The sequence below is a fragment of the Prauserella endophytica genome, from assembly GCF_005146945.1.
Taxonomy (GTDB): Bacteria; Actinomycetota; Actinomycetes; order Mycobacteriales; family Pseudonocardiaceae; genus Prauserella_A; species Prauserella_A endophytica.
Genome location: NZ_SWMS01000033.1, coordinates 1 through 55163, shown reverse-complemented (window position 1 = coordinate 55163; position 55163 = coordinate 1). Strand labels below are relative to the sequence as shown.

The window sequence follows — 55163 nt, the reverse complement described above, 5'->3', positions numbered from 1 at the left end:
GCGAGTGATGGTGACGATCCTGTTGATTGCCGCCGCCCCGATCGCGCTGATGTGGCATGCCCTGCCCCACACCGAGGGCATCGCCCAGGCGTGGTGGAAAGCCTTCGGCGGGGTGCTGGCCATCCAGATCGGCCAGTCACTGGCCATGGTCGCGGCGCTGCGGATCTTCTTCGCCCCCGGCGGGTTCACCGTGTTCGGCCCGAACCTCAACGGGCTGATCAACCTGCTGCTGTGCCTCGCCCTGATGTGGGTCCTGATCAAGATCCCGTTCTGGTGCCTGCGCCCGATGAGCAGCGGACGCCGCTCGATGCTCGGCTCGCTGGTGCGCGGCGCGATCGCCTACAAGACCATGGGCCTGCTCGGCGGCGCCAGTTCCCTGTTCGGCGGGAAAGGCGGCAAGGGGGGCGGAGGCCCCCGTGTGCGGGGTGGCGGCGGTGGTGCTCCGGCGGATCCGCCGTCCACGCGCTCGGGCCAGTTCATGCTGCCGTTGCGGGTACGCCGGACCCGGCCCGCGCCGCGCCGGTCACCGCGGCTCGGCGAGCTGCCGGGTACCGGAGCTAGCACGGATCGCCGGCCTGGGCCCGGGCAGATGTCGCTGTTCACCACCAGCGGGTCCGGGGACGAGCAGACCGTGTCGGCGAACCCGCGAGCGCTGCCGCCGGACGATCTGCCCGGCGCGCTGCCGCGCGATCAGCTCGGGTTGCCGATCACCACGCGGCGCGAGCCGGATCGGGTCGGGCGCCGGTCACTGGCCGACGACCTCGCCGAGCGACGTACCGGGATGCCGCCGCCGGTCCCGCAGCCCGGCCTGCTCACCTCGGATGGGCGTATCAACCGCAACGCCCGTCCGCCCGCGCACCTGCCCCGCGCGCTGGTCGCACCAGGCGCCGGGATGCTGCCCCTCCATCTGCGTCCCACGCCACCGCGCACGCCTCGGCGGACGCTGGCCGACGACCTCGCCAACCCCGCACCGGCCAGCCCACCACGGCAGACCGGCCCCGGGCTGATCACCCCGTCCGGCCAGATCAACCGCACGGCCCGCGCCCCGCGCCGCCCGACCCGGGACGCCTACACCGGCAACCGGCCACTCGCCTCGGGCCAGTACCCGCTGCCGCTCGGCGTCCGACGCCAGCCCAAACCCCAGCCGCCGCCACCGGCCAGCGGCGTGCGCGCCTCGGCGCCGTCGCCGAAGCGGCGAGCCGGAACGCAACTGCCCCTGCCCTTGGACCTGCCCGGTCGCCGGGGCCCGAAGAAGAAATGAGGTCGCATCGCCATGACTTCTCCCGTGCGTGTACCCGCCGACGTCGACCGCCCGGACCGCGTGCTGGGGCCGCTGACGGCCCGGCAGCTCGCGATCCTCGGCGTCGCCGGGCTCCTGCTCTACGGCCTGTACTCGCTCACCCGCACCGTGGTGCCGCTGCCGGTGTTCCTGATTGTCGCTGTGCCGGTCGGGATCACGGTCACTGTGCTGGCCCTCGGGCAGCGTGACGGGCTCCCGCTGGACAAGCTCGCCCTCGCCGCCGTGCGCCAGCACCTGGCCCCGCGACACCGGGTCGCCGCGCCCGAAGGCGTGCGCGCGGCCCCTGCCTGGCTGACCGCCCAGCAACCCGACACCCGCACGCGAGGTCGCCGGGGACGGCAACCAGCAGCTGGAGCCGAGCCGGTGTCCCCGGCCCCCCTGGAACTGCCCGCCAGCGGTGTGGCTGACACCGGCGCGCAGGCCGGGGTCGTCGACCTCGGCACCGACGGGCTCGCGGTCATCGCCGTCTGCTCGACGGTGAACTTCTCCCTGCGCACGCCCGGGGAACAGGAAGCACTCGTCGCGTCCTTCGCGCGCTACCTGCACAGCTTGACCGCGCCGGTGCAGATCCTCGTGCGCGCCGAACGCCTCGACCTCGCACCGCAGATCGCCGAACTGCGGGCCCGTGCCGGCGGGCTCCCCCACCCGGCGCTGGAGGCCGCGGCGCGAGACCACGCGGACTATCTCGCCGAGCTCACTGCGCACGCGGATCTGCTGCGCCGCCAGGTGCTGCTCGTGTTGCGCGAACCGTTGCGCACCGGCCCGGCCCCCGCCGCAGCGTCAAGCGTGCTGCCGTGGCGCCGCCGCCGCGACGGCGAGAAGACGGTGGACGACGGGGTGCGGCAGGCGGCCGAGCAGCGGCTGGTGCGCCGCCTCGGTGAGGCCATCGAACTGCTGACGCCCGCCGGGATCGTGGCCACCCCGCTCGATGCCGCCGCCGCGACCGGCGTGCTGGCGGCGGCGTGCAACCCCGACACGTTCCTGCCGCCGTCCGCCGATCTGGCCGGGGCCGACGAGGTCGTCACCGCCACCACCACCTTCACCGACCTCTACGGCGCCGACGAACCCGACTTCGCGACCGCATCGCGTCCGGTCCGCCCGGCGCGCACGCCCGCCGCCGCACCGCAATCCGCGCGCCGCACTCCGGCGGCGCGCGCCTCCCGCTCGGCAGCTGCTGAACCCGAGCCCACACGTCCCGGGCCGTCACGCTCCGGCCTCTCGCCGGCGGTGGGGCCGTGGCTGGCCGAGGACGAGGACTGGGACTACGACGACGAGATCGAAAGCAGGTAGACCCTGATGGCACGCACCAGGAACCACGCCACAGCGGCCCGGTCCGGGTCGGCGGGGGCGTTCACCCCGGACGCGTTGTCGGTGTCGGCCCGGCACCTGGAGGTCGGCAACGAGTTCGTCGCGAGCTTCGGAGTCACGGGGTACCCGCAGGAGGTCTACCCCGGCTGGCTCGCCCCGCTGCTGACCTACCCCGCGCGCTTGGACGTCTCGGTCCATGTCCAGCCGGTCGATCCCGCCACCGCCGCCAGCGGACTGCGCAAGCAACGCGCCAAACTCGAATCGTCCCGCCGCCACAACGCGCGGCATGACCGGCTCGACGACCCAGACCTCGACGCCGCCGCTGACGACGCCGCCGACCTCTCGCGGCGCATCGCCCGCGGCGACGGGAAACTCTTCAAATTCGGGCTGTACCTGACCGTGCACGCCCCCGACGAGAAGTCCCTCGCCGAGGAAGTCTCGGCATTGCGGTCGTTGTGCGCGTCGCTGCTGCTCGATGCCAAACCCGCGACGTATCGGGCGTTGCAGGGATGGGTGACCACCCTGCCGCTCGGGCTGGACCCGCTGGGGTTGAAGAGGACCTTCGACACCGCGGCGGTCAGCGCGGCGTATCCGTTCACCTCGCCGGATCTGCCGCCGACCGACCCGACCACCTCGGCCCCGTCCGGGGTCCTCTACGGCTACAACGTCGGCTCGTCCGGGCTCGTGCACTGGGATCGGTTCGCCTGCGACAACTACAACTCCGTTGTCCTCGGCCGTAGTGGCTCGGGCAAGTCGTACTTCGTCAAGTTGGAGACCCTGCGCAGCCTGTACCGTTCCCTCGGCGACGACGAGAGCGGCTGGGCCGGCGACGGGGTGCAGGCGTTCGTGGTCGATCCCGAGGACGAGTACGCCCGCCTGGCGTCCCAGGTCGGCGGCACCTACGTGCACCTCGGCGCGAACGGGGTCCGGCTCAACCCGTTCGACCTGCCCGTGCACACCGACGCACGCGGACGCCGCACCGCACCACAGGACGCGCTCAAGCGGCGCAGCTTGTTCCTGCACACCGTGCTGTCGGTGTTGTTCGGCGTGGAGGTGACCGCCGCCGAGCGTGCGGTGCTCGACACCGCGATCACCGCCACCTATCACCGTGCCGGGATCACCGACGACTCCCGGACCTGGACGCGCCCGGCGCCGTTGCTGCGGGATCTGCGGGACACCCTCGCTGCTTCCGGTGACGGTGGTGACGCGGTAGCCGCCGATCTTGCGGCGCGATTGCATCCGTTCGTTGACGGGTCGTTCGCCGATCTCTTCGATGGGCCCACCAGCGCGACGCCGGACGGGCATCTCGTGGTGTTCTCCCTGCGGGACCTGCCCGACGAGTTGCGTGCGATCGGCACCTTGCTAGTGCTCGACGCGGTCTGGCGTCGCGTGTCGAACCCGGCCTACCGGCGGCCCCGGCTGGTGGTGGTCGACGAGGCGTGGCTGCTCATGCAGCAACCCGAAGGCGCGAAGTTCCTCTTCCGCATGGCCAAAGCCGCCCGCAAACACTGGTGTGGCCTCACAGTCGCGACCCAGGACACCGCCGACGTGCTCAGCAGCGACCTCGGCAAAGCCATCGTGTCCAACGCGGCCACCCAGGTGTTGTTGCGCCAGGCGCCGCAGGCCATCGACGAGATCGCCGAGACTTTCGACCTCTCCGTCGGCGAGAGGCAGTTCCTCTTGTCGGCCGACCGCGGTCAGGGCCTGCTGTCCTCGGGAACGCAGCGGGTGGCGTTTCAGTCGCTGGCCTCGCCCACGGAGAACTTCCTGGTCACCACCGACCCCGCCGAACTCGCCCGGTTCGCCGACGCGGACCCCGACGCCACCGACAGCGGCCTCGCCGACGCCTACGTCGACCTCGGGCCCGCCGACACCGCCGCCCTGGGCGCCGACGCGGACTTCGACGGTGACGGGTTCGGCGACGCGGGGCAGGTCGACCTCGATTCCGCGTGACCGGCCCCGGCTCCGTTCTCGACTTTTCTTGCCTCGCAACACGTTTCCCGGAAGGGAGTTTCGTTATGGCTTCGCGCGCCGCAGCGTCGCCGGTGATGCAGAACTGGGTGGGTGACTACCTGCGCGACCCCGGCGGCACCACCGCCGCTCTGCTCACCGCCGTGGGCGACTGGGCGCTGGTGTGGGGACCGGTCGTCGTCCCGGCCTTGGCCGTGATGGTGGCGGGTTCGATCGTGGCGCGCCGCTGGTGGCGCACTCGTCGCCACGCCGCGTTGCAGGTCGATGCTCGCCGGATCACCGTGCTCGCCCCGCCCACCGTCGATCCCGCCGGCGGAGCCGCGGTCTGGTCCAACCTCGTCGGACTCCTACGCCCCGCGTGGCTGCGGCTGTGGGCGGGCCAGCCGCATCTGGCGATGGAGTACGTGTTCGGCGAGCACGGCGTCACCGTGCAGTTCTGGGTCCCCGGCGTCATCCCACCGTCGCTGGTGGAACGAGCTATCGAGGCCGCCTGGCCCGGGTCCCACACCCGCACCAGCCCCGCCGTCTCTCCCTTCCCCGCGCTGGAGACCGGGCGGCGGCGGATCACCGTCGGCGGGCAACTGCGCCTCGCCCGCTCCGAAGCCCTGCCCATCCGCACGGCCTTTGATGCCGATCCGATCCGCGGGCTGCTCGGCGCGCCGGTCGGTCTCGGCCGTGACGAGCGCGCCTGCGTGCAGATCCTCGCCCGCCCCGTCACCGGTCGCCGCGTCGCGAAAGCCCGCCGCGCCGCCCGCCGGGTACACCAGGGTTCCTCGGGTCGCCTCGGTGGCCGGATTCTCGACGCGATCACACCGGGCACGAACGCCACCCGCTCGGGGAGGACGTCGGACTCGCGGCGGATCAGCCAGGACCCCCAGCTGTCACTGGAATATTCCGCGCAGAACAAGGCGATCGTGAGCAAACAGCGCGGTAGCCAATACGAGACCGTCGTGCGCTACACGGTCGCGAGCGATCTCCCTGCTGAGGCCGACGACGAGCTGGTGCGCCAGGCCCGCGACACCGCGCGCGGGCGGGCGCATGCGCTGGCCGCCGCGTTCGCCGCCTACACCGAGCACAACCACTACACCCGCACCCGCCTGCGCCAGCCCGCCCGCGCGCTCGCCGAGCGACACCTCGACCGCGGTGATCTGCTGTCGGTGCCGGAGCTGGCGGCGATCGCGCATCTGCCCACCGACGCCGAGATCCCCGGCGTCGAACGCGCGGGCGCCAAAGCGGTCGCCCCGCCGCCCGGGGTCGCCACGCCGGGGCCAGAGGTCAAACCGCTGGGGCAGTCCGATACCGGGCACGCCCGACCCGTCGGCCTGCGGGTCGCCGACGCGCGCCATCACCTGCACGTGCTCGGCGCCACCGGCTCCGGCAAGTCGACCTTGCTGGGCAACATGATCCTCGACGACGCCGAGCACCATCGCGGTGTGGTCCTGATCGACCCGAAAGGCGATCTGGTCACCGACGTCCTCAACCGGCTCCCCCGCAGCGCGGCGGATCGGGTGGTGCTCTTCGACGCCGACTCCTTGCACCGCCCACCCATCCTCAATCCCCTGGAGGGCGGGGAAACCGACCGCGAAGTGGACAACCTCGTCTCGGTGTTCCGGCGGGTGTATTCGGCGTTCTGGGGGCCGCGTACCGACGACCTCATGCGCGCCGCCTGCCTCACTCTCCGGGCGCAGGAAGGCGTGCCCACGCTGGCCGATTTGCCGAAGCTGCTGTCCAGCGAGGCGTTCCGATCCCGCATCACCGCCGGGTTGAGCGACCCGGTGCTGACCGGGTTCTGGGAGTGGTACGACGAGCTCACCGACTCCAGCCGCTCCCAGGTCATCTCACCGCTGATGAACAAGCTGCGCGCCTTCTTACTTCGGCCCTTCGTCAAAGAGGCGATCGCCGGAGGCCGATCCACCGTAGACATGTCACAGGTACTCGACGAAGGCGGGATCTGCCTGGTCCGCATCCCCAAAGGGTCCTTGGGTGAGGAGACCACGCGGCTGGTCGGGTCGCTGGTCGTGGCCAGAACCTGGCAGGCCACCACCGCCCGTGCTCGTGTTCCGCAACGCTTGCGGCCCGACGCCTCGATGATCATCGACGAGTGCCACAACTTCCTCAATTTGCCCTACGCGATGGAGGACATGCTCGCCGAGGCCCGCGGGTTCCGCGTGTCGATGACGCTGGCGCACCAGCACCTCGGGCAGCTGTCGCGCGAGCTGAAGGAAGGCATCTCCACCAACGCCCGGAGCAAGATCTTCTTCTCCGCCAGCCCCGAGGACGCCCGCGAACTCGCCCGCCACACCGCACCGCGGCTGTCTGATCACGACCTGTCCCACCTCGGCGTCTACCACACCGCGACCCGGCTGGTCGTGCGCGGCGAGGAAACCGAGCCCTTCACCATGACCACCACCCCGCTGCCCGATCCGATCCCCGGGCGGGCGCGGGAAATCCGCTCTGTGCTTCGGGCCCGGCGCCGCGCGCACAGCGCCGCGACCGGCGGCGGCGGCACGACAACTCGCTCCGGCACCCCAGCCACCGCCACAGCACGACCCGCATCGACCGGTCGGCGGGTTCCGCCGACCCGACCGCCCAAAACCGACCCACGCCGCACCCGCCCCTAACCCCACGCGACGCGGGCATTCCGCCGCACCACAAGGAAACAGCCACCGCCACCGGTCCCGACCGGGGCTGAGTCCGGCCTGTCCACAGCACTTGTCCACACCCCTGTTGACAAACTCGACCGAGGAGCGCACGTGATCACCACGACCACCCGCCAGCACAACCTGCGCGGCCATCTGCCCGGCCGCCACACCGCCCGCGCCGCCAGCTCGGTTGAACACCAGGCCATGCTCGCCTCCCGCCTCACCACCCGCGACAAGTGGCTGCTGGCCCTGCTCCACGAGCACCGCGTCCTCACCACCGCCCAGATCCAGGACGCGGCGTTCCCCTCCGGCCGTTCGGCACGCCAGCGTCTCCGCGATCTCTACCTCTGGCGCGCGATCAGCCGCTTCCAGCCGTTCCAGCAACTCGGCTCCGCCCCGATGCACTACGTCCTCGGCCCCGCCGGGGCCGCCGTGCTCGCCGCCGAGCACGGCCTGGAAGTCAAAGAACTCGGCTACCGGCACGACCGCGCCATGGCCATCGCCCACAACCAGCGCCTCGCGCACACCGTCGGCGTGAACGACTTCTTCACCTCGCTCATTGCCCGCGCCCGCTACACCCGCCACGCCGAGGCGGTGGTGGCGTGGTGGTCGGAATCCCGCTGCGCCCGGCATTTCGGCGACTTGGTCATCCCCGATGGCTACGGCCGCTGGCGCACGGGCACCGGTGCCACCGCGCGAGAGGTGGAGTGGTTCCTCGAGTTCGACACCGGTACCGAGTCCTTGACCAAGGTCGGGCGCAAGCTGGCCGGCTACGCGCGCCTGGCCGAGTCCACCGGGATCGCCACGCCGGTGCTGGTGTGGCTGCCCACCACCCGCCGCGAAGCCGGGGCCCGCACCGCGCTGGCCCGGGTGCACGCCGACCTCGACGACCCTCGCGCGGTGCCGGTGGCCACCGCGGCGGCCGACCTGCTCGACCCCGCCGCGCCGCACCCGAGCCCGGGCGAGGCGATATGGCTGCCGCTGACCTCGGCACGCGCCGACCGCGGCCGACCGCGGTACAGCCTCGCCGACCTCGCCGACGCCTGGCCCGGCCTGGCACCGCCGGCCGACCCCGCCACCTCCGCCGAGGACAGCGAGGGCCAGACCGGCGACGCCGTAGCGGCCTCGCCGTACCGGCTGCCCCCGCCAAGTCCGATCCCGCCGCCGGCCACGCCGAACCGCGTCGCTCGCGGCGAGCACTGACGCCCGGCCCTCTTTCTCCGCCGCGGTCCGGGTTTCCCGCCCCCGTCCGGCTCCGGCGCCATCAACGCAAAGGAGCGATCCAACCATGGAAAGCAAACTCGCAGTCGGTGTCGCCGCCGTGGTCCTCGCCATTCCGCTGCTCATCGGCGCCGGGGTCGCCGGCATCGTCAGCTCGCTGTTCGGCAGCAGCAGTACTGCGGCGGGCTCGTTGATCTGCACGCCCGATGGGACGCCGACCGGCACGGTGCCCGGCCTGACCGCCGAGCAGATGGGCAACGCGGCCACGATCGTCGCGGTCGGCAAGCAGATGGGCGTGCCCGAGCCGGGCTGGGTGGTCGCGATCGCCGCCGCGATGCAGGAGTCCCAGCTGCGCAACTTGCACTACGGCGACCGTGACTCGCTCGGGCTGTTCCAGCAGCGGCCCTCGATGGGCTGGGGCACCCCGCAACAGGTCACCACCCCGACTTACGCGGCAACGAAGTTCTTCGAACATCTCATGGCCACGCCGAACTGGCAGACGATGAGTGTCAACGACGCCGCGCAAACGGTCCAGGGTTCAGGATTTCCGAACGCCTACGCCCAGCACGAGGACAAGGCGCGCGCGATCGTTGCCGCCGTGTCCGGGGTACGTTGCCAACCGGCGCCCGCGATGGCCGGAACCGGGGACTGCAACAACATCCAGGCCGCCACGCCCGCCGCGATGACCGCGATCAATTATGCGTGCGGGCAGAGAGGGCTGCCCTACGTGTGGGGCGGTAATGGCCCGCAGAATGGCGACAGCGGATTCGACTGCTCGGGATTGACCAAGGCCGCCTACGAGGCGGCAGGGATTTCACTGCCCCGCACAGCGGACGCCCAATTCCGCGCCGGGAAACGTGTACCCGAGGGGCAGCCGCTCCTGCCGGGGGATCTCGTCTACTACGGTCCAGCCTCGAAGATCCGGCACGTGGGTCTCTATATCGGCAACGGAAAAATGCTGAACGCCCCGACCTTTGGCCAACCCGTGCAAATCGACAATTACCGCTATCCCGGAGACGATTACGCGGGCGCTACTCGGCCTTCGCCCTGATCGATCGAGGATTCATGTCACATTACGCGAGACAACAACGAACATGCGGGTGGACACGCCCTGCGTTGTGCGGGTGGATCACGGTCGATAGACCGGGAGGATTGCAGTGGCTGACGTTGACTCCGTGGAATCCGGTTGCCATTCGCGTGCGCTGGGTTCGTCGGTGAACAGGCCGACGAGACGTGGGTCGGCGTCCCGGTCGCGCCCGCTGGGGGCGAGGCGCACCACCCAGCCTCGCACTCGGTCATCGTCCGGAGTTGTCCCGGATGGGGCCGTTGAGGCCGAGCCCGGGCCGGGTGTGAGGAGCTCGCACACGGAGGTGCCGTGCACATTGGTCAGTTGCAGGGTCCGGGTAATGTCGTGCCAGAACAAGGCGGCGTCCAGCGTGCTGTCGAAGGGCCCGTAACAGACCGGGCCGTTCGAGGTGTCCAGCAGGACCACGGCCGGAACCGGTCTATCGGTGGTGGCGGCGGTCGCGGCGACGGTGCCGAGGGCGCTGGCACGCACCGGCAGCAGGCGGCACTCGGCCGGACGGCCCTTGCGTGGCGTCGACGCATCGGTCAGCCAGCGGCGCGCCTGGTCGCGGTCGAACGGTCCCACGGCGAAAGCGGCGCGCGGCTCGGTCGGCACCACGACCAACGCGATGACGCACTCGTCGCGCACGGTGGCCTCCGCCGTGTGGTTCTCCAGGACCGACATGACCTCGTCGGGCAGCACGAACACCTCGCCACGGGTCGTGTCGTGTGTCAGCACCGGTTCCGAATCGGGAGAAAACAGGGCCACGGCGCGGGTCGCTTCGACATCCGGATCGGTGATACCGCACCAATCCGCGCACAATCGCGCATCCGCGCGGGTGCCGAAGACACCGTGCGCAACAACACCGCCCGGCAGCGAAACGGTCAAGGCAATAAACGACTCTCGTGTCATGTCGAGCTTGTTTCCTTATCTTGTCGGTCGTTATCGGCGCAGCACGTTCACCCGGTCACCACCGAGCAGTGGCGCGTCCTCCGGTCCCGCGAGGTGCGGCTCGATCCAAATAGGACGGTGGTCGTTCCGGCTGGCGTACCACTGATTGCGCCAATGGCCTCGAACGACCCAGCGATGCCGGTACTCGCGCGTCGATGTCGTGGTGTCGCTGCGGTCCGACGGTTCCGTGCGGGCGCGACGCAGATCGATGTAGCGCACACCCGGGTCGACATCCGGGGCCTCGCGGGACATGCGCCGACGGGCCGCGCGCGGCGCGGTGAGGTCTTCGGACCGGACGATGGTCTGCCCCATCAACAGCCACGTGGCCAGGATGGTGCGTTCCAGGTTCAAGCTCGCCTCGGCCATGCGCAGGTCGTCGCCGTCGAGACCGGTCGTGATATCACCGGGCCAGCCCTCCATGTCGGTGTATTCCATCGGGGTGAGCCCGGACCAGTCGTAACCGTGCGGCGGGGTGAACGACGGCGGAGCCGGGGCGCGGCGCAGGTTGGGCAACAGCCCGGAGGCGAGAAAGTCGAACCCCTCCTCGGTCGTCGGCGGGGCGTCAGGATGCGGCTCCGGTCGCGTCGCGGCACGTTCGCCACGCCGGATCGCCTCGTCACGGGGCAGCGCCGCCAGGACCCGCCCGAGGCGGGCGACGTCGCTGGAGGGGCGTTGCCAGCGGTGGACCCACAGGCCGCCGCGTCCCGGCCCCCAGGACACGATGCTCACGCCGTCGTGGTGATCGACCGGGTTGGCCACAGGCGGCTCGGCGTAGACCATCATGCCGACCGGGGCGGGCAGGTCCTCGGGGTGCAACCGGTAGTCGGTCAAGGTGGTGGCGGCGTGGCGGGCGAGTTCGGTCATGTCGCTGGAGACGTAGAACAGTTCGGCGACCGGGAGCTGCGCGGCCAGCGTGCCCGCGATGGTGGCGGCCACGTCGTCGGCGCGGTCGAACACCCGCGATTCGGTGGCGTGGTCCGGTTGCGGGCCGAGGAAGAACTGCAACCAGTTCGCCGCCCCATCGGGTCCGGGATCTCGTGTCCACGCCGTCATGCGGGCGCGGATCTCGGGTACGTCTCGTGCGGTCACTGAAATGGGCATGACAAGACACCTTCGAAAATAGGGAAATGCCAGAAGTGGCCAGTGATTAACGCGGTGACGCGCTGTGCGCGGCGAGGTTTAGCAGGATTCGGGTGTTACCGAGGTGTGCGGAGGACGCTGAGGGCGCGTTCGATGCTGCTGCGCATACTTTTTGGCGCGCCGGGGTGGTCGGAGAGGTACGCCAGCATTTCTGGGGCCGGGCGGGGCGGCTGGTCGCTCGCGAGGATGGCCAGAGCGGCACCGTGACGTTGACCCAGTTCAGTGGCCAGCGACCCGGCAATGGGGTACCACACGTCGCGAATCTCGTAGCGTCCGTCGGCGTCGGGGTGGATGACGCGGGGTTCGCCCTCCGGGGACAGTCCCCAGGGGTCGTCGTAGATTTCCAAGGTGTCGTCGGCGCGCCACTCGAATCGGATCTGGGCGTCGCCGTAGAACGATTCCAGGTATACGCCGATCCACTGGGCCACCGATCGGCGGCAGAGGAGGCCGACGTCGCCGTCGTAGTTCTTCCCGTGCAAGTCGGGGAATTTGTCGGGGATTTCGATGATTCCGGGCGGAGCTTCATCGTCGGGAATGATGCCGGGGAAGGCGGGTTTGTACGGCATCGCCACCAGAATCTCGCCAGTGGCAGGAGAGGGAAGTTCGTCGGCGGCGCCGCGGGGGCTAGCGAAGTCGTCGTCCATGGGAGACACGTCCTTCTCGAAACACAGGTGTGGGGCTTCGCACTATGACGGGGTCCATGGACGCTCCATGTGTGCCCGGATGTCAAGCCACATATACGTTTTCGCTGAACTAGCCGCATCGTCAACCCCGGATGTGGCGGGTGTGTCCACACGAGACACATGTCTTGTTTGACGAATCGCTTGACATGGAGGCGATGACGAAGCGTCCATAGACGTGTAGCCCGAACAACCGGATGCGCACCGGCGGGCGAACGCCCCGGCCGGGGCATGACCTTCCCCTTCCGTACTACCAACACACGGAGTTCGTCATGTCCCGCAAGAACCGCAGCACCCGCACCACCACCGCCGCAACCGACGGCGACCGCCATCTGCACGCCGTGGCCGACGCTCCCGGCCAGCAGAACGCACCGACTACAGAGGACAAGGTGCGGAAGGCACTGACCGACAATCCCTCCGCCACCACCGCCAAACTGGCGATGGCCGCCGGAGTCGGCCGCTCGACCGCCGCGAAGATCCTGGCCCGCTGGGACCGCGAGGGCACCGCGATCCGGACCGCAGGAGACGGGCCGCGCAATCCCGACACCTGGGCCCTCGCCACGCCGGACCAGGACGCCCCCGCACCCGACACCGAGGACGCGCAGCCGGACGTGACCGGGACGCCCAGCGTCGAGCCGACTGATCACGCCAGCGACATCGCCGACGCCACGACCGAGGACCCGGGGGCAACGGAAGAGGCCGACACCGACATCGACGGCTCGACCACCGAGGACATCACAGCGGCGCAGGAGGCCACCATCGGATCGGAAGTCGACGACCACTCCGAATCCGACGCACCCGCCACGGACACCAGCGACGACAAGGCCGCTCCGTCTTCGGATGGCGACGCCGATAACGACGGCACTACCCCGCTGCCCGACGCCGCACCAGCGGGTCCGGTGGACAGCGGGACCGAGAGCGAGCCGCCCTCGGCAGAACCGTCAACAGGCGCCGTCTCCGCTAGCACGGACAAGGACCGACTGCCCAAGGGCGGGCTGCGGGCGCTGGTCGAGGAGTACCTGACCAACCACCCGGGCGAGAGCTTTGGGCCCGCCAAGATCGGCAAGGACCTGAGCCGATCGGGCGGCGCGGTCAACAACGCCCTGGAGAAGCTCGTCGCCGACGGGTACGCGATCAAAACCTGCGAGGCGCCGAAGCGGTTTCAAATCAACCCGGACAAGACCGACGTCCCGGCGACGGCCGAGGACGCCGACGAGCCCGCACTGGAAGCCTGACACCTGCCTGGCTCATCCGCGCGCAGGGACCCACCGCCCCATATTCTGGGAGTACCCGGTCCTGCGCGCGGATTTTCGCGACCCCGTGCTTGGTCGCTCCTGGTAGCGCGTGGATCGCCCACGCCAACGGTGGAGCGGCGTTGGCGGCGATGATCCACCGCACCACCCCGCACGGGCGGGGCCACCCCACACCTCCCCAACACGCCATCGTGCCCCGGGCCGTCACTGACGGCCCGGGGCACGATGGCGTTCCGGTTTCCGTTCCTGGCCCACTGCATCGATGAGCCGAGTCCCCGTGAGCCTGTGCCGGGGACGGATGGCGGGGGCGTTCGGCTACGCGTCGATGATGCCGTGCAGCAGGGCGCGGGTTTCTGCGTCGGTGGAATAGAGCACGGTGCCCGCCCGTGCCCGGGTGAGCAGCACGCTGTAGGTGCGGCGCACCCACAGGTCGAGGTCGGCCGCTGGTGCGCGGTCGAGAGCGTCGTCGCGGGTGGCGGCCGGGTCGGTGATCCACCGGTCACCCCGCCAGAGCAGGTCCGGGCCAAGGATGACGCCGCCGTAGTCGTACTCGAAGCCTTGCGCGCTGTAGACGCAGCCGACCTGGCCGGCGCCCGCGGGCTCGAGCGCCCACAACGGCGAGGGCGGCAGCCCGTTGACCGCGCGGTTGCCTTTCACACTCCAGGGTCGATTCCAGTCGCCGATGACGATGTCGTCGACCAGCGGACTTCCCGGTCTCGCCTCGCTCCACGGCCAGCACAACCCGGCCGTCATCCGCGCGCTCGCCCCCCGCTCGGTCTTCGTGTCCAGCAGCTGCTCCAGCTCGTCGGGACTGTCGGCCACCCGCAGCTCGAACCGTTCACCTGGTCCCTCGTCCGCGTTCCACGAAGCGGGAGGGAGCGGCGCGTCGTCGAGGCCGAGCAGGCGACGGACCCAGCTGGCGTAGCGCGTACTGCGGTGGCGGTGCTGACTCGCCAGCTGGGCCGTGTGCACGGTGGCGCCGCAGGCGCGCGCGGTCGTCTCGATGTAGGCGCGGGTGCCGATCTGGCCGGGGCGGACCGCCTGGTCCTCGTCGAGCAGGAAGACCACGACGCGCGCGGCGTCGAGCAGCTGCTCGGTTTGGGTGCGGTCGCTACGGCGGGAGGCAGGGGTGTAGCGGGTGTTCGAGGTGGCGCGCAGCTGGTGGGCGTCGTCGCACACCAGCAAGTCCAGCTCGCCCCGCTCGATGTCGGCGGCGGTGCCGAAGTACTGGAAGAGCTGCTGGCGGGCGCGGGAGCCGTGTCCGGCGGTCTTGCGCAGCGCGGTGGTGAACGCCTGCGAGCCGGTGGCGTGCCGGGCCCGGTAACCGGCGCGCACCGCCTCGCCGAGCAGGGTCAGCGCGAGGGCGCTCTTGCCCGAGCCCGCGGTGCCGGCGACCACCACCGCGGCCTTCTGGCCGCCGACTTTGTCGGTGAGGAGCCGGTGGACGTGTCCGAGGACGGCCTGCTGGTCCTGCGACAAGGCGAATGCGTCGGCGTGGGTGAGCGAGCAGGCCGCGAGGTCGAACAGGGTGGGCGCCGCGGAGCGCGAGGGTGATCCGGCGGTCGGCATGATGGGTACGGTCCTCCTCGGCGCGGGATGAACGTGAGCCAGGGTCTCAGGACTCGGTCGTGATCGTGCCCGGCCCTGCGCCCCGGGCGAGCAGCGCCGGGGCGGAGTGGTCGGTGACGACGTGCATGACCAGGATGAAGCGGTGCTCGTGGCCACGGTTCCAGTTGTGGTCATCGGCCAGCCGCCCGATGTCGTCGAGTACCCGCTGGTCGTCGATGTCGGGTTCCCAGCGCTCGGCGGGCTCGCTGCGGCCGTAGAGGTTCAGCTGGATTTCCCGCGACGTGGGCCGGGCGATGGTCGCGCACCGCACGGCTCGCCACACCGGGTCCGGGTGGGCCCGCAGGAGGCTGGTGACCTCGGCGGTCAGCCAGACCGCCAGCTGCGGTAGCTCGAGCGCGGCGGTGTCGTCGTAGCGCTCGCCGAACACGACGCCCGGTGGATGATCGCGTAGCCCGGTGTCCAGCACGGTGCCCGCGACGCTGCCCAGGACGCGCGCCGTGGTGGCCAGGGTGCAGCCCGAGGTGGCGTCGTACCACTTGCGGGCGGGTAGCTCGGCCAGCACAGCCCAGCCGTGACCGGGGTCGAGACGTTCGGCGACCGCGCGGGAGCGGGCCGCCGAGTGCAGATCCCGGACGACCCGGACCCGCAGCGTGTCGGGCCCGTGGTGGTGGATGCGTTCGAGCAGGTGGTGCTCGCCGTTGGTGGCGACCCGCTCGTCGACCAGCCGGGGCGCGGTCACGCCGGACGCCCCGACTGGGCTCGCCGCCCGCGCTGCGGCGCTGTCGCGACCGGGTACACCTCGCCCTCGGATTTCTCCGAGACTGCCTGGAAGGTCCACTCGTCGCCGTCGATCCGGTAGTTCCCGTCCGCATCGGGGTCGATGCGCCAGGGCAGGTAGCCGTCGAGGGCGCGCAGATGCTGGTGGACGTGGACCAGGGTGTCGCCGTCGAAGTACACCAACGGGTACTCGTCGGGGTCCTTGTCATGGTTCGTCGTGCACCACACCGCCACGGCCTCGGCGACCTCGGGCCGCAGCACCGGGACCCACGGCGCTGCGGCCCGGCTCTCGATTCGGGCGGGAAACCCGCTCACGGGCAGATTGTCGGGATCACAGGTCACGACGGTTTCGCCGGGACGCGGGTAGTGCCGCTCGACGTCGCGCAGCACGTCGAGCTGCCGGTAGAAGCGGTCACGGGTGCGGCTCGGGCCGGACAGGAACCAGCGGCCCAGCTCCCCGAGCGGGTAGCGGCCGTCCTCGCCGAGGGCGATCTCGTGGCGCTGGTGCGCGGCCTGACCGGTGAAGACCACCAGCAGGTCGCCTTCGAAGCGGGCCAGCGGGTACCAGTCCGGGTCGACCGGGTAGACCACGTTGAGCCAGTCGCACACCGCTTCGGCGACCTCCCGGCGCAGCCGGGGCCGCACCCACAGCCCGTGGTGACGGGCGGGTTCGACGACGGCGGGAAAGCTGAGCTGGTGCGGCTCGCCGTGGGCGGCGGGGACGAATTCGATCCAGTACTCGCCGGCGGCGAGGTCGGTGCCCGCGGACGAGTCCGGGGCGGTGCTGGGCATGGTCATCGCGGCTCTCCTTTGACAGTCGTGGGCAGGTCGGTGGTGTTCTGTTGGTCTGGGAGGGTCCAGCGGTGCGCGGCGGGGTCCCAAGTGGCCGTGGTCATGAGGCGGTTGAGGTCGGGCAGGCCGGGGCCGAGCATCCAGCCGAGTTCCAGGCACTCGGCTTCTCCGGGCCACTGTCCGGTCCAGGCGTCCCGGGGGCAGCGGCAGGACTCGGCGTGGCCGAGGCGCTGCAGCCCGGTGGCCAGGCAGCGGGCCACGTCGCAGCCCTCGACGTGGTACTGGCCGATGCTGACGTGGCAGTCCGGGCAGGACTCCTCCAAGGGCGTGGCGTCGGCGTCGTTGGGGTGTGTGGTCATGCTGGCCTCCCGGTCGTGTCGTGGCGGTCTTTGAGCAGCTCGGTCCACTCGTGGGTTTCGTAGCTGATGTAGGTGTTGTGCAGCCGCACGTCGCCTGCGAGCAGCTGGCGGTGCGCGAGCACTAGTCCGGCTCCGGCGGTGATGGTCTCGGCGAGGCGCAGGTGCATACGCGCCCAGTCGAGGCAGCGTCGGTACTCGTTCTGATCGACGGCGCGGCTGCTCAGCGTCGGGTAGATCGCGCGGGCGCGGGTGAACAGGGCCTCGGCGGCGGCGTAATGAGAGGCGGCGCTGCGCGGCTCCGCCGCCGCTGCTTCGTCTGCGGCGGGCTGGTCGGCGCGTGCGGTGTTCGGCGACATGGTGTCCTCTTCTTTCCCGTGGTGGGTTGGAAAGTTGGGGGGTCAGTAGGTGGTGAGCACGGCGCGGGTGTGGGGGTCGGCCAGTACCGGGTGCGTGGTGTGGCGTTCGTCGTCGGCGATGAGCACGCGCACGCCGAAGCGGGGCGGCCCACCACTGGGGTCGGTCCATCCGTAGAGGGCGGGCAGCGCCGAGAGGGCGTGCGCGGTCGTCTCGGCGGCGGGGTCGCCGTCGCGATAGCCGAGCACCTCGAACTCCAGCTCGACGGCCGCCTCGTCGGCGGTGACCGCGTAGCGCAGGTGTGGTGGCAGCTGGGCCCGGAGTTCGCCGAGGTCGCTGGGGGTACCGGGTCCGGCTGGCTCGGTGAGGTCGGTCAGGATCCGCAGGCCGAGCTGGGGCAGGTCGTGGCGGTGGGTCGCGCCGAGTAGCGGGCCGTAGCGGCGGGCGGTGGTGTCGGCGGCATAGATTCCGGTGTAACCGCAGGTCGCCCGCCCGTGCGGGAACACCAGCGGATTGTCGCCCGGTCCGGGCGGGACGTATTCGCCCGCGCGTACCGACCAGCGGTTTCCGCGCAGCGCGGTCCACACCACGCCCTCGTCGAAGGCGTGGACGTAATCGGTGCCGTGGCTGGTGGGCCAAGGCCACGGCCACTCGCGTCCCGCGTGGGTGACCTCCCCAGCTTCGTCGACCTCGGCGGCGTGCAGGAAGAAGTCGACGAGGGTCCGGAACCCGCCCTGCGACCGGGCCCGCTCGATCTCGTCGAGGCCGTCGTGAGCGCTGCTGGTGAGGTGGACCGACCCGAGCCACTCGGCGTCCGGGCCGCGCCCGAGGTAGAAATCGTGCGTCGTCGAGCGGCTCATGGGGCCTCACCGCCGACGGTGGCGGGTTTCTCGCGCATGAGCGGCATCGGCACCGAGGGTGGTGCGGCCGGATCGCGCAGCCACGCGTTGATGTCGGGCGGTCCGAGCGGGTCGTCGCCTTCGGGGAAGCCCGGGTCGTGTGGGTCGATCCGGTGCCAGCGGACCCCGCCGCCCACGGTGACGAACACCGCCACGTCCTCGGGATCGAAGGTGATGATCCAGCTGCTGTTGTGGCTGCTGTACCACGGCCATGGCCAGCCGAGTTCGGGCCGGTACCCCTGACCGAGGCGTTCGTCCTCCCACACGAGGAGGACATCGGCGACCGCCGCACGGAAGGTGTCCTCAGTGGTCGCGGTCAAGGCCAGCCGTGCGGGCGGGACGGCGAGAAAGTTGTCGGGGTAGCACTCCCCGCGCAGGGAGCCGATCCAGTCGGCGTTCTCGCCACGTCCTAGGTAGAAGTCGGTGTAGCTCGACATGGTCCGTTGCCTCCTTATCGTGGTGGTGCGTAGGGATTCCGGCCGTGTGGTGCCGGGACGCAGGCGTAGGGATCAGGCGGCGGGTATGGCGGTACTTCGTCGTCGTGCGTGGTGCTCTGATCGCGCTCGGCGGCGCGGCCGAGGATGTAGGCCAGCACGATCACCGGTGTCCACGGTCCCGGCAGCATCACGGCCAGCACGGTCCACAGGAGCCGCTTCTTCCTGTCCTGATCGTTCGGTCGGGTCATGGCTGCCGCCACAGCACGCGCGAGTAGTCGATGGAGGGCGCGCCGGGCGCGCGGTACACCGGGAGCGGGACCGCTGGCGCCGCACTGGGGTCGCGCAGCCACGTCGCGAAATCCGGCGGTCCGCACCGCAACGGCGGGCGGGGCTCGGCGGGGTCGAGACGGTGCCAGCGGTCGCCGCCGCCCGCTGTCATGTGCACGCCGCTGTCCGGGCCGGAGAGGTAGGTGATGATCCAGTCGTTGACATGGCTGGTTTCCCAGTCCCACGGCCACCCGTGGCGCGGCGCGTGTGCGGCACCGAAACCGCCGACGGGCCACATCAGCAGAAGCTCGTCCACGGCCTCGCAGTAGGTGGACGGCAGGCTTGCGGTCAGGGCGGCGCGGCCGTGTTCGTGTTTAAGGAGGTTGTCGGGATGGCAGGCGAAGAGCAGGCTGCCGACCCACTGGGCCGTCGGGCCCGAGCCGATGTAGAAGTCCGTTCGTGTGGCCATGTCGGCGTTCCTTTCCTCGCGGGTTGTGCGAACTGGACGCAGTCAGGAGTCCTCGCGGAGCGGGCAGGCGGGCTGGTGCCCGACGTCGGATCCGAATCCCAGCGGCGCGGGCACCGGGTGACCGTTGGTCCGTGCGTCGAGGAAGCGGCCGAGGGTGGCGAGGTCGGTGGCCTCGCCCGCGGCGACCTCGCCGGCGCACTCCGGGCACGGCGCGAGGGCGCGCAGGTCGTCCACCGTGCCAGCGAAGGAGGTGAACCGGTACTCGGTGCCATCGTCGGCGATGGTCACGCGATACCAGCGCCAGCCACCGTGTTCCCGGTCCGGGTCATCGGTGACCGTCACCGCCTCGCACGCGACGGCGAACACGTCGGTCACGTCCCGGACCAAGCGTCGGCGGGTGATGGCGCGCTGAACATCGCACGGGCGGCTGTCGAAGCCGGGGTCCTGGCGACGGGCTCGGCCGAGTGCCTCGGCGGAGCGTCCGGCAAGAGTGTCAGTGGTTGTCATCGGTTGCGCTCCTCGTCGGGGTTGTCGCCGGGCTGGGACGGTGTTGTCGTGTCGTCGTCGACCGGTACGTCGAGGGCGCGGGCGAGGGCGGGTGCGCGGGCGATCGCGTCGTCGACCGGCATGGTCAGCTGAATGCGCATGAGGTCGTCGAACCCGAGGTAGTAGATCTGTACGCGTTCGGGCCAGCGCGGGTCGTGGTCGGGCTCCGGCGGGAACCCGCGTTGCAGCTGTTCGGCGATCTGGTCGCGGGCGGCCCGCTCGCGTGCGCGGGTTGCGTCGCGCTCCCGTTTGGCGGTTTCGGCTTGCGCGAGGGCCCGGTGGTAGCGCGGGAGGAGGGTGTCGTGGATGTAGGCGGCGACCTCGGCAGCCGGGGTACCGACGGCGAACCCGGGATGAGCGTCGGGGTCGTGTTCGCGCGGCCACACGAACACGTCCCGGAGCCATCGCGGGACCTCCCCCGGTACCAGGTCATAACCCCACGCGCGCCGTTCCCACGGGAGCACACCGATTCGGGTCCCGGTGTCCAGGCACAGCAGGTCCGCGACCTCGTAGCGATTGCGGCCACGGCCAAGGGTCCACCTGCCCGGTAGCGCGGCAGCGATGTGGATCGCATCGAGTGCCACCCGGTCGTGTTTCGTCATGCGCGGCGGCACGCTCGGTGTGGTGGCGTGGGTTGTCTCGGGTGTCGTCGTCGTTGTCATGACGGAGGTTTCCTTTCTGTTCTGCGGAAACGCGAAGGGCCTAGTTGTCCGTCGCGTGGGGGCAGTGCGGGTGGTGGCCGGGGTCGCCGTGGAATTCCACGGGGGCGGCGTCGGTGCCGTGGTGCTCGGTCTCGGGGTCGAGGTACGCGCCGAGGTCGGCGAGGCTGGAGATTCGCGCGACCGGAACACCGGTTGCCTCGCAGCGCGGGCATGAGCCCAGCAGTAGCCAGCCCCATAGCGGGTCGAACCCGGTCAGGTCCGGAATGAAGTACCAGCAGTGGCCCTCGCTGGTCACCTCGATGAGGTCGCCCGGGGTGGTGTTGGTCCCGATGCCGTGGTGGCGGTCGGGGTCGTCGCGCACGATCACCGTGTCGGTGCCGATGTCGAGGGCAGCGGCGATGTGGGCGGCGGTGATCGCGCGGCGGTCCCATTGCAGCCAGAAGGCGTGACGGTCGGCGAATTCGCGCGGGGCGGTGTCGCGGTAGCGGCGGGCGGTGGCGATCGCGCGGTTGGTCAATGAGGCGGGCGGGGCGGCGGGTGTCGTGGTCATGGCGAACGGTTCCTCCTGTTCGCCCGGGGGGCGGGGTGCCCGCCCCCTGGGCCGTTGGGTTTCAGCGGGTAGCGCGCAGGGCGGCGGTGGCGGCCTGCCCGATGGCGCGGGCGGTGGTGGTGGGGTCGGTGAGGGTGTGCACGGTGGCGCCGTTCATCGGGTCGGTGCCCAACTTGTCGGGCGCCAGCCACAACACCGCGCAACCGCTGTCCCGCAACCGGTCGAGCATCTTCTGGCCCGGTTTCCGGGTTTCGTCCTCGAAGTTGCCGTCGGAGATGATCACCAGCAGCCGCGCGGCGCTCGGGCGGGACAGGTCGAGGGCACCGTCGAGGGCGCCGATCGCGGTGTCGATGACGTGCCCGCCGAGGCGGGTGCCGAATTCGGTCACCTTGGCGGGTATGGCGTCGGGGCGGGTAATTGGCGTGACTGTGCCCGCGCCGAAGACCACGGTGGCGGTAGTGGCGGGTACGGCGGTGTGGCGGGCGGCGTGGGCGAGGATCCATGCCGCCGAGGCCACGGGGGCGGTGAAGGCGCTCATGGAGTCGGTGACGTCGCAGATGATCCCGAGCCGCAAGGGCGGGGCGGGCACGGTGCTTCGGGTGGTGCGGGTGAACGGTTCGGCGGTGGGGATCGCGCCCGCCGCGCGTTGGGCGTCGGCGGTCATCGCGCCGCGCATCCGCAATCGTCCCGGGGGCACGGTCGAGCGGGTTTTGGTGGCGGTGCGGTCCCGGTGTCCGGCGGTGGTCAACGCGCGGGCGAGGTGCCGCGCGGCGGTTTGTTCGGTCGCACTCGGCGCACGGGTGCCCCGGATGTGGCGGGCGGTCGGGTCGTACCCGGTACCCGCACCGCCGAAGACCTCCTTCGCGGTCTTCTGTGCCTGCTGGCGCGCCTTGTCGTCGGCGGCACGCGCGTCCATGGCCTGGGTGATGGGGTCGGTGGGCGCGGGTTCGGTGGCGACCGCGCTACCGATCGCGGCGGCGGCGCTGGTGATCGCGTTCGCCAACGGCGAGGGTGTCCCGTTCCCGGTCCCGTTCGCGTTGTTGGTGGCGTTGGGGTCGGGGGTGTCGGGTGGCTCGTTCGGGTCGGTGCCGATGGCTTCGCACCATTGGCGCCCGAGTTCGATCATGCGGGTGGCGTTGTCGTCGGCGGTGCGGTGTGCGGCGCGCCAGATTCTGCGGAGTTTCGCGAGGGTGTCGGTGCCGAGAACGTCGCGCACCACGCGCTCGACCCGGGCGACTTCGCGGCGGTTGAGGATGCCCCCGTCCACGCGCGCCAGCAACAGTGCGGCACTGCGGGCGGCGTCGTGCGGGGTCATTTGTGGTGCGGCGGCGGGGTCGTTCGCCTGGGTGTCGGCGAGGATGAGGTTGGTGGCGCTGGCACGCAGCCAGTACCGGTCGCCCGGGCGGCGGCGCACTTGCGCGGCTTCCATGCGGGTTTCTTCCAGCAAGTCCGCCGCCGCGACCGCGCCCGGGGGCGCGTCGTCCGGGGCGCGCCACACGGAATGCTTGGCGTGTCCGCATTCGTGGGTCAGCAGTCCCCATGCGGTGCGGTAGCGTTTGCGGTCCCCGACCCGGTGTGGTTCGACGGTGGCGGGGTCGACCCCTTTGTCCATGTGGGACCCGTCGACTTCGATGGTGGCGAAGTCGGGGAAGAAACAGGCGGGGGCGCCGTGTCCCGCCCCGGGGGCGACGGTCACCACGAGGTCGTCACGGTCGGCGATCGCGGGCACCTCGTCGCCGAACGCGGCGGACAGGGTCAGCCACCCGGGGGCGGCGGGAAACATGGCGGTGGGCGCGGCGGCGGGTGCGGCTACGTGGGTGGTCATGATGTGCGTCCTTTCCGGACAGTCGCGGGGGTCGCGTGGCTAGAACTGCGGCCCGAGGGACAGCGGGGCGACGTTCGCGCCGAACACGTTGCGCACCGCCTCGGCGACCACGGCCCGGTCCTCTTCGGGTGCGATGCCGACCAGGTTTCCGGCGGCGGCGGTGGTGCCGAGCACGTCGGCGATCCGGTTGAACGCGATCAGTTCCCGCAGTTGCGGCGCCCATCCGATCTCGCCCTTTTCCTGCCGTTGGGCCAAATTCCGCGCTACACGCACCGCTTTCGGTTCGATCTTGAGCTGGGTGGCGAGGTCGTAGTCGGTGGACACGTGAATCTGCGCGGAAAACCGCGACGAGAGCGCGTCGGTCAACACCGCGCCGTGAACCCCGGGGTTGTGTCCGGCCACGACGTAGAACCCGGGCGCGGCGTCCACCACCTCGTTTTTGTGGGTCTTGATCAGAATTTGGCGGCGTCCGTCCATCGCGGGGTACACCACCGCGAGCACGGTCGGCGGTATGAGCGTGGCGTCATCGATGAACAACGCGCGCCCCTCACGCATCGCGGTCACCAGCGGGCCGTAGGCAAACTCGTAGCGTCCGTCCGGGGTTTGGGTGTAGGACCCTACGAAGTCATCGGTCACGGTGTCGCTGTCGCCCTGGATCGTGATGAGATCATCGAACGCGGCCTCCACCACCGACGTCTTCCCGGTACCGGGCGGGCCGTACATGAGCGCGGACACGTTCGCCTCCCGCAGCCGCCGTAGCGCGGTCACATCGGACAGCCCGGACAGCTTGCGCGGGTGGTACATCTGCCCGTTCGGGCGGCGTACCGGTCCGGTCACCAGCGCGGGCGGGGCGGGTGGCGTCGCGGGTGCCGACGGTGCGGGGGCGGGGCTGGTGGTGCGCGGGGTGACCGTAGCGGTTTTCGCGGCGTCGGCGGTTTTGTCGGTCGCGCGGTAGGTGACCGGGTTGGTTCCGACCTTTTCGGCTTCCCCGCGCGATTCCAGCGTCGCCAGCGCGTTCCCGACCGCGCCGGAAGACTTCCCGCCGAGTTTGGTCGCGATGGCGCCGGGGGTGAGTGCGGCGGCGGGGTCGTGGGCGAGTTGTTCGGCCACCATGCGGCGAAGTTCGCCGTTGCGCAGTCGGGTTGCCGCGCCCGGGGCGGCGGGCGCGCTGCCCGTGGCCGGAGTCGTGGCTGGCGTGGTCATGGTGTCGGGTCCTTTCGTGTGGTGGGTCGGCGGGCGCGGTGGTTGCGTGGGTTTAGGCGCCGATTCCGTTGAGCAGGGCGTCGACCGCGTTGTATTCGCTCGGGGCGTGGTAGTGCTTCCCGTCGGGGGTCACGACTCGCCAGCGTTCACCGCGCACAGGGTCGGCGGGGTAGTAGCTTCCGGCGAACGTGCCGTCCGGGCGGGTTACCGTGCCGTACAACATTTGTTGCGCGTCGGCGGGGTCGATTACCAACCCCGTGACGGTGCACCCTTTTTCCACGAACTGCCGCACCACGATTTCCGGCAGTAGCCCGGGGTCGGCGGTGGGGTCGACCACGTACACGGTTCGCGGGTCGTTGGTGTTGTTGGGCATGGCGTGGGTTCCTTCCGTGGTGGTGGTTCGGTGGTTGGCGGCGTGGGACGGTTACGCGTAGCGTTCGGCCCATGCGGCGGGGTTTTCGTCGTAAAGCCGTTCGCTTTCGTCGAATGCTTCGATGTGGGCGCGTCCGGCGGCGTCGGCGGCGTCCGCCGTGGGGTGCGTTTCACCCCACCCGCAGTAACACCAAATGGAAACGGTGCCGTCATCGTTCACGTTCACGTCATCGCATTCGATAATGCACATAGCGGTCCCCATTCGTGGGTTTCTGATTTTTCCGACTTCCCGGGTAATGGTTCGCGTCCGGGGCGGTGGTTTGTTGTGGTTTCCGGCTTTCCCGGTGACACAACAAACGTAACTCGATCCCGGGCGCCACGCAATAGTTTTCCGGGGTCAATTTCGGGGAATTTTGGCCATCTTTCGACGTGAACGGCACGCATTTCTCGGCAATGTTTGCGCAGGTCAGGTCATTTCCAGCCAGTTTGAAATGAGTGCGTCGGCCATGAATAAGGCCGCGGGCAAAAGCAGTTCTTTTTAAGAAATGAAAATGGGAAGTGAGAAGTGGATGAGGTGAGCGAAGTGCAGTGGTGAGCACAGGGGAAACGATGACGGGGGCGCGTGACACCGCCGCCGGGCCTGATGTGCTTACCTGCTTGGTGTCAAGCGAGTCTGGGACACCGGTGGATCCCCCTGTAGGGGGTGTGAGCTGCGAGAACGCCTGACACGGGGGGATCCGCCTTAGTCGGATACCGGAGGACGAGGCTGATAGGCCGGGTCGGTGGCCCCACGGTTGGCGATCACTCTCCGCACCACTTCGGTCTGCGAGTGTGGCAGTGGGTATCCGGGTGAGGACGTGGGGCTCGGCGCCCGAGGCGCTGGCGTCACACGGGGCATCGTGGTTGCGCAGGTGGCGCTGGGCCGTATTCGCGGTAGGCGACAGCCGCGCACAACGCTTGACGAGTGACAGTGCGGGCGTTGTCGTGGAATACAAAGTCGCGTCCACGGGATTCTTTTTCTTTGGCCTCGGTGTTTGTGCTGCCGCGATCGACGTTAGCATCGGCGCGACCGGTGCCGTGGCGCGAAATCGAGGTATTTCGCTGTTCCGCGCAATTGCCTCGATCGCACGCGAGTCGCACCTCGATTTCTGTTCGGGCGAGGTGTTGTCGAGAACGTTCGGTGCGCTCATTCATGGCGCCGTGGGTCGGGAGAACTCGTCGACCGGTATCCCGGTGCCGCGGGCGCGCAATCGCTGGGCGAGGTCGACGGTGTCCGCGGTGGGCTTGGCGTCGACTTCGCCCAGGCGGGTCCGCAAGAGGGTGAGGGTGCGGGAAATGGCGTCGTGCCGGCCGAGGGTGTGCTGCAGGCGCATGATGTCGCGGTAGAGCAGTTCGTTGTGCGGGTCGAACGCCCGCGCGGTCTCCAGCAGATCGAGGGTGTAGTCCGGATCGGCTTCGACCCGGGCGCGAGCGAGCGCAGCTACGGCGTCGAGGGCGTCGCGGCGGGTCGCTTCCCGGGCTGCGACGAGCCACTCGGCGTCCAGGCCGTCGGCCAGCGGTCCGCCGTAGCGCGCCACGATCGCCTCGTAGGCGTCGGCGCGCCGCTCGGGCGTGGTCGCGGTGCGGCGCCGGGTCACCGCGTCGGCGAAGCCCCAGTAGTCCACCTCCACCACGGCCGGATCGAGCCGGTACTGGCCGTGCTCGGCCAGAACCGGGTCGCTGATGGCGCCGCGGGTGGCGGTGTCGAGGCTGCGGCGGATGCGGGACAGGATGGTGCGCAGCACGCTGGCGGGGTTGCGGGGCGGTTCGTCGGGCCACAGGGCATCGACGATCCCGTCCCGCGACACCCCGCCGGGATGCACGGCGAGAAAGACCAGCAGCTCGACCGGTCGGCTGCTCAGCTCGCCGGACAGGTCCTGCGGCTCGGTCCCGGGTCGTGCGGTATCAGGTCGCCAGTGCAGAGCAGGGGCGCCGAACACCGTCAGCACCAGCGGGGCGGGCGTCCCCGATTCTGTCGTCGGCAGCGGACACGCTGGGCCTGGGGGATCACCGTCCTCGGACGGGGCCGGTTCCGGTGCGGGTGGCCCGGCGGTGATTTCCAGGTGGTCCGGGCCTCCTCCGGGGTTCTCGTGCGGGGGCGATGCTGCCGCTTGTGGTGGCGCCGTCCTCTGCCGAGGCGTGGGGGCGATGTGGTGACGGTCGTCTTCTCCGTTCACGTTCTCGGCGCCGTCGTCAGGCTGCGCGGTGCGCAGGAGGTCCAGTAGGTCGCGGGTCGCGGTCTCGGGCAGTGTGAAGGCACGCGTGCCGCGCAGCGGTTCGCCGAGGCCGGGATCGGTTGCGGAGATGACCCCGCCGGCGGTGACGTACGCGGTCACTCCGGGACGCCATTGGCCCAGCAGCAGCGCGGCGAGCCCGTACTGGGCGTTGTTGTCGAGCAGGTGCTGCAGCCGCGCCTGGCGGTCCGGTTCGCGGGGCGGGGTCGTGATCAGGACGGCGGGCCGGGCCGCTGGGGCGGCGAGATCGGCCAGGGCGCTGTCCAGATCGGCCACGACGGTGACCGTGTCCGGCACGCTGGTGGTCGGCACCGGCACGCCGAGCAGACGAACCAGGTCAGCGGCGGGTACGAACACCGTCGGCACCGACGTGTCTGCGGGCGTGGTGGTGAGGATGGTGAGCAGCAGGGCCCGGGCCGCGGCGTAGCTGCCGGGGCCGACCAGGCCGAGGCCGTGCACGCGGGCTAGGTCGAGGGCGATCTGGCTGCCGTCGCCCGCGGCGGCCGTGGCGGTCTCGCGGTCGGGGGCTGGCGCAGCGAGCGCGATGTCGACCAGGGACGGCGGTGCCGCGGGTCCGGCGTCGGTGGGCGTGGCGGCGGTGATGACTCGGCGGATGCGGGGGGTGAGCACCCGCACCTGGCCCTCGTTCCCGGCCTCGGCGTGCTCATTCGCGCCGGTGCTCGATCGCGGTGCCGGGGCGGCCCCGGCGGGTTCACGACGACGGTGCTCGTGCGCGGCGGGGTCGTGGGTCTCGGTGTCCAGCTCGAGGTCTTCGTCGTGGTGCTGGGTGCGCAGGTGGGCCAGGCGCAACTGGTAGACGACGGGCGCGACCGGCAAGTCGTCGTCACGCCGGCCGCTGCCGGGCCGGTAGCGCGCCTGCCGTCGCCGCCGCGCGAGCAGCAGCAGTGCACTGACCGCGGCGGCCAGGCCCACGCCGACGAACACCTCGCCATTGCCCCAGGTCACCGCGCCCCCGGCGGGTTGATCCGCTGCCGTGTCGGGGGTGGGGTGCGCGGCGGATGGGGCGGGGCCCGAGGGCGGTGGTGGTGTGGTCGTGCTCGGCGCCGCAGGTGCTGGTTCGGTGGCGGGCGCCGGGTGCGTGGACTCGGGATCCGGCGGTTGTGGTGGAGCGGGCGGCACAGGTGGTGGGCTGGTGTTGGGGAGGCGGAGGGTGTCGCCGGGGTGGATCAGGTTCGGGTTGGTCAGCACACGCCCGCCAGGCTGGCTGCTGCCCTGGTTGAGCGCCCAGATCTCCGGCCAGCGGTCCCCGTCGCCGAGGCAGCGCTGCGCGACCCGCCACAGCGAGTCGTGCACCCCGCCTTCCGGTGGCCGGACCCGCTCGGTTCCGGGCTCGGCAGGGAGCGGGGACGGCGGCTCGTTGGTGACCGGTGTGGTCGCGGCGGGGGCGGTCGCGACCACGGGGGCGTGGCCGACGGGCCGGGCGGTGTCGGCGGGTGCAGCTGGTGCGGCGGTGGCGGTGCGGCCCAGTCCCGCGATCAGCAGGGCGCCGACGAGCACGGCCGCGACGCGCCGCACGGGGCCGGTATGCCGTCGCAGTTGCGGCCACCGGGCGCCTCGGGCGACCTCGGCCGCGCAGGCGGCGACGTCGATGACGAAGACCAGCCACAGCAGCCACGCCAGGCAGGCGAGCGTGTCGAGCAGGAAGCTGCTCGACATCGGCGCCATCAGCACGGAGCCGATCTCGTCCTGGCTTGGCAGGTGGTCCGGCAACGGCCAGCCCACTCCGAGGATCAGCCCCGCGGGAAGACCGGCGATGAGCGCGGCGAGCAGGAGGGCCGCGAGCAGTCCACGCAGCGCTCGGCTCAGCAGCCGCGCGGTGCGCGCGATCGGCGTGCGGCCGATCATCAGCTGCTCGCCGCGCCGACGGCTACCCCGCTGGTATCGACCGGCTCAGGTTCGGGCGTGACCGGTGCTGCGGGGCGTCCGGCACGCGGCTCGGTGGCCGCTGGGGTGCCCTTGCCGGGGGCGTTGTTTTTCTTCGCGCTCGGGCGTTTGCGCTTGCCGCCGCGAGCGGGTTTGGCAGCCTGGTCTCGCCAGCGGGTGAGGTCGGCGACGGGGACGTCGGTGACCTGGGCCAGCTCGGACACGTCGATGACATCGCCGGCCGCGGTCAGGACCTCGCCGAGCTCGCGTTCAAGGTCGACGAGCTGCCCAGCCAGCTCGGTGTGCCGGCGGGCCAGCTCGCCCACGGTGGTGGCCGCCTGGGCGCGGCGCGCGCTGCGTGCGGAGTCTCGTTCCTGAAGTCGGCGGGCGATCTCTTCTTCCGTGGTGACCATGCCGGTGTTCTCCTTCCGTGAAACGGTGCAGCGCGCGTGGTCAGGGCTCGATGCCGGTGACCCCGCGCTGCGGGTGGGCGGCGCCGCGCCCATGGGTGCGGATGTCGTCGATGCCGACGAGCGACAGCAGCTGGGTTCGGTACGGGGCGGTGACCTCGACGGTCACCGTGTCCCCGGCGACCTCGACCGTGCCGGTGGCGCCCACGCTGGCGAGGTAGCGCTGCGCCAACTCGCGTGCCCGCGCAGGATCGAGCCGAACAGCACCATTGGCGCGATAGGCGGCGAGGTCGAGGGCTTGGGCGCCAGCGCGGGCGGCGGATTCGGCCTGGCCGCCCGCGCGGACCTTGCTCGCCAGGGCGAGGCCGCCGTCCAGGCTGAGGCCGGTCAGGGCGAGCAGGCCGATCAGGATGGTGAGCACGAATGCGGTCACCCGGCCGTCCTCGGCCCGCCACCACCGGGCAACGCCGGTGCGCGACGACCGGACGGAATGACCAGAATGGGTCGCGTGACCGGGTCTGAAACGCAGCAATCGCGATCGGCGGAGGACTCGATGACCGCCTGGCACGAGGCCGGGCACGCGGTCGTCTACCTGCTGCAGGGCCGGTCGCTGCGCTACGTCACGCTGCGCCCCCGCACCGCCGGACGCGCGGGATTCACCGCGGTCCGGCCCCGCCGGGTCGATCTGTCCGCACTGGCGGTTGTCGCCCACGCCGGACCGCTCGCCCAGGCCCGCTACGTCCTCGACACGACCAGAGCAGCCGAACGACTCCGCGAGGACGTGCCCGTCGACGACGTCCGCCTCGACGCCTATCTGCATGGCGGTCACGACGACATGGCCGTGATCGCGCAGGCCCGCCGCGCCTACGGCCTCGCCGCCCGGCGACCCGACCTGTGGGCGGGCATCGCGCAGGATCTGATCGACCGGTACTGGCCCGAGATCGGCCGTGTCGCCGCCGAGTTGCTCGAGCGTCGGACGTTGACCGGAAGCCAGCTCCGTGCGTGCATGGCCGGGGACGTGCTCACGCGCTGAATTGACCATCAGCCAGCCTCCGGCTGGTGCCAGGACCGGTAGGTGTCGACGACCTCGCTGGCGGTCGATTCCAGGGTTTTCCCGCCGGGGACGCCGAGCAGCAGCGCTTGGCCGAAGTCGACGGTGCAGCGCACCTGCACGGTCACCACCCCGGCGGGAACGAGCGAGCCGGACATCGTGGTGGTGACGCCCTGGCAGACCAGCCCAGCCTGGGCCAGGGCCGCGCTGGCGGTGTCGCGGGCCGCGGCGGTAGCGGCCGTGGCGCTGCGTTGCAGGGTGGCGGCGCGGGCGGCCTGGTGCGCGGCGTCGTCGAGCCGCAGACGGGCGTCGACGCCGCGATGCACCACCACGGCCAGGAAGACCAGCAGCATCACCAGCAGCGGTGTCACCAGCACGGCCTCGGCGGTCACCGAGCCGCGCTCGGCGGCCCACCACCGCCGCAACCAGACCCGGGTCGCCTCCGGCGCGCGCCTGGTCACGACAGCCCCTCTCCTGACCGGACTCGCCGTGCCAGCGCCCTCCCGGATGCGGTGCCGCGGCGGAGCCCGCGGGGCAGGATGCAGAGAAGCCGAGACCACGACGAGGCCGGCTGTTCCCACGGGAACGCTCCCGCGCCGGTGATGTCGCGGGCGGCGGTGATGTAGGCGAACACGGTCTGCGGCAACGCTTCCGCGGCCTCGGTTAGCCGCAGGAGTTCGGCGCGGCCGGGCACGGTGGCGAGGACGTGGTCGGTGCGGGTCGCGAGTTCGTCGTGCCGCAGTTTCGCCTCCCATGCCCGGGTCAGCACGAGGCAGCCGTGCACGTGCCGCACGATCTCGTCCAGGGCGTCGTCGATCACGGTGACCGCCTCGCGTGCCGCGGCGGCCAGCTCGCCGACCGTGGAGTCGGGATCGGTGGCGAGTTCGCCGGCCAGGCCGCGGGCGGCGCGGGTGCGGTCCAGGCAGCACACCGCCTGCCACACCACCCGATGCACCTCACGCGGCACGCCCGGGTCGATCCACGCCCGGGCCGGACTGCGGTGCAGCTCGTCAACCCCGGCGATCAGGGTCCGCACCGCGTAGCTGGCGGTGCCGAGGTCGGCGAAATCGCGGCTGCGGAAGAAGAACTCGCCCCGCACGCGATCCAGCCGGCAGAACCTGCCCGGAGCGTGGCGGTGGTCGGTGAGCATGCGAGCGGCGCTGTACCAGCCGGCGACCACGCTCGCGCACACCGCGAGAATTCCGGCACTCAGCGCGAACACCGCGGCGAACCCGCCGCCGGACGCCGCCGCGAGCGCCGCCAGGGCGGCCCCGGCCAGTCCGGTGAGGACAATCCGCGGACGCAGTCCCGCGCGGACACGCTCGCCACGCCACTGAGACTCCTCGATGTCAGGGTTGAGCAGCATCGAATCCGGCCCGTCCGGGAACGTCGCCGCACGCACGGGCATCGCCGTGTCAGGCGGATTAGAGTGCGTCATCAAGGTTTCCTTTCGACCAGTCGCCGGAATCGCTGCTGCGGCACGGGAATTAGGGCGCGGTGTCGGGCACGAAACGCTCGATCTCGCCGGAGGCTTCGGCGTGCACGTGCAGGTGCACACCGGGCAAAACCGCGGCGGCCTCGCCACGGATACTCACCGACACCGAGGCCGCACCGCGGGAGACCGCGAGCTGGGGCTCGCGTAGGGGGCCGGCGGCGAGGTCGTCGAGCAGGCGCTGCCCGGCGGCGTGCCCGGAACTGGTGGTGCCGTCCTGGGTCCGGGCCGCGGCCAGAGCCTGCGAGGCTGCGGCCTGCGCGACGTGGGTGGCGTGTGACCACAGCGCGAACTGAATGATCGCCAGCAACGCCAGCAGCAACAGCGGGGTCGCGATGACCAGCTCGACGGTGACCTCGCCCCGGTCGCCGCGCAGCGCGCGCCGGACTCGCCCGGCCACCGCGCGGGCGCGGGTGCTGTTGTTGCGGACGGCTCCGGTCAGCATCGTCAGCCGCCGAACCCGAGGTTGATCGAGTTCGCCTTCTGGGTCAGTTTCGCCACGATGATCGCGATGATGGCGATCGCGGCGATGGCCATCAGGGCGGTGACGATGACGGTGGTGGTGATCTCCCCGCGCTCCGGGTCCGCGCGCAACAGAGTGATTCGTGTACGCGTCAGCTCCCAGAGCGTACGGACGTAGTGCAACATGGTGATGCCTTCTTTCCCTTGTGGTGCAATGCCTTTCTCGGTAGCGAGCAGCGACGATGAGCGGACTAAAGTCCATTGAGGACCTGAATCACCGCGGGGTAGGCGATGAATCCCAGGAAGCCGAGGAACAGCAACGTGACCGGCAACGCCATGCGTTCAGTGGCGGCCTGGGCGTCGGACTCGGCGTCGGTGACCTGATGGGTCCGCAGAGCCTGGGCTTTCGCTGCCAGCGAGGCGCGCACACGGGCGCCTTCGGTACCGGCCAGGGAAATCGACGCCGAAAGTTCGGACAGTTCGGTGATGTCGAGTTCCTCGCCGAGCTGACGCAGGGTGTTCCAGGGTGTGGTGCGGGTCAGCTGCGCGGCGTGCAGGGCGCGGCGGATCTTGTCGAAGGCCGGGCCCGCTCCGACGGCCGCGGCGTCGCCGAGGGCGGCCTCGACCCCGGCGCCTCCGGCGAGGGTGATCCACACCAGGTCCAGAAAGGCGGAGAGTGCGTCGCGGAATTCTCGCCGCAGCCGGGCGGCTTTGGCGCGGACGTCGAGGTCCGGGGTTACGAAGCCGAGTGCGGCGAGCACGAGCCCGGCTAGCAGCGACACCTCCATACCGAGCGAGAGCCCGCCCAGGGCCAGCAGTGCTTGCAGCAGCCACGGCGCCACTAGCCCGGCTACCGCGAGCAGCGCTTTGGACGCCAGGTGGGTATCGACTCCGCGGCCGGTGACGCGCAGATCGGCCTCGAGCTTCGTGCCGGGCAGCCCGAGCCTGCGCAGGCCCGGCACGAACACCCGGCCCCAGCTGCGCACCCAAGCGGCGTCCTCCGCGAGGGTGATCGGCGTGACCGGTGGTCGCGAGCGGACCTGGGCGAGGCGGTCGCCCAGCGCCGGGGTCGGCGGCAGGGCCCAGGTCAGCAGCAGCCACAACCCGGCACCGGCACCGGCGCCGAACACGAGAGCGGGGATCATGAGTGCTCACCTCCGCTGACCGTGGCGGTGTCGCCGTCTCGCGCGCCGGTCGCGGCCGGGGCGTCAAGGGCCAGCACCCGGGTTTGCCTTCCGCTGGTGGCGATCCGGGCCAGCCAGGCGAACCCGGCGGCGAACAGGCCCCCGATGAGCAGCAGGACGATCTGGCCGGTGGCGGTGTTGTAGACGTCGAGGTAGGCACGGTTGAACACGACGACCGCGGCGGCGAACGCGAGTGTGGTGGCGACGATGACCCGCACCGAGGTCCGGGTCCGGGCCCGCCCGGTTTCCACCCGCATCCGCATCGCGGCTTGCCCGCGGGCGGTGGTGGCCAGGGAGCCGAGCAGGTCGCCAAGCTGGCGGGCCTGGTGCTCGGCAGCGAGCACGAGAGCGGCGAGGACGAGGTCCGCGGTCGGATCGTCCAGCTCGCGCGCCAGCGCTCGCAGCGCCGGCGCCAGGCGCTGCCCGCTTTCCAGCCTCGCCGCGAGGGTGGCGACCTCGCCGCGGATCGCCACGGGCGCGAGCGGGGCGGTGGCGAGGATGGCTTGCTCGAGCCCCGCCGCTGCGGACAGAACGTCGCGCAGCATCTCCGTCCACGACGCGATCGCCTCGATCCGCGCGACCCGCCGCTGATGGGCACGATCCGGGCCGACCAAGCGGGGCAGGAACGACACCGCGGCGGCGGCCAGCGCCGCGCCGACCACCCAGCCGGTGACGGCACCGGTCAGCACGCCGGCGCCGACGGCCACGGTCAGGCGCAGCAGCGCACGTCGGTCGCCTGCCTGGCCGCGGGCGGCGCGAACCAGCGCGCGAGGACGCGAGGACGGTGCCGTCACCGCAGGTCGGCGCCAGGCGGCCACGATCAGGAGCACACCCGCGGCGGCACCCAGGCCGAACACGGCGGCGAGAACGGTGCCGGTGTCGATGCTCATGGTGTCCACCACCCCTCTGGGCGGCTCAGCAGGTCCGGGTCGAACCCGGCCGCGACGAGGTCATCGAGGGTGTCCGCGCGCAGGGCCCCGGCCACCGGCACGGCTCGGCGATCCGGGCCGCGGCGGTAGACCTCGTTGGAGATCACCGAACCGGCCTCGGCGTCGACGACCTCACGGATCGAGGCGATCACCCGCGTCGTTCGGTCGGCGGCGCGGTCGAGGTGCACGACGAAATGCACCGCGCTCGCGACCAGCAGCGCGGTGGCTTCCAGCGGCAGCCGTTCCGGGCCCTGGGCGGCGTAGGAGGCGAGCCGGGTGAACGCGATCTTCGAGCTGGACGCGTGGAGGGTGGCCATGGAGCCGTCGTTGCCCTGCGACATCGCGTTGCACATCGGAATGACCTCCGCCCCGCGGATCTCGCCGACAATCACACGGTCCGGGGACATGCGCAGCCCCCACCGGACCAGTTCGGCCTGGTCGATCGCGCCCTCGCCCTCGACGTTGGGTTCGCGGGCCTGCAGGGCGGTGACGTCGGCGTGCAGCTCCGGGTCCAGCCCGAGGCCGAGCTCGAACGCGTCCTCCACGGTGACGACGCGTTCCAGGGGATCCATCTCCGAGGCCAGGCCCCGCAGCAGCGTGGTTTTCCCAGCCCCGGTACCGCCGGTGATCAGCACGTTCTTGCGTGCCCGGACCAGCGCACGCAGGAACCGTTCCAGCCCGACGTCGAGGGTGCCGCGGCGGCGCAGCTGGGCAAGGGTGGCGGTGAGGTAGCCGTGCCGGCGGATCGTGCACGCCGTCACCCCGCCCGCGGTCAGGCCGAGCACCGCGAAGAGCCGTTCGCCGCCGGGCAGCTGGAGGTTCAGCGCGGGACTGCCGCGGTCGAACCGGCGCTCCTCGGATGAGGCGCGCGCCGCGAGCGTGCGGATCAGGTCGGTGAGTTCCTCGTTGGACGCCGCCACGGGAGCGACCTGGGCGCGACGGCCGTCGTTGTACTGGACGAAGACCCGGTCGTAGCGGTTGACCGCGATCGTCTCCACCGACGGGTCGGCCAGCAGCGGTTGCAGCCCGCCGAGCCCGAACACCTCGTCGAGGACCTGTTCGACGACCCGCTGTTCGGCTGCGGAGTCCACCAGGGCGCGTCCGGCGAGGAGTTCGGCCTCGCTGTGCGTCGCGATCGCGGTGTCGAGGGCCTCGCGGCCGACCTCCCGGCGACGGGCCAGGGGCAACGGCCCGTCGTTGGTGCGGGCGGCGGCTTCGACCCGGCCGGGCAGGTCCGTGGTCAGCGCCTGCCGGAGCCGAGCGCGCAGCCTGTGCTCGGCGTCGTCCGGGCCGCCGGGCGCGGCAGGGGGCGCTGGAGGGTAGTCGGTGCGGGTCATGCGGGTGGCTCCTTCCCTGCGGTGCTGGGCTGGTGGCCATTGCGATGCGGATCGCTGACCTGCGGCGGCGTGGGCATGAGGCGCGGCGGGTGGGGTCCCTGTCCGGGCGGGGTGCTGACCGTGCCGCCGGGCTGGCGCACCTGCTGTGCGGGCACGCCCGGCACTCCGGCCGGTGTGGTCGCCGACCGCGAAGCGGCCGGGGCAGTGGGCCCGGCCAGGGTGCGGGCGAGGGTCGCGGCATGGTGGGCGAGGCCGCCGCCGGTGCGTCGCCGACGGGCTGGTGGTGGCCGGTGCCCGGTCAAGGTGGCGGCAGCGGCCGGGTCGTGCGGGATGCGGCCGATCGCCGGGATGCCAAGCTCACGTTCGACATCGGCTGTCGGGTAGCCGTCTCCGGCAAGCAGGAGGCCCGGCCGCGGCGTCCAGCGGGCCAGCTCGCCCAAGCGCACCGCGGTGTGGGCGAGGTCGTCTCCCTGGGTGCCGGTCACCAGGACAAGGGCGTCGGCGCGGCGCGCGATTGCCTCGGCCGGGGAACCCGGGTCGACTCGCCCGCAATCGGCCAGCACCACCACGCCCGGTTCCTGGGCGACGGCGGGCAGCAGCGGCCCGTCCGGGGCAGTGGCCAGGGTGGACAGCGCGGCGCGGGCGTGCGCGCCGCCGGGTGGGGCTACCAGCACGCTGGCGCCGCTGGGCAGGGTCTGGGTGTGTTCCCACGCCACGGCGGGGTCGCGGGTGCGGCGCGCGGCGGCGGCGAGGCTGACCAGCCCCGGGCTCGCGGGCAGGCCGAAGCGCATCGCCAGATCGCCCCCGGACGGGTCGACCTCGGCGACCAGACGGCGGGTGCTCTCGGTCTGCGGCCACTTCACGGCCAGGGCCACGGCCAGGGTGGTTACTCCCGGGGAGCCCTTCACCGAACACAACGCGATGAGCATCAGCGGCCACCGCCCGCGGGTTGCATCACCAGGGCGAGCTGCCCGGCCGGGACTTGCGCCAGCTGCGCCGCGCTCCCGGTATCGAGGTCCAGGGACACCACGGTCGTCTGGTCCGTGCCCGCGGGGGCCACGCCGACGACCGTGGCCCGCCAGGACGTACCCGGGCCTTGGCCTTGCGCGGTGGTCGAGGTTCCCGTCGCGGTGGCGACGGTGACGACGACGGTCACCGGGGTTCCGGCGGCGAGTTCCGGGGGGAACTGCCCGGGCTTCACGCCGACCGCGACCACAGCCCGGCCCGCCGCCGGGATCGCGGCACCGCCCACCGCGTCCGGGGTCAGCAGCGCTCCCGGGCCGAGGCTGGTCGCCATCGGCCGCCCCACCACGCTGGCCGCCTGATCCGCCGGAATTAAAGCGACGCCGGGTGCGGCGGAGACGTCGATGCTGCGCAGGTCCGCCGGCGTCAGCACGTGTCCGAGCGCGACTGGCTTCGCCAGCGCCAGCATCGGTACTCGATCCTGGGTGCTCGTGGTCCACCACACCGCGCCCCCGACGCACAGCACGACCAGCAGCACGCCCGCCACCAGGTGCGGCAACCGGCGCCGTCGCCCGCGGTGCGGAGCCGACCTCGAGGGAGAACCGGAACGGTCCAGCCACGGCACCGGCCGGGGTTCACCGGTCGCGTTGTGGCCGCGTGCGGGGGTGTCGGTGCTGGTCACGAGAAGTCCTCCAGGCATAGATCGCCCGCACCACGTATTCATCCGGCGCGAAATGACGCCGCGAATACGCGGTCAGGAAAGGGAAAGAAACGAAACGACGGATTCAGTTGGAAGAAGGCATTCCGGTCTATCCGGTGCCGAGGGCTTGGCTTTCGGCGACCCGGAAGGACGCCGCGGCGCTGGTGCTCATGTCGGGGAAGGTGCCCGAGGCTCCGCCGCCGGACCAGGTGATCCGCCACGACACCGTTGCCGTGCCCGGGAACCGCTCGCCCGGGGCACCAGCCGATGATCGTTGGTAGGTGTGGCCGCAATCGGGCGACGCCGCCTGCGGATCACCGTGAGCGGGGAAGGGAGTTCCGGGTCCGGTACAGGTCACGGTGCTGCCATCGCCCATCGCCCAGGACACCGAGGTCGGCGTCGCGGTCGCGGTAACCGATATCGCTGGTACGGATGCCGTCGCCGATTGCGGTTTCCACATCGCGCGGTCCAGCCACAGCCAGGTCGGCAGCCGCACCAGCTGTGTGCCGGCCGGGCTGGATGCGATCGCCGGGTTCGGCAGCCGAAGCTGGGACCGGGCCTGCTCGGCCAGTTCCTCCGGCGAGGGCAGCGGCGCGGCACCTGGTGCCTGATCGTCGGGAATCCACACCGGTGCCCGGTAGAGCGCGTCGCGCGTGCCCTGTCCGGAACATTGGTAGACATACCACCCGCCGCCCTGCTCTGGAGGTTGTGCCAAGACCATGCCTTCGGGTCGCGAACCGGACAGCGACACGAACTGCACACCACTGGACTCCGAGCGGCGGGGTTGATAGCTGACCGTCTGCACTCCGTTCGCCGGTGGCTGATAGTCGCTGCGCACGTATGAGCAATTGGCCTTGTTGTTGTCGCCGCCGACAATCCGGTCGCCGGGCGGAGGGGCTGGGGTGTCCGGGCTACCGGCTTGCGATTTCGGCTCGCCGGGGCGTGGCCCCGGACGCGGTGCAGGCTTGCCGCCACCGCGTTGACCCGCGCCGAGCTCGCATCCCGCGTAGGAGTTCTGGCCGCAGTCGACGTCGCCGTACCAGTCGCCGGCCAGGGCGGGTGTGAGGCTCGCGAGCATCGCGGCGGAGGTCACGATGGTCAGAGTGCCCAGTCGTCTCGCGGTCAACATGATCCAGTTCCTTCCACAGCGAACCGGGTCACCCGCCAAGAGCCGTCGACGGCCAGTTTCACCTCGGCGTTGATCAGGTGCTTGCCGCCGGGCTCGTTGTCCGCGGGTTGTCCGTTGTCCGCGCGGTACTTCAACCAATTCGTGGCGTCCGAGCAGTCGCGGATCATGACGGTTTTTGGTACGTCCTGCGGCTCGACGGACTGCACGACCGGGGTGTTGACGGGCTTTCCCTTGGTGATCAGGCCGTTGTAGTGATCGGCGTACATCTGGCGTGACAGCACGGACAACGCGTCACCGGTGGCGTGGCCGGCAAGTCGGGGCGACTGCCAATCCGACGTGGCCGCCACGGCGGCGACGTCCTCCCACATGCCCAGGTAGGCGGTGGTGGCCTTCTCCTTGGCGATGTCGGCAGGCGAGGCGGCCGTGGTGCTGGGGGCGGGCGGCGGGGCAGGTGCCGAGGAAGCCGGCGCCGCGTCGTTATCTGAGCTGCAGGCGCTCACGCTCAGGCCGAGTCCGCTCGCGGCGGCGAGGGCGGCCAAGGCGAGGCGGGTGCTGCGGTGGATCATCACGGTCCCCCAGTTCGTCGACGGTCGCTGGTCAGCGTGGGCAGGCCACACCGTGATACACCCCGGTGGTGGGCTCGTCCCAAGACCGACTTTCGTGGCGTCAGTGCTCGGGGCAGGCCACCCGGAGTGAAGTTCACCCGTTGGGTTGAGCGCGGGCAGGGGCCAGGAGCGGGCGGGCAGGATGGCGTACAGGGCGATCGCGCGAGGGCCGGAGGGATCGTGGTGGTGATGACCAGCAGCTGGTGGTGGACCGCTGGTTCCGCTGCGGCGGGGCTGGTGCTCGGCGCGGCGGCCAGCGCGCTCACTCGCCGTTTCCTGCGAGGCGAGCGGGCGCTGGCCGGGTCGTGGTGGCTTGGTGCCGTGCTCACCGCTGCTGTCCTGGGGTTGCTGGGCTGGCGCGTCGGAGTCGGTGGCGAACTCGCCGTCTATGGGTTCGTGGCCGTGCTGGCGGTCCCCTTGGCGGTCATCGACTGGTGTGAGCACCGGCTTCCCCGGGCGTTGATCTGGCCGCAGCTGGCGGGCGCCCTGGTCGGGTTCGCGGTGCTGTGCTGGGCACGCCACGACCCGGCACCGGGTATTCGGGCGCTCGCCGCACTGGCCGCGGCGGGCGTTTTGTTCCTGGTCCTGGCCGTGGCATCGGGCGGGGGCGTCGGTGCCGGGGACGTCAGCGCCGCTGGCGTGGTCGGCCTGGTGACCGGATGGAGCGGGTGGCCCCAGGTCGCCGGAGCGCTGCTGGCGGCCTCGATGCTGGCCCTGGCTGTGGTCGCCGTGCCCGGTACCCGCCGACGTGACGACAATGGCGCCACGGTGGTGCCGTTCGGCCCGTGCCTTCTGGCGGGCGCGCTGCTCGTGGTTCTCGTCGGCGGATAGCGCACGGCCCGGCGTGACGGATTGCGTGCGGTAGAGGCGTGGAGTCATCGCGCGTACTGCTCCGATCGGGAGGATCTGCGGTGGCGTCCGGTGGTACGTGGCGTGGAGGGCGCGGGTGAGTCCGCGCCCTCCACACCGGGTGTGGGTTCGGCGTCGGCCGTTCCCGCGGTCCGTTCGAGGCGTGGGCCGGGAACGGCCGCGTGTGCGTTCCCCTCAGCCGGGCCCACGTTGGTGACGAGTTCCGTGTAGGCCGGTTCGTCCGGGTCGGTGGCGTTGTTGGCCGCAGGTGAAGCGGTGACGAGTTCGGCGACCGGTTGCCACGTGACGCAGTGGTCGCACCAGACGTAGCGGGGAATGGATTGCGGGTTCTCGACGAGTTCGGCGATCTCGTCGTCGCCGATCTCGTCCAGGCAGCGCGTGTGGGAGCAAAGGAGGAGGAAGTGCACCATCGGCGTGCTCCGTCCGAGACGGTGGGGACGTGAGGGCTGACGTGGCGGTGCGGGGAACGCGGAGGCTGGGTTCCTGGCGAGCCCCGGCACCGCCCGGTCCGGGCGCGGCTCGGCTCCCGGAGTCGGTTGCTGCTGACCGTCTACAGGCGATGGCCCGCAGAGCGGGCCTGCTGTCCTGGCCAGCGTTGAACTGGCCCGCGAGACGGACGCCGAAATTGAGAGATGCCACTGGTTTTCCGGACGACGCAACGCGTGCCGGAATGCCACTTGGCGCAGATTCCCATTCAGAAAGCCAGATACAGCGCTACTGTGGAAGTGGCGGTTGCGGATTGTCGCCGTTTTCCCCGCGATGAGGCGCGCGGACATGACACCGGGGGCCGGGGTGACACCTGGGGGGAGGAGCGTCACCCCGGCCAGCGAAGCCGCGCGGGGCGCCATCGATCCCCCGACTGGATCGGTGGTTCCGGGAGGTGGCTCGGCTCGCATGACTCCACAGTGGAGCACCGAGGGCTCGTCGAGCACGATTATCTCGAGCACAATCTTGTGCTCTTCTTGTGCTCGTTTTGTGCTCGTTTTGTCCAGATGAAAACCATTATCATCTGGTTTGGAAGGGTTGCGGCACAGGGTGCCCACATCGACACGTACTGTTATTCCGAACGTACGTGTGGATTAGCGTAGCGGCGCACGCGTGAATTGCGACAGTGGGCTCCGGGTGTGTCACACCGGAGCGCACTGCCGTGGAGACGAAGGAGCGTTGCCCCTCGGGTTTTGGGCTTAGGCGCAGGGCTCGTCGCGGACGCCAAGGCAGACGTTGATCGTGGCGATCTGGGCCTGGATATCGAGGGCGCGTGGGTCTTGCAGTGATTCGAGAATCGCGCCCGCCGCGCGGTAGGAGGCGCGCGCACCGTCGGCGTCGCCGAGCTTGGCCAGCGCCTCGGCTCGGGCGACAAGCGTTTCCGCTTCGCCCCAGCGTTCGCGGCCGATTCGGCGCACGGCCAAGGCGGCGTCGAAGTGGGTCAATGCGGCGCGAACGTGGTGCTGCTGGAGCAGCACCAGGCCGAGCTGGTGATGGGCCAGGCTGGCGACGGGCTGCTTCGGCGCGATCGCGAGGGCTCGGGCGAGCGCGTTCTCCGCGAGCGCGCGGGCGTCGTCGGTGTTGCCCAGGTTCTGATGTGTTCCGGAGAGCATGGCGCGGACGACGGCGACGCCGAGGTCGAGTCCAACGCGCGCGAACAGCGTCTCGGCCAGTTCGTAGGCGGCTTTGGCGTCGTCGTGGCGGTCGAGGGCGGTGTAGGCGGCGGCCAGGCCGAACTCGCTCCAGGCGCGGGCGCGATCGTCGCCCAACTCGGTTTGCAGCTCGATCGCGCGCAGCAGGTGTTCGATGCCTTCCTCAGTGCGTCCGAGTTCATGCAAGACCCAGCCCAGGCTCTGGGTGCTTCGAGCGATGCCGGGCGCGCTCTTCAGGGACTGCGCGGCGGCGAGTCCCTCGGTGCTGGCGGTGAGCCAGGCACTCCAGTTTTTGGTCAGGTAGAAGTAGGGCAGAAAGAGCGCGGGCAGCATCCACGCGGCGTCTCCCGCTCCGCGGGAGCGGGCATGGCGGGCAAGTTCGATCGCCGTGGGGGCTTCGGTCTCGCACCAGGCCAGCGCGCCGTGGTAGTCGCCGGCAGGGAATGGCGCGGCGACGCCGACGTCGGTGTCGAGTTCGACATCGAGAGTGAGCCCGGAGCCTGCCCAGTTCGGGGCCAGCGCGTTGCTGGCCTTCCACGCGGTGGCCACGTACCAGCGCAGGAGCCGGTCGTGGGCCCGTTCCAGTTCGCTGAGGGGTTCTTCGACCACAGCACGCTGGTAGGCGTAGGCGCGCAGGAGGTGGTTCATTCGCATGCGCACGGCTCCAGCCGGTGCTGCCTCGATCAGGTGCGCGTGGCGCAGTACGTCCAGCGTTTCGCGAACGGCGTCGGGGCTGAGGCCGGACTGGGCGGCGACCGCCTCGGCGCTGATGAACGAGGCCGGGATGATGCCGGCCAGCCGGAACACCCGTCGCTCTCGAGGTGCGAGGGCGAGGTAGGACAGGTCGATAACGCCGTGGATGTTCACCGTGGGGTCCGACGAGGTGAACACGTCCAGGCGCCGCTTCTCGTTGGCGAGCTGGTCGGCCAGGTCCTGCAGCGAGTCGTGCGGGTGCTGCTGGATGCGTTCGGCGGCCACCAGCACCGCCATCGGCAGCCGCCCGCACCGGCGCACGATCGCCTCGGCCGCCTCGGGTTCCGCGCCGACGCGGGCTTCGCCCACCCGCGCGCGCAGCAACGTCAGGGCCTCCTCCGTCGACAACGGGGACAGGTCGATGTGCAGGCCGCCGCTGTGCAGCAACAGGGAGGGTTGGTGCTCGCGGCTGGTCAGCACCACCACGCTGCCCGCGCCGGGCAGCAGGTGACGCACCTGGTCGTAGCTGGCGATGTTGTCCAGCACGACCACGGCGGGCCGCTGCGCCAACAGCGAGCGGTACCGCGCGGCTCGTTCCTCGATGGTGCCTCGCAGCGCGTCGATACCGGCGCCGAGGGCATGCAGGAAGCCGTCCAGGACTCCGCCGGGATCCACGGCGCTGCCCGGCGCCAGACCGCGCATGTCGGCGAACAGGCAGCCGCCGCTGAAACGCTGCTGGACCCGCGCGGCCCAGTGCAGCGCCAGCGACGTCTTGCCGACCCAGAATCCGCCCTCGATGACAGCGGTGACGGCGGCTCCCGGCCGAGTTTGGGTGATCAGCGCGGCGTCGAGCTGGTGCAGGTAGGACTCGCGGCCGACGAAGTCCGCGGCAGCCGGCGGCAGCTGCATCGGGCGGGCGAGCGGACGACGAGCATCGTCCTGTTCGCGCGCGAGCTTCTCCAGCTCACCCTCGGCGCGCAGCGCGCGGTCCACCTCGCTGACCAGCGCGGGTGCGAGAGGCCGCGCACCGTGCAGCATCTTCGACAGGTAACTCGCGCTGTAGTTGGTCCGCGCCGCGATGTCCCCGATCGTCATCCCCCGCCGACGGCGCAGCCGATGCACCGCCTCCGCAAAACTGTTGATAGACCTCAATGTCCTATCTCCCCCTCAATCGACGACGCCCGACCCGCCGCCGTAGCGGAGTAGAAGCGTCCCGCTCCCGACCGTGGACGGGACCGCAGGCTGTGGGGACCGGATCGAACGTCCGCTTCACCGATGGAGCGACGACCACGACAGCCGAGATTCGTTTGTCCCGCGCCGACACGCGGAGTGACCAACCCGTCGATGACAGGCAGTCATCACCCAACGCCCACGCTGGGGCGCCTCGCCACCGTCACACCCTCAAGCCGTGCAACAGCCACCAGTCACAGCCATCGGGAGATTTCCCAGCTCATCCGGCCCTGCGTCGCAAGACCTCTCCCCGAAGGTGGAAGATCACCCGATCTTTCCTGGATACCCGCAACTTCCTGACCAATGCAACTACCGGGTAGCCGATTACACCATTCGGACGAATTGAGACACGCAACACTACTCACGGCAACTGAGTAAACCTACCTGTCGTCACTGGGTGTTATGACGCTTGCGCGACGGGGGTACGTCGGTGCGGCGTCGGAAGCGGGTACAGCAGCGCCACGGTCTCGACAGCGCACTCCGGGCAGATCCGCAGGTTCGCCGGACGGCGCGGCCCCAGGGATTCGAGCACGAGCTGGCCTTCGTGCAGGTGCCGGGTGCACACGGAGACGTCGGTGTCGGGCAGGGCGGTGTGCGCGCGCCCGGGGTGGTATGGGCTGACGCCCCACTGCAGGTTGGTCATCGTGAACCTCCTCGGGTCGCGGCTGTGATCTCGGCGAAGCTGGAGTACGCCGCCTCGACCACGGAGTCCGGCAACGGGTCGAGCCCGATGTCCGCACGCGCGAGGTTGACCTCGGCCGGACGGTGCAGCGGGTAGAGACGGCCGGCCGCCTCGGTTCCGAACCGCAGCCACTGGGTGCCAAAGCGCTGCGGACGCTGCTGGTCGGTCGCGACCCGATCGGACAGAAATGCCAGGGCGCGGGGTGCGGCGTCGCGATTGGCGACCGCGGCGCGCAGCTTCGGCAGCCAGCAAGCCCGGTACGGCGCGGGCGCGTGCTGGGCCAGCACCCAGGCGGCGTGCGCGCCGTCGACACCGACGCTCCGGCGGCCGGGCCAGCCGTGTACCGCCACGATCGGTGCGAACCAGCGCACGTTGTCCTCATCGACGCGGTGAACGGTCTCCCACTGCTCCGGCGTGGGAGCCACCGGGTCAAGCTCGGCGCGGGCGCGCTGATCGGCGGCGGCACGATCGATCAGCTCGCCGCGCAGCGCGGCCAGCTCCGGGTTAACACTCGCCCTGGTCACGGCTGCCCTCCTGCCAGTGCCGCCGATCCGGACGCGGTCAGCATGAGCGGCTGATCAGCGTCGGCGGCGAGATGGCCGGACGCGAGCAGTCCGGCGCATGCCTGCGCGATCCACCCAGGCACCGCCCGGCCCCCGTCGGTGAACAGCTCGCCGTCATGGCGACGCAGCGCTCCGCGCGCGGCCCGGCGCAGCGCCCACCAGCCCGCGACGTCGACCCCGGCGCCATCCGCGCGGCTGCGTAACCCGGTTGCAGGTTCGGCGATATCGAACGAGGTTGCGGGCGTCATGGCATCTCCGATCGAACGGTCGGCACCGAGATGGCCAGCGCGCGGGTGGTGGCCAGCAGCGCGGCTTGCGCGGGCAGATCAGCCTGGGTAGGCCAATCGACCCAGTGCCATAGGTCCAGCGCCTCGGTCTCCGGCGACGGCAGGACCACCAGGGCGTTGTCGCCGACAACGCTGACGCCCAACGGCACCAACGCGGCCAAGTGCTCGAGCGTCACGCTGCCCGGGCCGCTCAAGAACGTCCACCGCCCGCTGCCGGGGTGGACCAGCGCCGGGGCAGGCATCGCCCGCACCCGCATGCTGGGCGCGACCTTCCGGCCCAGCTCGGCGGGCATCGTGACCGCGCCGAGCAACCCGCCCAGGCGCAGAACGATCCGGTTGCCGTCAATCAGCTGAGCGGGCAGCCCGCAGGCGGCCCAGTAGTACTCGCATCGCCGCGCCGCTGTATCCCCGGCCGATGCCGGGGGCGCCACGCAGGAAACGGACATGCCCATCAGTCCCTTCGTGTCTGGCCGTTCAGCGCTGCCCGCGCGCTGGTGTAGTCGGGCACGGACCAGCCGGTCTCCTCCGGCGTGATCCGCCAGCGCGAGATCTGCCTCGGCACCTGGCTCGGCGGCAGCAGCACGCATCCCTCCCGCACCGAGCGCGGCGGATCACCCGCTCGAACCCCGACATCGGTGGCGTGGTCGACGATCAAGTAGCAGCGCGAGCCCGGCCCGACCACGATCGGGCCGAGACATCCGGCGCTCCGGAGCGCCGCTTCGGCCCCGCTGCCAGCAGGCCCGAGGTCGATCACCCCGATCGCGCCGGGACGCAGGAGAATGGGCCACGGCCGATGGGTCCACGCCTCGAACGCCTCGTCCTCGGACACGGGCCCGCCTCGGCACATCAGATCGGTGACCGCGTGCACTGACTGGTCCTCGAGGGTGCCCGTCCGGGCGGGCGGTGCCGGAACACCACGGCAGATCGGCCAGCCGTGCGCGGCGTACTCGGTCGCGGCGCAGCGCATCTCCGTCAACGCGCCCGCCGGATACGGATGCGTGCTCAACATCGAACATCACCCTTCTGCGGTCCAGGTGCCTCGTCCGCGGGCGCTGGTTCGCCGACTGGCATCGTGGGGGTGAACCAGTCATGGAAGTCCGTCATCGTGCGGCGCGGTGCGTCGGTGTCCCACTGGCGGAGCCCTTCGAGCACCTGCTCGTACAACACAGCACGCTCGGAATCGACATCTCCTGGTTGTCCGGCAATCGGCTCGGACGTCGTGAGCGGGAGGGGCAGCGGCTCAGGCGCACGAGCTTCGTCGAGGGCGTGCCGGCTCACGATGAGGTCCTTGCCTGCACAACGCGCTCCAGTAACGCGACGACCATGCTGCAGGGCGGCAGAAGCTGGTCCGGACCGGGATGCACGACCCAGTCGTCTAGCGTCCTCACGCCTCGGCCAGGTCTCGGATTCGGCGTGAGCTGCGCGCCGTCCGGCAGCAGCCGGACCTTGGCGCGGACCAGGGACTCCGGCAGAGTGAAACCGGCCCGCTGGCGGGGCGTGGTCAGCACCGCCCACCGCTCGGGACCGTGCCGCAAGACAGGCCCCCGAAGGCAACCCGACGCCAGCTCAGCTACCACAGGCCGGGCCAGTTTCTCGGGTATGTCGAGCACGTCGATGGCAGCGTCCTCGGTCGTGGCACGGCCCCCTGCGCTATGCCACACCCCTTGGAGGGGTTGTCGAACCGCTGTTTCACAAGGTCCGGCCATCACGCTGCCTCCGACATGGCCATCGGCGTCGACTGGAGGGCGTGACGGCCGCTGGGCTCGCCTTCGTCGTCGCGAAGAACGACCGACACCCGCCCAGCGGCTTGCGCAGCGTGCCGCCCTCCTGGTGCCTCTCGGTGCGGCGTGGGCGCTGCTCCCGGATGGCTCCGAGGCACGGGGATTCCCTCTCGCCCGGATTCATCCAGCCGCGCGTACAACTCGATGGCGTCCCGCAACGCTGCACGTAGCTGGCCCGCAGCCAGTGGATCGAACACCACCACGACGCCGCACCTGTCGATCGTGATCTGGGGTCCGTGCTTCGCAATCGAAACCTCGACGTGGGATCGACGGCCGTCGCGATCACGGCACGGCACCATCCCTGCGTTTCGAAGGGGCTTCCACCCTGCTCTGGTCAGCAGGGTCATGAGCCTGTGTCGGTTACGCCTCATGCTTGTCACCCACCTTCCGCGACAGCGGCAGCTCGTGGCGTACCGCCGCGCCTCATCGGGCTGTCGGCCTTCGAGAATGCATCCCCACTTCCAGGAATGAACACGATGGTCCGTAGATTAGCCAGATAATTATCTGACCTATATAGCCCAGACGGGTGTTCTTATCGATGGGGGCGAGTAATCTCGTGGAGTATGTCCCGCGAGTGATCCAGCAGTAGGAAGGACCGGACCTTGGCGAAGCAACACGCCTCCAGCACGCTGCGAGCGTGGGAGCTGGGTGTGCGACTGCGTCGGGCTCGCGGCGCTCTGGGCCTCACGGCCGCCGCGGTCGCCAAGCGGGTCGGGATCGCGCCCAGCAACTTCTCCGCCATCGAGGCCGGCAAGCGCCGCGTCACCGCGAACAACCTGGCCCAGCTCGTCGAGACCTACGAACTCGACGACGCCGAGCGGGAGATACTCGAAACCCTCCGTGTCGAAGCCGAGCAGCGGAACTGGTGGCACGACTACACCGAGCTGTACAGCGAGGAGTTCCTCCGCTTCCTCGGCCTGGAAGCTGGCGCCAGCCTGGTGCGCGAATGGGCACCGATCTACGTCGCGGGACTGCTGCAGACCAACGAGTACGCTCGCGCGACGATCCGCGCGGGCAGCCCCTACATCAAGGCCGTCGACGTCGGCCCCCGACTGGAAACGAGGCTGGCTCGCCAGGCCCTGCTCGACGAGGGACTGAAGATGGACATCGTGCTCGCCGAAGGTGCTCTGCGCCAGCAGGTCGGGGGGCCTGCCGTCATGTGCCGCCAGCTCGACCACCTCACCGAGGTGATCACCCGGCCCAACAGCACCGTCAGGGTGCGAGTTGTGAACTATGCAGCCGGAGCGCACGCACTGACCGGCGGGCCGCTGAGCCTGTTGAGCTTCGACAACGCGCTGCTGCCCGACCTCATTTGGCAGGAAACCGCGATCACCGGCAACCTCATCGACCGAGTGCAGGTCGTCCGCGAGTTCAAGGCCAGCTTCGAAGACGTCTTCGGCTCGGAGGACGTCTCCAACGCGGTTGCGCTCAACGACGCCGACTCGCTCACCTTGATTCAGCAGATCCGCCACGAAATGGAGGCCGCAGCGTGACCACAGATCCGCGTAACCCCGCCCGCCCGCGCACGGGCTGGTTCAAGTCCAGCTTCAGCCCCTCGCAAGGTGGCTGCGTCGAAGTTCTCTTCGAAACTTCCGCCGTGCTGGTTCGCGACACGAAAGACCGAGGCGAGGGCCCCGTGCTCACCGTCGACATAGCCGCGTGGCCCGATTTCCTCGCCGAGGTCACCGGCACGGCACCCGCTGGAAGCAACCACGCTCTGCGCATCGAACGCCAGACCGATGGTGGCGTGCGCCTGCACGCCGCTGACGGCACCGCGCTCACCTACACCGTGGTCGAGTGGACCGCGTTCACTCAAGGTGCCGCAGCTGGCCAGTTCACACTCCAATCAGCGGCGTAGCCGCTCACGAGGTGGTCCACCGCGATCACACCATTCGCATCACCACCGTTCCGCCCAAGATCGGATAACCAACCACCAACCAGCACACACGGCGAGACGCAATCGCAAAAGACCCCAGCTGTAGGCCGCTTGTAGGACTCGAACCCGACCAGGCGATCGAACCGTGCCGTCGCCCGTGACTCGCACTGGAACCGGCAGGAGGACGCGATGACCACCGCAGAAGATGACCATCTTCACCCCCTTACCGTCGTCTTGCGCGAACGCGGTATGACGCTGGACAAGCTGGCCTCGTCCTACCGCGGAGAACTCGCGCGCCAAGGGCTGCGATCGGGAGCAGACCGGCAGCTCATATGGAAGTGGAAGTCGGGCAAGAAGACGCCCAGCGACGAATCGCAGCACGTGCTGGCCACGGTGCTCGGCGTCCCGCACACTCTTGTCACAGAGCGCGGATGGCCATCCTGGGTGTGGTGCGCAACCAACACACACGGGCAACTGGTCGAGCCGCCATGGTCGATCGCCGGGACCATGAAGGTACTTCGCTGGGTGACAGGAGATCGAGTGGATCGTCGCGGCTTTCTGACTCTCTCGGGCGCCAGCCTGCTCGGAGTCGCCACCGAGTGGGCCTCAAATATGGCGACAGCCGAAGCAGCGACGCTCGTGGCGCCTGAGACGCGAGGGGAATACCTCAGCCGTGCGGTCCTCGACCGCCTGGGAAGCCGCCTCGCCGAGCTCCGCCACCTGGACGATGTCTTCGGCGGCACAGATCTTCGACACCTGGCCCGCGCCGAGCTTCGCTGGCTCTCGACCCTCGCGGACACCGCCACTTACGACGAAACAACCGGCAGGACCCTTTTCGCCCACATCACCGAAGCGGCCCGCCTGTGCGGCTGGCTCCACTTCGACGTGGCACAACACGCCGCGGCGCAGGAGCACTACGTCACTGCGCTGCGGGCCTCAGTCGAGGCGAACGCTCCCGAAGCCGGCGCACACGTTCTCGCCTGCATGAGCTTCCAAGTGATGCTCGACGGGCGCCCGAACGACGCACTCTCCCTCCTGGACACGGCATCAGACTTCCTCGGCCGCAGCGGTAACGCCCGCCTGAGAGCCATGATTGCCAGCCGGAAGGCGCGGGCGTACGCCATCGCCAGAGACGAAAGGGGCTGCGGTCACCAGCTCAACCTCGCCGAGCGGTATCTCGACGCGGCCGATATTTCCCCCGACAACGCCCCGGACTGGATCTACTACTTCGACCACGCCGAGCTGGACGCCCAGGCTGGCGCCTGCTGGGTGAGTTTGTCCGAGCCCGCACGCGCGAGGCCCCTGATTGACTCCGCACTGAGCACGATGAGCAGCGACTACGTTCGCGACCGAACGATCTATCACGCCCGCAGCGGGCAGGCGTACGCCGATGCCAACGAACTTGACATGGCGTGCCGCGATTTCACCACCGCGATCGATCTCGCAGCCCAAACCCAGTCAGTCCGATCAATCGAGACAATACGCGTCGGCAGAGCCACCCTCGATCGCTATAAAGGCGACCCACGGATTAACAAACTCGATCGACAGTTCCAACGGATCGCTTGCTGATATGCCCCCTCCTCAAGATCGGGTCGCCATTGTCACCGGAGCCAGCAGGGGTATCGGACGGGAAATCGCCCGTCAGCTTTCCGCTCGCGGAATATCGGTGTGCGCGGGCGTACGCAACCACGCCACCGAATCATCCACAACGGAAGAAAATTCCGTCACCTCGGGCCTCTATCGCGAGATAACCCTCGATGTCACCCAGCCAGATTCCGTACGCGATGCCGTCCAAGGCGTTCTCCGCACGTTCGGAAGAATTGACATTCTTGTGAACAATGCAGGAATATCTGACGGGGATCACGACGCACTGCGGCTCGACGTCGAAGCATTCAAGAACGTGATGGAGGTGAACGTACTGGGAGCCTGGCGACTGTGCGAGTCGGTGGCACCAGCGATGACCGCAAATAATTATGGTCGCATCGTAAATATCTCCAGCACCCTCGGGTCGTTGCATCATTTGAACCGGGCGACTGAACCTGCATACCGGGTCAGTAAAGCTGCCATGAACGCCTTGACCCGCGTGTTCGCCGCCCGCTTGAGTGGGACGGGAATTCTCGTCAACGCTGCATCGCCGGGCTGGGTCAGAACGGACCTCGGAGGACCGAATGCGCCGCGTTCAGTCCAACAAGGAGCCGACACCCCGGTCTGGCTTGCCACGCTTCCTGAAGGCGGCCCATCTGGCGGCCTCTTCTACGATCGCGCACCGCTCGAATGGTGAGCTTCGGCGAGCAGAGTCTTCCGTCTGAAGCCGCACGAAGCGGCCTTTAGTGGACTGCCATCAAAGGTGCAGGTTCCGTCGCCGGCTGCGCGAAGTCTACTCTTTCTATAGCTCAGCTGGATCCGTCCGCAGGGTTGCCGGGTCCTGGAAATGCCGCGGCCTACAAGCGGCCTACAGATTTCTGCTTCCACTTCCGCCCGCCAAGCGCAAAGCTTGCAATCTCGTTACCCGTGCGATTAGTCAAGGGAGCACGCCAAGCGAGTAAACCCGGCCCGCTGCTACAGATGCCGAGCCCGATGGAAGCTAGCAGGAAGAGGTGCGTGATCGACCTTGTGGCACTTCGGTGGTACTTCAGGGCGGCATCCTGCGCATAGCCTTCTGCGTTCGGGCGGGGACGACCTACTCCAGGGGGAAGAGTGACTGTTCGGCTAGGGGTTGCAGGCGAGAGAGTGCGGTGTGCCCGATCGTCACGCGAGAATGGCGACGTCGACCGCTTCCGCCACTCTGTTCCCGTTTTTTCACACCGCTTAATCGCCTTCTGCGCAAGCAGGGGAGGAACCGCTGCGCGTTTCGGCTACCTCGCGGTCGAGGCTGGCAGCGGAGGGGTGGTCACACATCCCCGAATCCGTCGCGCAGCGCAAAGAGAGATGTCGTGACGGTTCCAGCCCGACCAACGACGTCCTCATCTCGCCCTGGCCAGACCCGTCCCCCGGGGTCGGCTAACGAGGTGGGGCGCGGGGCGGCACGACCATCCGGCGACACGACGACTCCCCCTCCCGCCGATGGTCGCGCCGTCCCATCCTTCACGGCAAACGAGGAACCATCACCGCTGGTGGTCGTGCTCCCCGCGTGCACACGTGGCGACACGGTGGCGCTTGTGGCCGAGCACATCGAGCAGGCGGTGTTGGCGACCGGGCTTTCCCGACCGGTCTGCACCGTGCTGGTGGACACCAGTGCCGCGACTGACCAGCGGACGCGCGTGGCGTTCCAGAACGCCCGGTTGTGGGGTTCGCGTGTTGAACTGACGCTGCCGGGTGCTGGGTGGGGTGCCGCCGTGGCGCGGGGCTTGCGACACGCAGCTCAAGTCGGTGCCGAGGAGGTGGTGCTGGCCGATCCGATCGTGCCTGCGGATCTTGAGGCACCGGCCGCGGAGTCGCGTCTCGCGTCGGCGTTGCGCAGGCTGCGCGAGCAGAAGCGGCCGGGAGCGGTGTGCAGCCCATTGGCCGCGCCGTGGTGGCATCGTCTGCTGGCCATCCACGTGCTGCGGCCTCTGTGCGCGCCAGCGCTCGGTTTCACGCTGGTGGATCCGCAGGCCCGAACGCTGGTGCTATCCGGCGACGCTGTGCCCGATGTGCTGTCGCCGTCCTGGGGTTTGATGCGCATGGGTTGGGAGCACGGGCACGGCTTGGGGCTGTTGGCAGCCGTTCGCGAGGCCGGCTTGGATGTCGGGCAGACCTTGCCCCGCATTCCGCATCCGGAGGCGTTCGCGCGGTTGATGAACCGCGATCCGGTGGACCGTGGCGAAGCGTCCGCACTGCTGCCAACCGCGCTGCGGTTGGCGTCGGTCGCCGCCTCGGTCCGCGAGCCGGTCCCGGTGGTGCCGTGGGTGGCCGATCTCGGGTTGGTCAAGGGGCAGCTTCCGCCGCCGGAGGTGTTCACCGCGATGTTGACGCAGTGCTCGCGAGCGGCTCAGGTGGTGGCGTCGCGACCAGGTGAGGCGGCGAGCTGGCCGGAGCCGCTGCTGAACTCCTGGCATGCCGCTCGTGCGTTGCAGGCCGATATTCCCGCGATCTCTGAGCGGTTGTGGCTGGCGTATCTGGCGCGGCTCGGGCCGTGGCTGCGCTTCGGTGCCAGCGCCGGCGGCTACACCATGCCTGCCCGTCATTCGGTGGTCGCTGCGGCGCGCCAGTTCTTGCTGGCCACCGGAACACCGGTCATGGCCGAGCAGCCCGCTGACAGCGTCAGCGGCGACTCCGTCGCCTCCTCGCTCCCCGGTGCCGGTTGAGCAGAACTGACGCTCGCCGGTCGCATTTCATCCGAAGGCATCTCGAAGAAGGAAGGTTCGGTTCGTATGTCACACCGACAGCCAGCACGCGGCGCCGTGGACTGCACGACGTTCAGGGGCCGCGACTGCGCGGAGGTGTTCGCCGGTGCAGCCCGGTGGCTGTCCGATCCGGTGCAGGCAGGGATTCAGGTGTGGGGCGTTGATCTCGACCAGCCCCGCCGCGTCGATCGTGACTCCGACGCCGCGGACGCGGACGTGTATCTCGAGCTGTTCTACCAGCGCTCCGATGACGAAGCAGCCGGTGCGCAGGGGCACATCGGATGACCACGGCGACTTTCTCCGGCCGTGTCGTGGAGCGGGTCGCGCTGTTCGGTGCGCTCACCAGTACGTTCCACGGCTTGCATCTCTGGGCAGATCGTTGGCTTCAACGACCGAAAGATGCCGTCCTCAAAGGGTTACAGGGCGACGAGCTGGTGTACCCGAGCGATGGCACGCCCGCGGACGAGATCGTGCGTGAGGACGAGGTTCCGGTGCCAGCCTCTGTTGTCGGGCGCCGGGCGGCCACGGGGCATGTGCTCACCTACGCGGCGGGGCAGCTGGTCGTCACCGAGGTCGTGGTGCGTCTTCTCGGTCTGCGCCTGCCGTGGCGTGCCCGGTTGGCCGGTGCGGTGATCAATTTCGGGACGCACTGGGTCATCGATCGTCGTCGTGTCCTGTTGTGGTTGGCGGAACGGGTCAACCACAAGGACTCCTTCATCGCGTACGGCACCGTGCTGCGCAAACCGGATGCCGAACCGGATACCTCGGGGCCGGGCACGGCGCTCTCCGACCTCGATCAAGGGCTCCACAAACTTCTGGGTGTCCTCGCGGCGGCGGTGATGGCCCGCCTGGCCGTGCCCGCGCGCCGCCGAGTGCGAGGTGCCGCGTGCTGATCGTCACCGACGTGGGCGACACCCTCGGCTCGTTCGACCGGCCCGGTACGGCGGACGTGCTGCGGGAGATCGCCCTGGCCCCGGACAACGCCGCCGAGATCGACCGCAACATCCTCCACGTCGTTCCCGAGCTCACCGAGGAGGTCGCCGAGCTGGTGCGGGAGCGGCTGCTGATCAGCGCCTCCGAGTGGCCGTTGATCTGGCCGACCGGCGGTTTCACCGCCTACCCCGGCACCAAGACCGCTCTCGAGCGGCTGGCGGCCCTGGCGCCGGTGGTGGCGTTGTCGAACGTCTCCTGCGTCGCGGGCCCCGCCAGGATGGGTGACCTGCACGATCAGTGCGGGCAGTATCTCGCCGGGATCTACACCAGCTACCAGCTGCAGGCACGGAAACCCCAGCCGCGTTGCTGGACTGCTATCGCCGCCGAGTACCAGGTTCCGGTCGGTGACATCGTGCACCTCGGTGACCGGGTGCCCGAAGACGTCCGGGGACCGCTCGCCGCCGGGTGCCGCGCGGCCGTGCTGGTCAACACCCGCGACGTCGAGGTGCCCGAGGATGTTCGCCGCGATCCGCGGGTCGCCGTCGTGCGCGACCTCGCCGACGCCGCCGACCGCTTGGCCGAGCTGGCGGGAGCGCCGGCATGAGCGTCCGTCCGCACCCACGGCCTCGTAGCGAGGCCGACTTCACCCGGCAGTTCACCGACCTCGATTTGCTGAACCTGGGCATCACCACGCCGGGGCGCTTGCCCGCACCGGACGACACCCGCCGCCCTCGGGCGCCTTACACGCTGGCCGCTGTCGGCCGCATCCGTGCCCCCGCCGATCGGGCGGGCGTCTCATGACCCACACCAGCGGACCTGGCGATGAGCCCAGCTCTCCTGGTCAGCCTCGTGGCCGTTCTGATGCTGGCCGGTGCCGTGCTCGGTCTGCGGGCTCTCGCTCGCCGGCGGCGGCGCCACTGGAACAGGCGCCCGGACTCGGTAGCGGCCATCACCGCCCGCGTCGCGGCCGAGCACGAACAACCTGCTCCGGCCTGGCCCGTGTACGACCGCGACCGGCGCCAATCAGGCCAGGAGCGCGACCTGCCGACACTGCGGCTACCCCGCATTCCCGTACGGCCGGCGAAGCCACGAGCAAGCCCGCGGCCACGACCGTACCTATCGCGTAGCTCCCGACCTCGGGCAGCGGACGACACCGACCCGAAGCAAGGCCCGCGCGCCACGAGCTAGTACTGCAACGGCAGTTGGTCGTCGTGTGGTAGATCATCGTTGTGGTGGTCGATGTGGTGATGGGGC

The 55163-nt window shown here is 70.3% G+C and carries 58 protein-coding genes (1 of these 58 running past the window's edge); 18 read left to right on the top strand and 40 right to left on the bottom strand.

The window, feature by feature from the left end; all coding sequences use genetic code 11:
* From FCN18_RS34610 to FCN18_RS34585, 6 genes are all read left to right on the top strand, one after another.
* Window positions 1-1261, top strand: the 3' portion of a protein-coding gene (locus FCN18_RS34610; protein WP_228714270.1) for a hypothetical protein. The gene continues 992 nt to the left of window position 1, outside the view; only the last 1261 of its 2253 coding nucleotides appear in the window; its start codon lies off the left edge, out of view; its stop codon occupies window positions 1259-1261.
* Window positions 1262-1273: 12 nt separating this feature from the next.
* The gene (locus FCN18_RS34605) at window positions 1274-2590 is read left to right on the top strand and encodes a PrgI family protein (RefSeq protein WP_137097167.1); all 1317 of its coding nucleotides are present in this window, start codon (window positions 1274-1276) and stop codon (window positions 2588-2590) included.
* A gap of 6 nt (window positions 2591-2596) precedes the next feature.
* Complete coding sequence (locus FCN18_RS34600; protein ID WP_137097166.1) at window positions 2597-4561, top strand: VirB4 family type IV secretion system protein; 1965 nt, start codon at window positions 2597-2599, stop codon at window positions 4559-4561.
* 65 nt (window positions 4562-4626) lie between these two features.
* Window positions 4627-7200: a type IV secretory system conjugative DNA transfer family protein gene (locus tag FCN18_RS34595; protein WP_137097165.1), complete on the top strand. Its 2574-nt coding sequence runs from the start codon at window positions 4627-4629 to the stop codon at window positions 7198-7200.
* A gap of 132 nt (window positions 7201-7332) precedes the next feature.
* Complete coding sequence (locus FCN18_RS34590) at window positions 7333-8424, top strand: replication-relaxation family protein (RefSeq protein ID WP_137097164.1); 1092 nt, start codon at window positions 7333-7335, stop codon at window positions 8422-8424.
* A gap of 85 nt (window positions 8425-8509) precedes the next feature.
* Window positions 8510-9493: a C40 family peptidase gene (locus FCN18_RS34585; RefSeq protein WP_137097163.1), complete on the top strand. Its 984-nt coding sequence runs from the start codon at window positions 8510-8512 to the stop codon at window positions 9491-9493.
* 78 nt (window positions 9494-9571) lie between these two features.
* Here FCN18_RS34585 and FCN18_RS34580 read toward each other — a convergent pair whose 3' ends face one another.
* The 3 genes from FCN18_RS34580 to FCN18_RS34570 all read right to left on the bottom strand — a co-directional run bounded on the left by FCN18_RS34580 (window position 9572) and on the right by FCN18_RS34570 (window position 12243).
* Window positions 9572-10420 (bottom strand): hypothetical protein, encoded by an 849-nt coding sequence (locus FCN18_RS34580; protein WP_137097162.1) that lies wholly within the window; start codon window positions 10418-10420, stop codon window positions 9572-9574.
* A 30-nt stretch (window positions 10421-10450) separates the two neighbouring features.
* The gene (locus FCN18_RS34575) at window positions 10451-11560 is read right to left on the bottom strand and encodes a hypothetical protein (RefSeq protein WP_228714269.1); all 1110 of its coding nucleotides are present in this window, start codon (window positions 11558-11560) and stop codon (window positions 10451-10453) included.
* A 95-nt stretch (window positions 11561-11655) separates the two neighbouring features.
* Complete coding sequence (locus FCN18_RS34570) at window positions 11656-12243, bottom strand: hypothetical protein (RefSeq protein ID WP_137097161.1); 588 nt, start codon at window positions 12241-12243, stop codon at window positions 11656-11658.
* Between the two features lie 308 nt (window positions 12244-12551).
* On the opposite strand from FCN18_RS34570, the gene FCN18_RS34565 reads away from it, so the two are divergent.
* A complete protein-coding gene (locus FCN18_RS34565; protein WP_137097160.1) occupies window positions 12552-13514 on the top strand; it encodes a prolipoprotein diacylglyceryl transferase in 963 nt (320 codons plus the stop codon).
* A gap of 333 nt (window positions 13515-13847) precedes the next feature.
* Here the strand turns inward: FCN18_RS34565 and FCN18_RS34560 are convergent, their stop codons facing one another.
* From FCN18_RS34560 to FCN18_RS34470, 19 genes are all read right to left on the bottom strand, one after another.
* On the bottom strand, window positions 13848-15101 hold the full coding sequence (locus FCN18_RS34560) for a DNA/RNA helicase domain-containing protein (RefSeq protein WP_137097159.1): 1254 nt from the start codon (window positions 15099-15101) through the stop codon (window positions 13848-13850).
* 46 nt (window positions 15102-15147) lie between these two features.
* On the bottom strand, window positions 15148-15840 hold the full coding sequence (locus FCN18_RS34555) for a hypothetical protein (protein WP_137097158.1): 693 nt from the start codon (window positions 15838-15840) through the stop codon (window positions 15148-15150).
* Complete coding sequence (locus FCN18_RS34550) at window positions 15837-16676, bottom strand: hypothetical protein (RefSeq protein ID WP_137097157.1); 840 nt, start codon at window positions 16674-16676, stop codon at window positions 15837-15839. The genes FCN18_RS34555 and FCN18_RS34550 overlap by 4 nt, the downstream gene beginning before the upstream one ends.
* The gene (locus tag FCN18_RS34545; protein WP_137097156.1) at window positions 16673-17029 is read right to left on the bottom strand and encodes a hypothetical protein; all 357 of its coding nucleotides are present in this window, start codon (window positions 17027-17029) and stop codon (window positions 16673-16675) included. Before FCN18_RS34545 ends, FCN18_RS34550 begins: the two co-directional genes overlap by 4 nt.
* Window positions 17026-17385, bottom strand: coding sequence for a hypothetical protein (locus tag FCN18_RS34540; RefSeq protein ID WP_137097155.1), 360 nt, complete (start codon window positions 17383-17385; stop codon window positions 17026-17028). The genes FCN18_RS34545 and FCN18_RS34540 overlap by 4 nt, the downstream gene beginning before the upstream one ends.
* A gap of 42 nt (window positions 17386-17427) precedes the next feature.
* Entirely contained in the window at window positions 17428-18243 is an 816-nt protein-coding gene (locus tag FCN18_RS34535) for a hypothetical protein (protein ID WP_137097154.1), read from the bottom strand.
* The gene (locus FCN18_RS34530) at window positions 18240-18719 is read right to left on the bottom strand and encodes a hypothetical protein (RefSeq protein ID WP_137097153.1); all 480 of its coding nucleotides are present in this window, start codon (window positions 18717-18719) and stop codon (window positions 18240-18242) included. Before FCN18_RS34530 ends, FCN18_RS34535 begins: the two co-directional genes overlap by 4 nt.
* A 14-nt stretch (window positions 18720-18733) precedes the next feature.
* Complete coding sequence (locus FCN18_RS34525; protein ID WP_137097152.1) at window positions 18734-18967, bottom strand: hypothetical protein; 234 nt, start codon at window positions 18965-18967, stop codon at window positions 18734-18736.
* Window positions 18964-19455 (bottom strand): hypothetical protein, encoded by a 492-nt coding sequence (locus FCN18_RS34520; protein WP_137097151.1) that lies wholly within the window; start codon window positions 19453-19455, stop codon window positions 18964-18966. The genes FCN18_RS34525 and FCN18_RS34520 overlap by 4 nt, the downstream gene beginning before the upstream one ends.
* Window positions 19456-19497: 42 nt before the next feature.
* Window positions 19498-19962: a hypothetical protein gene (locus tag FCN18_RS34515; protein ID WP_137097150.1), complete on the bottom strand. Its 465-nt coding sequence runs from the start codon at window positions 19960-19962 to the stop codon at window positions 19498-19500.
* On the bottom strand, window positions 19959-20663 hold the full coding sequence (locus tag FCN18_RS34510) for a hypothetical protein (protein ID WP_137097149.1): 705 nt from the start codon (window positions 20661-20663) through the stop codon (window positions 19959-19961). The genes FCN18_RS34515 and FCN18_RS34510 overlap by 4 nt, the downstream gene beginning before the upstream one ends.
* A gap of 40 nt (window positions 20664-20703) precedes the next feature.
* Entirely contained in the window at window positions 20704-21213 is a 510-nt protein-coding gene (locus FCN18_RS34505) for a hypothetical protein (protein WP_137097148.1), read from the bottom strand.
* Between the two features lie 61 nt (window positions 21214-21274).
* Window positions 21275-23038: a VWA domain-containing protein gene (locus tag FCN18_RS34500; protein WP_137097147.1), complete on the bottom strand. Its 1764-nt coding sequence runs from the start codon at window positions 23036-23038 to the stop codon at window positions 21275-21277.
* A gap of 39 nt (window positions 23039-23077) precedes the next feature.
* The gene (locus FCN18_RS34495; RefSeq protein WP_137097146.1) at window positions 23078-24241 is read right to left on the bottom strand and encodes an AAA family ATPase; all 1164 of its coding nucleotides are present in this window, start codon (window positions 24239-24241) and stop codon (window positions 23078-23080) included.
* 52 nt (window positions 24242-24293) lie between these two features.
* The gene (locus tag FCN18_RS34490) at window positions 24294-24614 is read right to left on the bottom strand and encodes a hypothetical protein (RefSeq protein WP_137097145.1); all 321 of its coding nucleotides are present in this window, start codon (window positions 24612-24614) and stop codon (window positions 24294-24296) included.
* 51 nt (window positions 24615-24665) lie between these two features.
* Complete coding sequence (locus tag FCN18_RS34485) at window positions 24666-24839, bottom strand: hypothetical protein (RefSeq protein ID WP_170200638.1); 174 nt, start codon at window positions 24837-24839, stop codon at window positions 24666-24668.
* 964 nt (window positions 24840-25803) lie between these two features.
* On the bottom strand, window positions 25804-28752 hold the full coding sequence (locus FCN18_RS34480) for a BTAD domain-containing putative transcriptional regulator (protein WP_137097143.1): 2949 nt from the start codon (window positions 28750-28752) through the stop codon (window positions 25804-25806).
* On the bottom strand, window positions 28752-29183 hold the full coding sequence (locus FCN18_RS34475; protein ID WP_137097142.1) for a hypothetical protein: 432 nt from the start codon (window positions 29181-29183) through the stop codon (window positions 28752-28754). The genes FCN18_RS34480 and FCN18_RS34475 overlap by 1 nt, the downstream gene beginning before the upstream one ends.
* 40 nt (window positions 29184-29223) lie before the next feature.
* Complete coding sequence (locus tag FCN18_RS34470) at window positions 29224-29613, bottom strand: hypothetical protein (RefSeq protein WP_137097141.1); 390 nt, start codon at window positions 29611-29613, stop codon at window positions 29224-29226.
* Window positions 29614-29733: 120 nt separating this feature from the next.
* Between FCN18_RS34470 and FCN18_RS34465 the strand changes: the two genes are divergently transcribed.
* A complete protein-coding gene (locus tag FCN18_RS34465; RefSeq protein ID WP_158303230.1) occupies window positions 29734-30213 on the top strand; it encodes a hypothetical protein in 480 nt (159 codons plus the stop codon).
* A gap of 8 nt (window positions 30214-30221) precedes the next feature.
* Here the strand turns inward: FCN18_RS34465 and FCN18_RS34460 are convergent, their stop codons facing one another.
* The 11 genes from FCN18_RS34460 to FCN18_RS34410 form a co-directional block, all read right to left on the bottom strand.
* Window positions 30222-30692 (bottom strand): TadE/TadG family type IV pilus assembly protein, encoded by a 471-nt coding sequence (locus FCN18_RS34460; RefSeq protein WP_137097139.1) that lies wholly within the window; start codon window positions 30690-30692, stop codon window positions 30222-30224.
* Window positions 30689-31669 (bottom strand): hypothetical protein, encoded by a 981-nt coding sequence (locus tag FCN18_RS34455; protein ID WP_137097138.1) that lies wholly within the window; start codon window positions 31667-31669, stop codon window positions 30689-30691. Before FCN18_RS34455 ends, FCN18_RS34460 begins: the two co-directional genes overlap by 4 nt.
* A gap of 49 nt (window positions 31670-31718) precedes the next feature.
* Window positions 31719-32168, bottom strand: a complete 450-nt coding sequence (locus FCN18_RS34450) for a TadE/TadG family type IV pilus assembly protein (protein WP_137097137.1) — start codon at window positions 32166-32168, stop codon at window positions 31719-31721.
* Window positions 32169-32170: 2 nt separating this feature from the next.
* On the bottom strand, window positions 32171-32371 hold the full coding sequence (locus FCN18_RS34445; protein ID WP_137097136.1) for a hypothetical protein: 201 nt from the start codon (window positions 32369-32371) through the stop codon (window positions 32171-32173).
* A 65-nt stretch (window positions 32372-32436) separates the two neighbouring features.
* Window positions 32437-33330: a type II secretion system F family protein gene (locus FCN18_RS34440; protein WP_137097135.1), complete on the bottom strand. Its 894-nt coding sequence runs from the start codon at window positions 33328-33330 to the stop codon at window positions 32437-32439.
* On the bottom strand, window positions 33327-34259 hold the full coding sequence (locus tag FCN18_RS34435; RefSeq protein ID WP_137097134.1) for a type II secretion system F family protein: 933 nt from the start codon (window positions 34257-34259) through the stop codon (window positions 33327-33329). Before FCN18_RS34435 ends, FCN18_RS34440 begins: the two co-directional genes overlap by 4 nt.
* Complete coding sequence (locus FCN18_RS34430; protein ID WP_137097133.1) at window positions 34256-35635, bottom strand: CpaF family protein; 1380 nt, start codon at window positions 35633-35635, stop codon at window positions 34256-34258. Before FCN18_RS34430 ends, FCN18_RS34435 begins: the two co-directional genes overlap by 4 nt.
* Complete coding sequence (locus FCN18_RS34425) at window positions 35632-36564, bottom strand: carbon monoxide dehydrogenase maturation protein (RefSeq protein WP_137097132.1); 933 nt, start codon at window positions 36562-36564, stop codon at window positions 35632-35634. Before FCN18_RS34425 ends, FCN18_RS34430 begins: the two co-directional genes overlap by 4 nt.
* Window positions 36564-37280 carry an SAF domain-containing protein gene (locus FCN18_RS34420; RefSeq protein ID WP_228714268.1) on the bottom strand — a complete coding sequence of 239 codons (717 nt, stop codon included), beginning with the start codon at window positions 37278-37280 and terminating at the stop codon, window positions 36564-36566. Before FCN18_RS34420 ends, FCN18_RS34425 begins: the two co-directional genes overlap by 1 nt.
* Window positions 37281-37407: 127 nt before the next feature.
* Window positions 37408-38427: a hypothetical protein gene (locus FCN18_RS34415; protein WP_228714267.1), complete on the bottom strand. Its 1020-nt coding sequence runs from the start codon at window positions 38425-38427 to the stop codon at window positions 37408-37410.
* Window positions 38421-38993, bottom strand: coding sequence for a hypothetical protein (locus FCN18_RS34410; protein WP_170200639.1), 573 nt, complete (start codon window positions 38991-38993; stop codon window positions 38421-38423). Before FCN18_RS34410 ends, FCN18_RS34415 begins: the two co-directional genes overlap by 7 nt.
* A gap of 228 nt (window positions 38994-39221) precedes the next feature.
* Between FCN18_RS34410 and FCN18_RS34400 the strand changes: the two genes are divergently transcribed.
* Window positions 39222-39863, top strand: coding sequence for a prepilin peptidase (locus FCN18_RS34400; protein WP_228714266.1), 642 nt, complete (start codon window positions 39222-39224; stop codon window positions 39861-39863).
* Window positions 39864-39907: 44 nt separating this feature from the next.
* Here FCN18_RS34400 and FCN18_RS34395 read toward each other — a convergent pair whose 3' ends face one another.
* The 7 genes from FCN18_RS34395 to FCN18_RS34365 all read right to left on the bottom strand — a co-directional run bounded on the left by FCN18_RS34395 (window position 39908) and on the right by FCN18_RS34365 (window position 46003).
* The gene (locus FCN18_RS34395) at window positions 39908-40312 is read right to left on the bottom strand and encodes a hypothetical protein (protein ID WP_137097130.1); all 405 of its coding nucleotides are present in this window, start codon (window positions 40310-40312) and stop codon (window positions 39908-39910) included.
* A gap of 774 nt (window positions 40313-41086) precedes the next feature.
* Window positions 41087-43354: a helix-turn-helix domain-containing protein gene (locus FCN18_RS34390; RefSeq protein WP_228714265.1), complete on the bottom strand. Its 2268-nt coding sequence runs from the start codon at window positions 43352-43354 to the stop codon at window positions 41087-41089.
* Between the two features lie 508 nt (window positions 43355-43862).
* Window positions 43863-44105, bottom strand: a complete 243-nt coding sequence (locus tag FCN18_RS34385; RefSeq protein WP_137097128.1) for a hypothetical protein — start codon at window positions 44103-44105, stop codon at window positions 43863-43865.
* Window positions 44102-44668 (bottom strand): DUF6624 domain-containing protein, encoded by a 567-nt coding sequence (locus FCN18_RS34380; protein ID WP_137097127.1) that lies wholly within the window; start codon window positions 44666-44668, stop codon window positions 44102-44104. The genes FCN18_RS34385 and FCN18_RS34380 overlap by 4 nt, the downstream gene beginning before the upstream one ends.
* On the bottom strand, window positions 44665-44955 hold the full coding sequence (locus tag FCN18_RS34375) for a hypothetical protein (protein ID WP_137097126.1): 291 nt from the start codon (window positions 44953-44955) through the stop codon (window positions 44665-44667). The genes FCN18_RS34380 and FCN18_RS34375 overlap by 4 nt, the downstream gene beginning before the upstream one ends.
* The gene (locus FCN18_RS34370) at window positions 44952-45446 is read right to left on the bottom strand and encodes a DNA-directed RNA polymerase subunit beta (RefSeq protein ID WP_137097125.1); all 495 of its coding nucleotides are present in this window, start codon (window positions 45444-45446) and stop codon (window positions 44952-44954) included. Before FCN18_RS34370 ends, FCN18_RS34375 begins: the two co-directional genes overlap by 4 nt.
* A complete protein-coding gene (locus tag FCN18_RS34365; RefSeq protein ID WP_137097124.1) occupies window positions 45446-46003 on the bottom strand; it encodes a hypothetical protein in 558 nt (185 codons plus the stop codon). The genes FCN18_RS34370 and FCN18_RS34365 overlap by 1 nt, the downstream gene beginning before the upstream one ends.
* 1374 nt (window positions 46004-47377) lie before the next feature.
* On the opposite strand from FCN18_RS34365, the gene FCN18_RS34360 reads away from it, so the two are divergent.
* The 9 genes from FCN18_RS34360 (at window position 47378) to FCN18_RS34320 (ending at window position 54710) form a co-directional block, all read left to right on the top strand.
* Window positions 47378-48268, top strand: a complete 891-nt coding sequence (locus tag FCN18_RS34360; protein WP_137097123.1) for a helix-turn-helix domain-containing protein — start codon at window positions 47378-47380, stop codon at window positions 48266-48268.
* Window positions 48265-48633 (top strand): DUF397 domain-containing protein, encoded by a 369-nt coding sequence (locus tag FCN18_RS34355; protein WP_137097122.1) that lies wholly within the window; start codon window positions 48265-48267, stop codon window positions 48631-48633. The genes FCN18_RS34360 and FCN18_RS34355 overlap by 4 nt, the downstream gene beginning before the upstream one ends.
* A 207-nt stretch (window positions 48634-48840) precedes the next feature.
* Window positions 48841-50220, top strand: a complete 1380-nt coding sequence (locus FCN18_RS34350) for a hypothetical protein (RefSeq protein WP_137097121.1) — start codon at window positions 48841-48843, stop codon at window positions 50218-50220.
* A gap of 1 nt (window position 50221) precedes the next feature.
* A complete protein-coding gene (locus tag FCN18_RS34345) occupies window positions 50222-50932 on the top strand; it encodes an SDR family NAD(P)-dependent oxidoreductase (RefSeq protein ID WP_137097120.1) in 711 nt (236 codons plus the stop codon).
* Window positions 50933-51809: 877 nt separating this feature from the next.
* A complete protein-coding gene (locus FCN18_RS34340) occupies window positions 51810-52937 on the top strand; it encodes a hypothetical protein (protein WP_137097119.1) in 1128 nt (375 codons plus the stop codon).
* A 66-nt stretch (window positions 52938-53003) separates the two neighbouring features.
* Window positions 53004-53261: a hypothetical protein gene (locus FCN18_RS34335; protein WP_137097118.1), complete on the top strand. Its 258-nt coding sequence runs from the start codon at window positions 53004-53006 to the stop codon at window positions 53259-53261.
* Window positions 53258-53869 (top strand): hypothetical protein, encoded by a 612-nt coding sequence (locus FCN18_RS34330; RefSeq protein ID WP_137097117.1) that lies wholly within the window; start codon window positions 53258-53260, stop codon window positions 53867-53869. Before FCN18_RS34335 ends, FCN18_RS34330 begins: the two co-directional genes overlap by 4 nt.
* Window positions 53863-54513: an HAD family hydrolase gene (locus FCN18_RS34325; protein WP_137097116.1), complete on the top strand. Its 651-nt coding sequence runs from the start codon at window positions 53863-53865 to the stop codon at window positions 54511-54513. Before FCN18_RS34330 ends, FCN18_RS34325 begins: the two co-directional genes overlap by 7 nt.
* A complete protein-coding gene (locus tag FCN18_RS34320) occupies window positions 54510-54710 on the top strand; it encodes a hypothetical protein (RefSeq protein WP_137097115.1) in 201 nt (66 codons plus the stop codon). The genes FCN18_RS34325 and FCN18_RS34320 overlap by 4 nt, the downstream gene beginning before the upstream one ends.
* The last annotated feature ends 453 nt before the right edge of the window (window positions 54711-55163 follow it).

What these genes read in the sequence shown, in the direction of transcription:
- FCN18_RS34445 (WP_137097136.1), bottom strand. Translation starts at nt 32,371, where the DNA reads ATGTTGCACTACGTCCGTACGCTCTGGGAGCTGACGCGTACACGAATC.
- FCN18_RS34400 (WP_228714266.1), top strand. Translation starts at nt 39,222, where the DNA reads ATGACCAGCAGCTGGTGGTGGACCGCTGGTTCCGCTGCGGCGGGGCTG.
- FCN18_RS34350 (WP_137097121.1), top strand. Translation starts at nt 48,841, where the DNA reads ATGACCACCGCAGAAGATGACCATCTTCACCCCCTTACCGTCGTCTTG.
- FCN18_RS34510 (WP_137097149.1), bottom strand. Translation starts at nt 20,663, where the DNA reads ATGACAACGACGACGACACCCGAGACAACCCACGCCACCACACCGAGC.
- FCN18_RS34550 (WP_137097157.1), bottom strand. Translation starts at nt 16,676, where the DNA reads ATGACCATGCCCAGCACCGCCCCGGACTCGTCCGCGGGCACCGACCTC.
- FCN18_RS34535 (WP_137097154.1), bottom strand. Translation starts at nt 18,243, where the DNA reads ATGAGCCGCTCGACGACGCACGATTTCTACCTCGGGCGCGGCCCGGAC.
- FCN18_RS34385 (WP_137097128.1), bottom strand. Translation starts at nt 44,105, where the DNA reads ATGACCAACCTGCAGTGGGGCGTCAGCCCATACCACCCCGGGCGCGCG.
- FCN18_RS34395 (WP_137097130.1), bottom strand. Translation starts at nt 40,312, where the DNA reads ATGGTGCACTTCCTCCTCCTTTGCTCCCACACGCGCTGCCTGGACGAG.
- FCN18_RS34575 (WP_228714269.1), bottom strand. Translation starts at nt 11,560, where the DNA reads ATGCCCATTTCAGTGACCGCACGAGACGTACCCGAGATCCGCGCCCGC.
- FCN18_RS34365 (WP_137097124.1), bottom strand. Translation starts at nt 46,003, where the DNA reads ATGTTGAGCACGCATCCGTATCCGGCGGGCGCGTTGACGGAGATGCGC.
- FCN18_RS34525 (WP_137097152.1), bottom strand. Translation starts at nt 18,967, where the DNA reads ATGACCCGACCGAACGATCAGGACAGGAAGAAGCGGCTCCTGTGGACC.
- FCN18_RS34495 (WP_137097146.1), bottom strand. Translation starts at nt 24,241, where the DNA reads ATGACCACGCCAGCCACGACTCCGGCCACGGGCAGCGCGCCCGCCGCC.
- FCN18_RS34475 (WP_137097142.1), bottom strand. Translation starts at nt 29,183, where the DNA reads ATGGTCACCACGGAAGAAGAGATCGCCCGCCGACTTCAGGAACGAGAC.
- FCN18_RS34320 (WP_137097115.1), top strand. Translation starts at nt 54,510, where the DNA reads ATGAGCGTCCGTCCGCACCCACGGCCTCGTAGCGAGGCCGACTTCACC.
- FCN18_RS34560 (WP_137097159.1), bottom strand. Translation starts at nt 15,101, where the DNA reads ATGCCGACCGCCGGATCACCCTCGCGCTCCGCGGCGCCCACCCTGTTC.
- FCN18_RS34465 (WP_158303230.1), top strand. Translation starts at nt 29,734, where the DNA reads ATGACCGCCTGGCACGAGGCCGGGCACGCGGTCGTCTACCTGCTGCAG.
- FCN18_RS34565 (WP_137097160.1), top strand. Translation starts at nt 12,552, where the DNA reads ATGTCCCGCAAGAACCGCAGCACCCGCACCACCACCGCCGCAACCGAC.
- FCN18_RS34580 (WP_137097162.1), bottom strand. Translation starts at nt 10,420, where the DNA reads ATGACACGAGAGTCGTTTATTGCCTTGACCGTTTCGCTGCCGGGCGGT.
- FCN18_RS34435 (WP_137097134.1), bottom strand. Translation starts at nt 34,259, where the DNA reads ATGAGCATCGACACCGGCACCGTTCTCGCCGCCGTGTTCGGCCTGGGT.
- FCN18_RS34600 (WP_137097166.1), top strand. Translation starts at nt 2,597, where the DNA reads ATGGCACGCACCAGGAACCACGCCACAGCGGCCCGGTCCGGGTCGGCG.
- FCN18_RS34530 (WP_137097153.1), bottom strand. Translation starts at nt 18,719, where the DNA reads ATGTCGAGCTACACCGACTTCTACCTAGGACGTGGCGAGAACGCCGAC.
- FCN18_RS34500 (WP_137097147.1), bottom strand. Translation starts at nt 23,038, where the DNA reads ATGACCACCCACGTAGCCGCACCCGCCGCCGCGCCCACCGCCATGTTT.
- FCN18_RS34440 (WP_137097135.1), bottom strand. Translation starts at nt 33,330, where the DNA reads ATGATCCCCGCTCTCGTGTTCGGCGCCGGTGCCGGTGCCGGGTTGTGG.
- FCN18_RS34410 (WP_170200639.1), bottom strand. Translation starts at nt 38,993, where the DNA reads ATGATCCACCGCAGCACCCGCCTCGCCTTGGCCGCCCTCGCCGCCGCG.
- FCN18_RS34480 (WP_137097143.1), bottom strand. Translation starts at nt 28,752, where the DNA reads ATGATCGGCCGCACGCCGATCGCGCGCACCGCGCGGCTGCTGAGCCGA.
- FCN18_RS34490 (WP_137097145.1), bottom strand. Translation starts at nt 24,614, where the DNA reads ATGCCCAACAACACCAACGACCCGCGAACCGTGTACGTGGTCGACCCC.
- FCN18_RS34605 (WP_137097167.1), top strand. Translation starts at nt 1,274, where the DNA reads ATGACTTCTCCCGTGCGTGTACCCGCCGACGTCGACCGCCCGGACCGC.
- FCN18_RS34430 (WP_137097133.1), bottom strand. Translation starts at nt 35,635, where the DNA reads ATGACCCGCACCGACTACCCTCCAGCGCCCCCTGCCGCGCCCGGCGGC.
- FCN18_RS34595 (WP_137097165.1), top strand. Translation starts at nt 4,627, where the DNA reads ATGGCTTCGCGCGCCGCAGCGTCGCCGGTGATGCAGAACTGGGTGGGT.
- FCN18_RS34585 (WP_137097163.1), top strand. Translation starts at nt 8,510, where the DNA reads ATGGAAAGCAAACTCGCAGTCGGTGTCGCCGCCGTGGTCCTCGCCATT.
- FCN18_RS34415 (WP_228714267.1), bottom strand. Translation starts at nt 38,427, where the DNA reads ATGTTGACCGCGAGACGACTGGGCACTCTGACCATCGTGACCTCCGCC.
- FCN18_RS34450 (WP_137097137.1), bottom strand. Translation starts at nt 32,168, where the DNA reads ATGCTGACCGGAGCCGTCCGCAACAACAGCACCCGCGCCCGCGCGGTG.
- FCN18_RS34570 (WP_137097161.1), bottom strand. Translation starts at nt 12,243, where the DNA reads ATGGACGACGACTTCGCTAGCCCCCGCGGCGCCGCCGACGAACTTCCC.
- FCN18_RS34520 (WP_137097151.1), bottom strand. Translation starts at nt 19,455, where the DNA reads ATGGCCACACGAACGGACTTCTACATCGGCTCGGGCCCGACGGCCCAG.
- FCN18_RS34375 (WP_137097126.1), bottom strand. Translation starts at nt 44,955, where the DNA reads ATGACGCCCGCAACCTCGTTCGATATCGCCGAACCTGCAACCGGGTTA.
- FCN18_RS34540 (WP_137097155.1), bottom strand. Translation starts at nt 17,385, where the DNA reads ATGTCGCCGAACACCGCACGCGCCGACCAGCCCGCCGCAGACGAAGCA.
- FCN18_RS34505 (WP_137097148.1), bottom strand. Translation starts at nt 21,213, where the DNA reads ATGACCACGACACCCGCCGCCCCGCCCGCCTCATTGACCAACCGCGCG.
- FCN18_RS34425 (WP_137097132.1), bottom strand. Translation starts at nt 36,564, where the DNA reads ATGCTCATCGCGTTGTGTTCGGTGAAGGGCTCCCCGGGAGTAACCACC.
- FCN18_RS34545 (WP_137097156.1), bottom strand. Translation starts at nt 17,029, where the DNA reads ATGACCACACACCCCAACGACGCCGACGCCACGCCCTTGGAGGAGTCC.
- FCN18_RS34515 (WP_137097150.1), bottom strand. Translation starts at nt 19,962, where the DNA reads ATGACAACCACTGACACTCTTGCCGGACGCTCCGCCGAGGCACTCGGC.
- FCN18_RS34335 (WP_137097118.1), top strand. Translation starts at nt 53,004, where the DNA reads ATGTCACACCGACAGCCAGCACGCGGCGCCGTGGACTGCACGACGTTC.
- FCN18_RS34455 (WP_137097138.1), bottom strand. Translation starts at nt 31,669, where the DNA reads ATGACGCACTCTAATCCGCCTGACACGGCGATGCCCGTGCGTGCGGCG.
- FCN18_RS34370 (WP_137097125.1), bottom strand. Translation starts at nt 45,446, where the DNA reads ATGGGCATGTCCGTTTCCTGCGTGGCGCCCCCGGCATCGGCCGGGGAT.
- FCN18_RS34330 (WP_137097117.1), top strand. Translation starts at nt 53,258, where the DNA reads ATGACCACGGCGACTTTCTCCGGCCGTGTCGTGGAGCGGGTCGCGCTG.
- FCN18_RS34345 (WP_137097120.1), top strand. Translation starts at nt 50,222, where the DNA reads ATGCCCCCTCCTCAAGATCGGGTCGCCATTGTCACCGGAGCCAGCAGG.